The sequence below is a fragment of the Pseudomonas sp. PME37.24/025 genome, assembly GCF_055556615.1.
In genome coordinates this window covers 284848-338556 of sequence record NZ_JBVHNK010000006.1, presented here as the reverse complement: position 1 = coordinate 338556, position 53709 = coordinate 284848, and the positions used below count along the sequence as shown (strand labels likewise).

At 59.0% G+C, this 53709-nt stretch carries 59 protein-coding genes and 1 tRNA gene (2 of these 60 cut by a window edge); 25 read left to right on the top strand and 35 right to left on the bottom strand.

Translation table 11 applies throughout. The annotated features are described in order from the left end of the window. Both ygfZ and ACZ3HH_RS13705 read left to right on the top strand, forming a co-directional pair. A protein-coding gene (gene ygfZ, locus ACZ3HH_RS13710) for a CAF17-like 4Fe-4S cluster assembly/insertion protein YgfZ (RefSeq protein ID WP_465805313.1) crosses the window boundary here: on the top strand, positions 1-623 show its 3' portion. Its footprint begins 319 nt before the window's first position; 623 of the gene's 942 nt are visible here — the last part of the coding sequence; the start codon falls outside the window, past its left edge; its stop codon occupies positions 621-623. 35 nt (positions 624-658) lie between these two features. Beyond that, positions 659-1480 (top strand): HDOD domain-containing protein, encoded by an 822-nt coding sequence (locus ACZ3HH_RS13705; RefSeq protein WP_465805310.1) that lies wholly within the window; start codon positions 659-661, stop codon positions 1478-1480. Positions 1481-1657: 177 nt separating this feature from the next. Here the strand turns inward: ACZ3HH_RS13705 and ACZ3HH_RS13700 are convergent, their stop codons facing one another. Together ACZ3HH_RS13700 and ACZ3HH_RS13695 are read right to left on the bottom strand one after the other, a co-directional pair. After that, a complete protein-coding gene (locus tag ACZ3HH_RS13700) occupies positions 1658-3046 on the bottom strand; it encodes a sensor histidine kinase (RefSeq protein ID WP_465805308.1) in 1389 nt (462 codons plus the stop codon). Beyond that, positions 3039-3710, bottom strand: coding sequence for a response regulator (locus ACZ3HH_RS13695; RefSeq protein ID WP_007898613.1), 672 nt, complete (start codon positions 3708-3710; stop codon positions 3039-3041). The genes ACZ3HH_RS13700 and ACZ3HH_RS13695 overlap by 8 nt, the downstream gene beginning before the upstream one ends. A 233-nt stretch (positions 3711-3943) precedes the next feature. On the opposite strand from ACZ3HH_RS13695, the gene ACZ3HH_RS13690 reads away from it, so the two are divergent. From ACZ3HH_RS13690 to ACZ3HH_RS13670, 5 genes are read left to right on the top strand one after another with little or no spacing between them, the layout of a single operon-like run. Next, positions 3944-5236 carry an OprD family porin gene (locus ACZ3HH_RS13690; RefSeq protein ID WP_465805306.1) on the top strand — a complete coding sequence of 431 codons (1293 nt, stop codon included), beginning with the start codon at positions 3944-3946 and terminating at the stop codon, positions 5234-5236. A 39-nt stretch (positions 5237-5275) separates the two neighbouring features. Next, positions 5276-6253, top strand: a complete 978-nt coding sequence (locus ACZ3HH_RS13685; RefSeq protein ID WP_123721952.1) for a Bug family tripartite tricarboxylate transporter substrate binding protein — start codon at positions 5276-5278, stop codon at positions 6251-6253. Between the two features lie 58 nt (positions 6254-6311). After that, the gene (locus ACZ3HH_RS13680; RefSeq protein WP_465805304.1) at positions 6312-6770 is read left to right on the top strand and encodes a tripartite tricarboxylate transporter TctB family protein; all 459 of its coding nucleotides are present in this window, start codon (positions 6312-6314) and stop codon (positions 6768-6770) included. Between the two features lies 1 nt (position 6771). Further along, the gene (locus ACZ3HH_RS13675) at positions 6772-8286 is read left to right on the top strand and encodes a tripartite tricarboxylate transporter permease (RefSeq protein WP_123721954.1); all 1515 of its coding nucleotides are present in this window, start codon (positions 6772-6774) and stop codon (positions 8284-8286) included. Then, positions 8279-9319 (top strand): AbrB family transcriptional regulator, encoded by a 1041-nt coding sequence (locus ACZ3HH_RS13670; RefSeq protein ID WP_465805302.1) that lies wholly within the window; start codon positions 8279-8281, stop codon positions 9317-9319. The genes ACZ3HH_RS13675 and ACZ3HH_RS13670 overlap by 8 nt, the downstream gene beginning before the upstream one ends. A 101-nt stretch (positions 9320-9420) precedes the next feature. On the opposite strand, the gene ung is transcribed toward ACZ3HH_RS13670, so the two are convergent. Next, positions 9421-10113, bottom strand: a complete 693-nt coding sequence (gene ung / locus ACZ3HH_RS13665) for a uracil-DNA glycosylase (RefSeq protein ID WP_008074486.1) — start codon at positions 10111-10113, stop codon at positions 9421-9423. Between the two features lie 132 nt (positions 10114-10245). On the opposite strand from ung, the gene ACZ3HH_RS13660 reads away from it, so the two are divergent. Next, positions 10246-11358: an enoyl-CoA hydratase/isomerase family protein gene (locus ACZ3HH_RS13660; protein WP_465805300.1), complete on the top strand. Its 1113-nt coding sequence runs from the start codon at positions 10246-10248 to the stop codon at positions 11356-11358. A 52-nt stretch (positions 11359-11410) separates the two neighbouring features. On the opposite strand, the gene ACZ3HH_RS13655 is transcribed toward ACZ3HH_RS13660, so the two are convergent. After that, positions 11411-11863 carry a hypothetical protein gene (locus ACZ3HH_RS13655; protein WP_465805299.1) on the bottom strand — a complete coding sequence of 151 codons (453 nt, stop codon included), beginning with the start codon at positions 11861-11863 and terminating at the stop codon, positions 11411-11413. Positions 11864-12074: 211 nt separating this feature from the next. Next, positions 12075-12311 carry a hypothetical protein gene (locus ACZ3HH_RS13650; protein ID WP_465805297.1) on the bottom strand — a complete coding sequence of 79 codons (237 nt, stop codon included), beginning with the start codon at positions 12309-12311 and terminating at the stop codon, positions 12075-12077. 203 nt (positions 12312-12514) lie between these two features. Here ACZ3HH_RS13650 and ACZ3HH_RS13645 point away from each other — a divergent pair, with 203 nt between their 5' ends. From ACZ3HH_RS13645 to ACZ3HH_RS13625, 5 genes are all read left to right on the top strand, one after another. After that, complete coding sequence (locus ACZ3HH_RS13645) at positions 12515-12733, top strand: cysteine-rich CWC family protein (RefSeq protein ID WP_465805295.1); 219 nt, start codon at positions 12515-12517, stop codon at positions 12731-12733. Between the two features lie 45 nt (positions 12734-12778). Continuing rightward, complete coding sequence (locus ACZ3HH_RS13640; protein WP_465805293.1) at positions 12779-13471, top strand: pseudouridine synthase; 693 nt, start codon at positions 12779-12781, stop codon at positions 13469-13471. 315 nt (positions 13472-13786) lie between these two features. Next, a complete protein-coding gene (locus ACZ3HH_RS13635) occupies positions 13787-14671 on the top strand; it encodes an alpha/beta fold hydrolase (protein WP_465805291.1) in 885 nt (294 codons plus the stop codon). Between the two features lie 179 nt (positions 14672-14850). Next, positions 14851-14924: transfer RNA gene (locus ACZ3HH_RS13630), tRNA-Gly, on the top strand. A 284-nt stretch (positions 14925-15208) separates the two neighbouring features. Continuing rightward, positions 15209-15769, top strand: coding sequence for a magnesium transporter (locus ACZ3HH_RS13625; protein ID WP_465805290.1), 561 nt, complete (start codon positions 15209-15211; stop codon positions 15767-15769). 31 nt (positions 15770-15800) lie between these two features. Here ACZ3HH_RS13625 and ACZ3HH_RS13620 read toward each other — a convergent pair whose 3' ends face one another. Genes ACZ3HH_RS13620 through ACZ3HH_RS13600 form a run of 5 tightly spaced genes read right to left on the bottom strand, consistent with a single transcriptional unit; the run spans position 15801 to position 20829 of the window. Next, positions 15801-16118: a cytochrome C oxidase subunit IV family protein gene (locus tag ACZ3HH_RS13620; protein WP_008074510.1), complete on the bottom strand. Its 318-nt coding sequence runs from the start codon at positions 16116-16118 to the stop codon at positions 15801-15803. Positions 16119-16130: 12 nt separating this feature from the next. Next, positions 16131-16844 (bottom strand): heme-copper oxidase subunit III family protein, encoded by a 714-nt coding sequence (locus ACZ3HH_RS13615; RefSeq protein WP_465805288.1) that lies wholly within the window; start codon positions 16842-16844, stop codon positions 16131-16133. Between the two features lie 6 nt (positions 16845-16850). Continuing rightward, positions 16851-17540, bottom strand: coding sequence for a cytochrome c oxidase subunit 3 (locus ACZ3HH_RS13610; protein ID WP_465805286.1), 690 nt, complete (start codon positions 17538-17540; stop codon positions 16851-16853). Then, the gene (gene ctaD, locus ACZ3HH_RS13605; protein WP_465805364.1) at positions 17537-19312 is read right to left on the bottom strand and encodes a cytochrome c oxidase subunit I; all 1776 of its coding nucleotides are present in this window, start codon (positions 19310-19312) and stop codon (positions 17537-17539) included. Before ctaD ends, ACZ3HH_RS13610 begins: the two co-directional genes overlap by 4 nt. Positions 19313-19362: 50 nt before the next feature. Beyond that, positions 19363-20829, bottom strand: a complete 1467-nt coding sequence (locus ACZ3HH_RS13600; protein WP_465805283.1) for a c-type cytochrome — start codon at positions 20827-20829, stop codon at positions 19363-19365. Between the two features lie 312 nt (positions 20830-21141). Between ACZ3HH_RS13600 and ACZ3HH_RS13595 the strand changes: the two genes are divergently transcribed. The 3 genes from ACZ3HH_RS13595 to ACZ3HH_RS13585 all read left to right on the top strand — a co-directional run bounded on the left by ACZ3HH_RS13595 (position 21142) and on the right by ACZ3HH_RS13585 (position 22356). Next, positions 21142-21477 (top strand): hypothetical protein, encoded by a 336-nt coding sequence (locus ACZ3HH_RS13595; protein WP_465805281.1) that lies wholly within the window; start codon positions 21142-21144, stop codon positions 21475-21477. A 255-nt stretch (positions 21478-21732) separates the two neighbouring features. Further along, a complete protein-coding gene (locus tag ACZ3HH_RS13590) occupies positions 21733-21912 on the top strand; it encodes a type II toxin-antitoxin system HicA family toxin (RefSeq protein ID WP_048394018.1) in 180 nt (59 codons plus the stop codon). Positions 21913-21948: 36 nt separating this feature from the next. Continuing rightward, a complete protein-coding gene (locus ACZ3HH_RS13585) occupies positions 21949-22356 on the top strand; it encodes a type II toxin-antitoxin system HicB family antitoxin (RefSeq protein WP_008074516.1) in 408 nt (135 codons plus the stop codon). 49 nt (positions 22357-22405) lie between these two features. On the opposite strand, the gene tam is transcribed toward ACZ3HH_RS13585, so the two are convergent. Beyond that, entirely contained in the window at positions 22406-23176 is a 771-nt protein-coding gene (tam, locus tag ACZ3HH_RS13580) for a trans-aconitate 2-methyltransferase (protein WP_465805279.1), read from the bottom strand. Between the two features lie 397 nt (positions 23177-23573). Between tam and ACZ3HH_RS13575 the strand changes: the two genes are divergently transcribed. Both ACZ3HH_RS13575 and ACZ3HH_RS13570 read left to right on the top strand, forming a co-directional pair. Continuing rightward, positions 23574-24077: an inclusion body family protein gene (locus ACZ3HH_RS13575; RefSeq protein ID WP_465805277.1), complete on the top strand. Its 504-nt coding sequence runs from the start codon at positions 23574-23576 to the stop codon at positions 24075-24077. A gap of 126 nt (positions 24078-24203) precedes the next feature. Then, complete coding sequence (locus tag ACZ3HH_RS13570) at positions 24204-24743, top strand: AidA/PixA family protein (protein WP_465805362.1); 540 nt, start codon at positions 24204-24206, stop codon at positions 24741-24743. Between the two features lie 192 nt (positions 24744-24935). Here ACZ3HH_RS13570 and ACZ3HH_RS13565 read toward each other — a convergent pair whose 3' ends face one another. Continuing rightward, a complete protein-coding gene (locus ACZ3HH_RS13565) occupies positions 24936-25082 on the bottom strand; it encodes a hypothetical protein (protein WP_465805275.1) in 147 nt (48 codons plus the stop codon). 197 nt (positions 25083-25279) lie between these two features. On the opposite strand from ACZ3HH_RS13565, the gene ACZ3HH_RS13560 reads away from it, so the two are divergent. Beyond that, positions 25280-25678 carry a low affinity iron permease family protein gene (locus ACZ3HH_RS13560; RefSeq protein ID WP_465805273.1) on the top strand — a complete coding sequence of 133 codons (399 nt, stop codon included), beginning with the start codon at positions 25280-25282 and terminating at the stop codon, positions 25676-25678. A 55-nt stretch (positions 25679-25733) separates the two neighbouring features. On the opposite strand, the gene ACZ3HH_RS13555 is transcribed toward ACZ3HH_RS13560, so the two are convergent. From ACZ3HH_RS13555 to ACZ3HH_RS13515, 9 genes are all read right to left on the bottom strand, one after another. Then, positions 25734-26237 (bottom strand): DUF4142 domain-containing protein, encoded by a 504-nt coding sequence (locus ACZ3HH_RS13555; RefSeq protein ID WP_123360469.1) that lies wholly within the window; start codon positions 26235-26237, stop codon positions 25734-25736. Between the two features lie 73 nt (positions 26238-26310). Further along, a complete protein-coding gene (locus ACZ3HH_RS13550) occupies positions 26311-26466 on the bottom strand; it encodes a KGG domain-containing protein (RefSeq protein ID WP_008014777.1) in 156 nt (51 codons plus the stop codon). A 110-nt stretch (positions 26467-26576) separates the two neighbouring features. Next, positions 26577-27926, bottom strand: coding sequence for a sensor domain-containing protein (locus ACZ3HH_RS13545; protein ID WP_465805270.1), 1350 nt, complete (start codon positions 27924-27926; stop codon positions 26577-26579). 103 nt (positions 27927-28029) lie between these two features. Continuing rightward, positions 28030-28668 (bottom strand): LysE family translocator, encoded by a 639-nt coding sequence (locus ACZ3HH_RS13540; protein ID WP_465805268.1) that lies wholly within the window; start codon positions 28666-28668, stop codon positions 28030-28032. Between the two features lie 64 nt (positions 28669-28732). Beyond that, positions 28733-29149 (bottom strand): fosfomycin resistance glutathione transferase, encoded by a 417-nt coding sequence (fos, locus tag ACZ3HH_RS13535; protein WP_465805266.1) that lies wholly within the window; start codon positions 29147-29149, stop codon positions 28733-28735. 211 nt (positions 29150-29360) lie between these two features. Further along, positions 29361-30692: an MFS transporter gene (locus tag ACZ3HH_RS13530; protein ID WP_465805264.1), complete on the bottom strand. Its 1332-nt coding sequence runs from the start codon at positions 30690-30692 to the stop codon at positions 29361-29363. 183 nt (positions 30693-30875) lie between these two features. Continuing rightward, positions 30876-31802 carry a hydroxymethylglutaryl-CoA lyase gene (locus tag ACZ3HH_RS13525; RefSeq protein ID WP_465805262.1) on the bottom strand — a complete coding sequence of 309 codons (927 nt, stop codon included), beginning with the start codon at positions 31800-31802 and terminating at the stop codon, positions 30876-30878. Then, the gene (locus ACZ3HH_RS13520) at positions 31799-32992 is read right to left on the bottom strand and encodes a CaiB/BaiF CoA transferase family protein (RefSeq protein WP_465805260.1); all 1194 of its coding nucleotides are present in this window, start codon (positions 32990-32992) and stop codon (positions 31799-31801) included. The genes ACZ3HH_RS13525 and ACZ3HH_RS13520 overlap by 4 nt, the downstream gene beginning before the upstream one ends. A gap of 258 nt (positions 32993-33250) precedes the next feature. Beyond that, positions 33251-34159, bottom strand: coding sequence for a LysR family transcriptional regulator (locus tag ACZ3HH_RS13515; RefSeq protein WP_454185164.1), 909 nt, complete (start codon positions 34157-34159; stop codon positions 33251-33253). A 275-nt stretch (positions 34160-34434) separates the two neighbouring features. Between ACZ3HH_RS13515 and ACZ3HH_RS13510 the strand changes: the two genes are divergently transcribed. Beyond that, positions 34435-35601, top strand: coding sequence for a multidrug effflux MFS transporter (locus tag ACZ3HH_RS13510; RefSeq protein WP_465805257.1), 1167 nt, complete (start codon positions 34435-34437; stop codon positions 35599-35601). On the opposite strand, the gene yiaY is transcribed toward ACZ3HH_RS13510, so the two are convergent. Then, a complete protein-coding gene (gene yiaY / locus ACZ3HH_RS13505; protein WP_465805256.1) occupies positions 35598-36746 on the bottom strand; it encodes an L-threonine dehydrogenase in 1149 nt (382 codons plus the stop codon). The two genes, ACZ3HH_RS13510 and yiaY, sit on opposite strands and share 4 nt — an antisense overlap. Before the next feature lie 156 nt (positions 36747-36902). On the opposite strand from yiaY, the gene ACZ3HH_RS13500 reads away from it, so the two are divergent. After that, entirely contained in the window at positions 36903-37922 is a 1020-nt protein-coding gene (locus ACZ3HH_RS13500; RefSeq protein WP_465805255.1) for a DUF4917 family protein, read from the top strand. Positions 37923-38113: 191 nt separating this feature from the next. Here the strand turns inward: ACZ3HH_RS13500 and ACZ3HH_RS13495 are convergent, their stop codons facing one another. The 3 genes from ACZ3HH_RS13495 to ACZ3HH_RS13485 all read right to left on the bottom strand — a co-directional run bounded on the left by ACZ3HH_RS13495 (position 38114) and on the right by ACZ3HH_RS13485 (position 39560). After that, positions 38114-38458, bottom strand: coding sequence for a YegP family protein (locus ACZ3HH_RS13495; RefSeq protein ID WP_447788686.1), 345 nt, complete (start codon positions 38456-38458; stop codon positions 38114-38116). A 200-nt stretch (positions 38459-38658) separates the two neighbouring features. Then, positions 38659-38964 carry a ribbon-helix-helix domain-containing protein gene (locus ACZ3HH_RS13490; RefSeq protein WP_007935755.1) on the bottom strand — a complete coding sequence of 102 codons (306 nt, stop codon included), beginning with the start codon at positions 38962-38964 and terminating at the stop codon, positions 38659-38661. Positions 38965-38978: 14 nt separating this feature from the next. Next, entirely contained in the window at positions 38979-39560 is a 582-nt protein-coding gene (locus tag ACZ3HH_RS13485; protein ID WP_465805253.1) for a DJ-1/PfpI family protein, read from the bottom strand. 303 nt (positions 39561-39863) lie between these two features. On the opposite strand from ACZ3HH_RS13485, the gene ACZ3HH_RS13480 reads away from it, so the two are divergent. Next, positions 39864-40787: a DMT family transporter gene (locus tag ACZ3HH_RS13480; protein ID WP_465805251.1), complete on the top strand. Its 924-nt coding sequence runs from the start codon at positions 39864-39866 to the stop codon at positions 40785-40787. Here ACZ3HH_RS13480 and ACZ3HH_RS13475 read toward each other — a convergent pair. From ACZ3HH_RS13475 to ACZ3HH_RS13460, 4 genes are all read right to left on the bottom strand, one after another. Continuing rightward, complete coding sequence (locus ACZ3HH_RS13475) at positions 40778-41992, bottom strand: class I SAM-dependent methyltransferase (protein WP_465805249.1); 1215 nt, start codon at positions 41990-41992, stop codon at positions 40778-40780. The genes ACZ3HH_RS13480 and ACZ3HH_RS13475 overlap by 10 nt on opposite strands. A gap of 282 nt (positions 41993-42274) precedes the next feature. Beyond that, positions 42275-42892, bottom strand: a complete 618-nt coding sequence (locus ACZ3HH_RS13470; RefSeq protein ID WP_465805248.1) for a TPM domain-containing protein — start codon at positions 42890-42892, stop codon at positions 42275-42277. Positions 42893-42950: 58 nt separating this feature from the next. Continuing rightward, positions 42951-43703 carry a TPM domain-containing protein gene (locus ACZ3HH_RS13465; protein ID WP_465805246.1) on the bottom strand — a complete coding sequence of 251 codons (753 nt, stop codon included), beginning with the start codon at positions 43701-43703 and terminating at the stop codon, positions 42951-42953. Positions 43704-43746: 43 nt separating this feature from the next. Further along, positions 43747-44355, bottom strand: a complete 609-nt coding sequence (locus tag ACZ3HH_RS13460) for a LemA family protein (RefSeq protein WP_465805244.1) — start codon at positions 44353-44355, stop codon at positions 43747-43749. A gap of 234 nt (positions 44356-44589) precedes the next feature. Here ACZ3HH_RS13460 and bglX point away from each other — a divergent pair, with 234 nt between their 5' ends. Then, complete coding sequence (gene bglX / locus ACZ3HH_RS13455) at positions 44590-46881, top strand: beta-glucosidase BglX (protein ID WP_465805242.1); 2292 nt, start codon at positions 44590-44592, stop codon at positions 46879-46881. Between the two features lie 131 nt (positions 46882-47012). On the opposite strand, the gene ACZ3HH_RS13450 is transcribed toward bglX, so the two are convergent. The 5 genes from ACZ3HH_RS13450 to ACZ3HH_RS13430 all read right to left on the bottom strand — a co-directional run bounded on the left by ACZ3HH_RS13450 (position 47013) and on the right by ACZ3HH_RS13430 (position 51521). After that, on the bottom strand, positions 47013-48170 hold the full coding sequence (locus ACZ3HH_RS13450) for a phospholipase D-like domain-containing protein (RefSeq protein ID WP_465805240.1): 1158 nt from the start codon (positions 48168-48170) through the stop codon (positions 47013-47015). Position 48171: 1 nt separating this feature from the next. Next, complete coding sequence (locus ACZ3HH_RS13445; protein WP_465805238.1) at positions 48172-48762, bottom strand: YceI family protein; 591 nt, start codon at positions 48760-48762, stop codon at positions 48172-48174. 276 nt (positions 48763-49038) lie between these two features. Continuing rightward, entirely contained in the window at positions 49039-49368 is a 330-nt protein-coding gene (locus ACZ3HH_RS13440; RefSeq protein ID WP_465805237.1) for an amidase, read from the bottom strand. Further along, entirely contained in the window at positions 49365-50459 is a 1095-nt protein-coding gene (locus ACZ3HH_RS13435; RefSeq protein ID WP_465805235.1) for a serine hydrolase domain-containing protein, read from the bottom strand. The genes ACZ3HH_RS13440 and ACZ3HH_RS13435 overlap by 4 nt, the downstream gene beginning before the upstream one ends. Positions 50460-50639: 180 nt before the next feature. Continuing rightward, entirely contained in the window at positions 50640-51521 is an 882-nt protein-coding gene (locus tag ACZ3HH_RS13430; RefSeq protein WP_465805233.1) for an acyl-CoA dehydrogenase middle domain-containing protein, read from the bottom strand. A gap of 154 nt (positions 51522-51675) precedes the next feature. Here ACZ3HH_RS13430 and olsB point away from each other — a divergent pair, with 154 nt between their 5' ends. Both olsB and ACZ3HH_RS13420 read left to right on the top strand, forming a co-directional pair. Further along, complete coding sequence (gene olsB, locus ACZ3HH_RS13425; protein WP_019580897.1) at positions 51676-52431, top strand: L-ornithine N(alpha)-acyltransferase; 756 nt, start codon at positions 51676-51678, stop codon at positions 52429-52431. After that, positions 52431-53222 carry a lysophospholipid acyltransferase family protein gene (locus ACZ3HH_RS13420; protein ID WP_465805231.1) on the top strand — a complete coding sequence of 264 codons (792 nt, stop codon included), beginning with the start codon at positions 52431-52433 and terminating at the stop codon, positions 53220-53222. The genes olsB and ACZ3HH_RS13420 overlap by 1 nt, the downstream gene beginning before the upstream one ends. A gap of 121 nt (positions 53223-53343) precedes the next feature. Here the strand turns inward: ACZ3HH_RS13420 and ACZ3HH_RS13415 are convergent, their stop codons facing one another. Further along, positions 53344-53709 carry the 3' portion of an acyl carrier protein phosphodiesterase gene (locus ACZ3HH_RS13415; protein WP_465805229.1) on the bottom strand. The gene runs 213 nt beyond the window's last position, so the window shows 366 of its 579 coding nt (coding positions 214-579); its start codon lies beyond the right edge, outside the window — the gene reads right to left on this strand; its stop codon occupies positions 53344-53346.

Sequence of the window (53709 nt, the reverse complement as noted above, 5' to 3'; positions counted from 1 at the left end):
TTGAGCATGGTGATGCGGCACTGACCAGCCTGGGCCTGGAACTACCGGCAGAAACCGACAGCGTGGTGCGCAATGACGGCCTGATCGCCCTTCGCGCCTCGCCTGACCGTGCTGAACTCTGGGTTCGCGCCGATCAAGCCGACACCATCAAGGGCAAGCTGTCTGCTCTGTTGGCCGAAGGTGAATTGAACCAATGGCTGCTGGGCCAGATCCGCGCCGGGATCGGTCAGGTCATGCCGAGCACCCGCGAGCTGTTCATCCCGCAGATGCTCAATCTGCAAGCCGTCGGTGGTGTGAGTTTCAAGAAAGGTTGCTACACCGGCCAGGAAATCGTCGCGCGCATGCAGTATCTGGGCAAGCTCAAGCGCCGGTTGTATCGCCTGCAACTGGAGGCCAGCGAATTGCCGGAGCCCGGCACCCAATTGTTCTCCCCGACCCACGGCAGTTCGATCGGTGAAGTGGTGCTGGCCGCCCGCGCCGAGCAAAACATTGAACTCCTTGCGGTGCTGCAAGCCGAAGCGGCAGAAGATGGCAACCTGCACCTTGGCGCACTCGAAGGTCCGGGCCTGCATCTGCTCGACCTGCCTTACCAACTGGACCGTGATCGCGAAATCCAGCGTTAACAGCAGCACTTGTCGCAATACCCTAGAGAAAAGAAATGATCGAGCTGGCGGATAAGGTCCAACAGGATTTGGTTGAGGCCATCGATAACGATGACCTGGTTCTGCCAACGTTACCGGAAGTGGCCCTGCAGATTCGCAAGGCCGCTGAAGACCCGGAAATCAGTGTCACCACACTGAGCAAAGTGATTGGCCGCGATACCGCGCTGTCGGCGCGCCTGATCAAAGTGGTCAATAGCCCGTTGCTGCGCGCGACCCAGGAAGTGACTGACCTGCACACGGCCATCACCCGACTGGGCGTCAATTACAGCAGCAACCTGGCCATTGGCCTGGTGATGGAACAGATCTTCAATGCCCGTTCCGAAGTGGTGGAACAGAAAATGCGCGAGGTCTGGCGCAAAAGCCTGGAAATCGCCGGCGTCAGTTACGCGTTGTGCCGCAGTTATACGCAACTCAAGCCTGATCAGGCGGCGCTCGGCGGGCTCGTGCATCAGATAGGTGTACTGCCGATCCTGACCTATGCCGAAGATCACTATGAATTGCTGTCTGACCCGATCAGCCTCAACCATGTGATCGACCGGATTCATCCTCTACTCGGCGATAAATTGCTCAGGGTCTGGGAGTTTCCGGAAATGCTGGTGCAATTGCCGGGGCTGTATCTGGATTTCAAGCGGCAATCGGAACGGGTCGATTATGTCGATCTGGTGCAAGTGGCCAGCCTGTATTGCCACAAGGACACTGATCATCCACTGGCCCGTATTGATCCATTCAGCGTGCCGGCCTTCAAGAAGCTGGGGATCGATCCGGAAAACGAGGCGATGTGCAAAGATCTGGAAGAGTCGCGCTCGATGTTTTACTGATTGTGAACACAAGCAACTGTGGCGAGGGAGCTTGCTCCCGCTCGGCTGCGCAGCAGTCGAAAACCCGATAAATAGGGTTTAACTGAAATACTGCGGTGTATGGTTTTGGGGCTGCTTCGCCGCCCAGCGGGAGCAAGCTCCCTCGCCACAAAAGCCTCTGTGCCACAGGTGTGGTGTTCACTCTCCAGCAATAAAACTCACCCGCACCTTCAGCCCCGCCTGCTCGCCATCGTGCAAGCTGATCTGCGCCAGGTGGGCGCGGCAGATCTCGCCGACGATGGCCAATCCCAGTCCCGATCCAGCCACCTGTTGGTTACGCCGATAAAAACGCTCGAACACCCGTTCCCGTTCTTTAAGAGGAATCCCCGGGCCATCGTCCTCGACCTCCAGCACCGCCGGCGTCATGACCCGCAGGATCACATTGCCGCCCGGTGGCGTGTGGGCCAGCGCGTTGTCCACCAGATTGCTCAATAGCTCGTTCAACAGCGTCGGCTCGCCGCGCAGCCACACCGGTTCGTCGGCTTCCAGCGCCAGTGCCACGCCACGTGCATGGGCCAGCGGCGCCATGGCCATGCCCAGTTCCCGGGCCAACTGACTGAGGTCGAGCAACTGCGCACCGCCCTCAGCGATTGCCCGGGCGCCATTCTCGACCCGTGCCAGCGAGAGCAATTGATTGGCCAGGTGAGTCAGGCGATCTGTGTTCTGGGCGGCGGTTTCAAGGGTGTTGCGCCAGGTTTCGGGTTCGTTCGACCGCATGCCCAGTTCGAGTCGTGCCTTGAGCGCCGCCAACGGGGTACGCAACTCATGGGCGGCATCGGCGATGAACTGCGCCTGACGCTCGAACTGCCCGCGTAAACGCTCGGTGAAGTGATTGAGCGCGCGCACCAGCGGCCCCAACTCATGCTGCACTTCTACCAACGGCAAGGGCCGCAAGTCATCGGGCTGACGCTCTTCCACCGCCGTGCGCAAGCGTTCCAGCGGACGCAGCGCCGCACTGACCGCAAACCACACCATCAGCAACGCACCGATCGCCAGCATGCCCAGACGCAACAAAGTGTCAGCCATCAGGCTGCGAGCCATGCGGACCCGCGCCTCATCGGTTTCCGCCACGCGAATTTCCGCCATGCCGTTCATGTTCGGCTCGCTGACCGCTTTGAGCAGGCTGACCACTCGCACGTTCTGCCCTTGATAAGTGGCGTTATAGAAACGCGCCAGCGCCGGATAATCATCGGTACGTGGCGTTCCCGGCGGCGGCGGTGGCAGGTTTTCGTAACCCGAGATCAGCTTCTGATTGATGTCATTGACCAGGTAAAAAATCCGTCCGGCACTGTCGTAGGCGAACGTATCGAGGGCCACGTAAGGCACGTTGGCGCTGAGGCTGCCATCGCGCTGGGACAAGCCGGCGGCGATGGTCCGCGCCGAGGCCAGCAAGGTCCGGTCATACGCAGTATCAGCGGCTTCGCGGCCGTTCCAGTACGCGCTCAAACCACTGGCCAGCATCAACACTACCAGCAACAGCGCGAGGTTCCACAGCAACCGCCAACGCAGGCTGCTGAGCTTATGCATCGCGGCTTTCCAGCAGGTAGCCAAGGCCGCGGAAGGTCACGATGGCTACCGGTTGACCATCGAGTTTCTTGCGCAAGCGGTGAACGTAAATTTCGATGGCATCGGGACTGGCTTCCTCATCCAGACCGAAAACCTGGGCGGCCAATTGCTCCTTACTCATCACTCGACCGGGACGGGCGATCAGGGCTTCGAGCACCGCCTGCTCGCGAGAGGTCAGGGTCAGCAATTCTTCGCCGAGGGTGAAGCGGCGGGTGTCCAGGTCATAGGCCAGCACGCCACAACGCTGCTGGCGTTCACCGCCGAGCACACTGCGACGCAGCAAGGCTTTCACCCGGGCTTCGAGTTCGGTCAGCTCGAAGGGTTTAGCCAGGTAATCGTCAGCCCCCAGGTTCAGGCCATGGACCCGATCCTTGACGTCGCTGCGGGCGGTCAGCATCAGCACCGGCAGGTTCTTGCCCCGGGCCCGCAGGCGCGCCAGCACTTCGAAGCCATCCATGCGCGGCAGGCCGACATCGAGGATCGCCACGGCGTATTCCTCGCTGCTCAAGGCCAGGTCGGCTGCCACACCATCGTGCAGCACATCCACGGTCAGGCCGGTGCTCTTGAGCGCCTGGGCGACACTTTCGGCAAGCTGCAGGTGGTCTTCGACGAGCAGAACACGCATGGATCTTTACCTCATTCAGGGATGGTCGACGCCATTCTTTGGCGCGGAGTTTACAGCCGCATCCGTCGCTGTGAAGCCCGAAAACCGTGAAAGTCAGCTGAAAGGTTAGCGAAAGGTTGGCCGGTTAGAGTCCAGCCACGGACAGTTTCGACTGCCGTCGCTACCGCACATAGCGTACGAAAAACGCCTCGAAGCGTTTTCGCCAATAAGAACAATAAACGGAGTACGTCACCATGCTGTCCATGCAGCTTCAGGCTCGCCCGCCTGCTCGTTTTTCCCGCCTCAGCCACACCGCCCTTGCCAGTGCCGCCGCTCTCGCCGGCTTTTCGCCGTTGAGCCAGGCTGCCTTCTTCGAAGACAGTACGGCAACCTTCGAAACCCGCAACATGTATTTCAACCGCGACTTTCGCGACGGCACCAGCGCCCAGCAATCCAAGCGGGACGAATGGGCCCAGGGGTTCATGCTCAATCTGCAATCGGGTTACACCGACGGCACCGTGGGGTTCGGTGTCGATGCGCTGGGCATGCTGGGGGTAAAACTCGATTCAAGTCCGGACCGCACCGGCACCGGCTTGTTGCCGACCCATGACGATGGTCGCGCGGCTGACGAGTATTCCAAGCTCGGCCTGACCGGCAAAGTGAAAATCTCCGCCACGGAGCTGAAAATCGGCAGTCTGATTCCGGAATTGCCGATCCTCAAGCCCAACGACGGGCGCATTCTGCCGCAGACCTTTGAAGGCGGTCTGCTGACCTCCAAAGAGATCAAGAACCTGACCTTCACCGGCGGGCGTCTGGAGAAAGCCAAGGACCGCGACAGCACCGACTTCGAGGACATCGCCCTCAACAACAAGAACAGCCGTTTCGCCGGCACCGTGGCCGGCAAGCACTTTGACTTTGGCGGCGTGGACTACAAGTTCACCGACAAGATCACCGGCAGCTACCACTTCGCCCAACTCGATGAAGTCTACAACCAGCACTTCCTCGGCGTGGTCGCGTCGCAACCGTTCGGCCCCGGCACCTTCGGCACTGACTTGCGCCTGGCCATCAGTGATGACGAGGGCGCAGCCCGTGGCGGCCCAATCGACAACAAATCCCTGAACGGCCTGGTGAGCTACGCCTTGAACGGGCATAAACTCAGCGCCGGCTATCAACACATGTCCGGTGACAGCGCTTTCCCTTATGTCGATGGTAGCGATCCTTACCTGGTCAACTTCGTGCAGATCAATGACTTTGCCGGTGCCGAAGAACACTCCTGGCAGGCACGTTACGATTACGATTTCTCCAAACTCGGCATTCCCGGCCTGAGCTTCATGAGCCGTTACGTGAGCGGTGACAACATCAAGCTCAAGAACGGTGACGAAGGCAAAGAGTGGGAACGCAACACCGAGATCAAATACGTCGTACAAAGCGGCACCCTGAAAGACGTCGCCGTACGCCTGCGCAATGCCACCTACCGTTCCAACTACTCCGCTCGCGATGCCGATGAAGTGCGTCTGCTGGTGAGCTATAGCGTTGCCCTTTGGTAATTCAGTACGTCCATAACAAAAACTCTTAAGGAGACTTGAATGAACCTATCACTGCGTAAAGTTGCTCTGGCCGCCAGCTGTGTACTGTTTGCCGGCCAATTGATGGCCGAACCGAAACGCCCGGAATGTATCGCTCCGGCGTCGCCAGGCGGCGGTTTCGACCTCACCTGCAAACTGGCGCAAAGCGCGCTGGTCAACGAAAAACTGCTGACCAAACCGATGCGCGTGACCTACATGCCCGGCGGTGTCGGCGCGGTAGCGTACAACGCGGTGGTCGCTCAGCGCCCAGCCGATGCCGGCACACTGGTGGCATGGTCCAGCGGTTCGCTGCTGAACCTGGCGCAAGGCAAGTTCGGTCGTTTCGATGAAACCAACGTTCGTTGGCTGGCAGCTGTCGGCACAAGCTATGGCGCCATCGCGGTGAAAAGCGATTCGCCTTACAAGACCCTGGACGACCTGGTTCAGGCGCTGAAGAAAGATCCGAGCAAAGTGGTGATCGGTTCCGGCGGCACCGTCGGCAGCCAGGACTGGATGCAAACCGCACTGATCGCCAAGGCAGCCGGGATCAACCCGCGCGACCTGCGTTATGTTGCCCTCGAAGGCGGCGGTGAAATCGCCACCGCCCTGCTCGGTGGCCATATCCAGGTCGGCAGCACCGACATCTCCGACTCCATGCCACACATTCAGAGTGGCGACATGCGTCTGCTGGCTGTGTTCTCCGAGAAGCGTCTGGACGAGCCGGAAATGAAAGACATTCCGACCGCTAAAGAGCAAGGCTACGACATCGTCTGGCCAGTGGTTCGCGGTTTCTACCTCGGGCCAAAAGTCAGCGACGAAGACTACGCTTGGTGGAAAAACGCCTTCGACAAACTGCTGGCCTCCGAGGATTTCGCCAAGCTGCGCGATCAGCGTGAACTGTTCCCGTTCGCCATGACCGGCCCGGAGCTGGACACCTACGTGAAGAAGCAGGTCGCGGACTACAAAGTGCTGGCCAAAGAGTTCGGCCTGATCCAGTGATCGCCTCTGTCTAGCGGCCACGACCCCGGTTCTCGGGGTCGTGGTCCAGGAGTTCCTCATGCTCATACAACGCATTTTTGCTTCGGCGCTGTTGCTGGTCTGTGTCGGTCTGGCACTGATGGCGTGGCCGTATCAAGCGGCTTTTTCCTACGAACCGGTTGGGCCTCGGGCCTTCCCCCTGCTGATGCTCGGCCTGATGGGCCTGGCGTTGCTGTACATGGCGTTTCGACCGGCGCCGATTGTGCACAGCGACGATGACCCGAAACTGGACCGCGAAACCCTGACCAAAATCGGCATCTGCGTGCTGCTGTTGCTGGTGTTCGCCGGGACCTTCGAGCCCCTTGGTTTCATCGTCGCCAGCATTCTGATCGGTGTCCCGATGGCACGCCTGTATGGCGGCCGCTGGCTGCCCAGCGCGGTGATCATCAGCCTGATGGCCATCGGTCTTTATCTGCTGTTCGACAAGTTGATGGACGTGCCACTGCCGCTGGGCGTGCTCGACGTTCTGGAGAACTGATATGGATACTCTTGGCTATTTGGGTCAGGGCTTCGGCGTCGCGCTGACCCCGTACAACCTCGTGACCGCGCTGTGCGGCACCCTGATCGGCACCGTCGTCGGGCTGTTGCCGGGGCTGGGGCCGATCAACGGCGTGGCGTTGCTGATTCCGATCGCGTTCGCACTCGGCCTGCCACCGGAGTCGGCGTTGATCCTGCTGGCGGCGGTATATCTGGGTTGCGAATACGGCGGCCGGATCAGCTCGATCCTGCTGAACATTCCGGGTGAAGCCTCCACCGTAATGACCACCCTCGACGGTTATCCGATGGCCCGCAAAGGCCTGGCCGGTGTAGCGCTGTCGCTGTCGGCGTGGAGTTCGTTCATCGGTGCATTCATCGCGACGTGCGGCATGGTGCTGTTCGCTCCGCTGCTGGCGAAATGGGCGATTGCCTTCGGACCGGCGGAGTATTTCGTGCTGATGGTGTTTGCGATTGTCTGTCTCGGCGGCATGGCCGGCGACCGACCGCTCAAGACCTTCATTGCGGCGCTGATCGGTCTGTTTCTGTCGAGCGTCGGCATCGACGCCAACAGCGGCGTGTACCGTTTCACCGGGGATAACATTCACCTGACGGACGGCATTCAATTTGTCGTGCTGGTATTGGGCCTGTTCTCCATCAGCGAAATCCTCCTGCTGCTGGAAAAAACCCATCGCGGCCAGGAAGCGGTGAAAGCCACCGGGCGCATGATGTTCAACTTCAAGGAAGCTTCGGCGGTGTTCGTGGTGAACATCCGTTGCGGTTTGCTGGGTTTCATCATGGGCGTGTTGCCGGGGGCCGGCGCGACGCTGGCCAGCGCTGTGGCCTACATGACCGAGAAACGTATTGCCGGTGCCAAGGGCACGTTCGGACAAGGCGACATGCGTGGCCTAGCGGCGCCGGAAACCGCCATCGGTGGCGCCGCCTGCGGTGCACTGGTGCCGATGCTGACCCTCGGCGTTCCGGGTTCGGGTACCACGGCGGTGATGATCGGCGCACTGTCGCTGTACAACATCACCCCGGGCCCGCTGTTGTTCCAGCAGCAACCGGACATCGTCTGGGGCCTGATCGCGTCGTTGTTCGTCGCCAACGTGATGCTGGTGATCCTCAACATTCCGATGATCCGCATCTTTACCCGCATCCTCGCCGTGCCGAACTGGGCACTGGTGCCGGTGATCGCGATCATCACCGGGATCGGTGTCTACGCGGTGCATGCCACCACGTTCGACCTGTTCCTGATGATCGGCATCGGTATCTTCGGCTACATCCTGCGCAAGTTGGATTTCCCGTTGTCGCCGGTACTGCTGGGTTTCATCCTTGGCGGTCTGATGGAGCAAAACCTGCGTCGCGCGCTGTCGATTTCCAACGGTGCGCTGGAAATCCTCTGGTCGAGCCCGATCACGTTCGGTTGCTGGGTACTGACGGCAATCATGCTGCTGATGCCGCTGCTGCGCATCTGGCGCAAACGTTCGGTCGCCCGTCGCGCTCTCGCCGATGTCTGATCGGCCCCCCTTCAAAAGCTGGTGGGGAACACCGCTGGTCGGTCTGCTGGGCGGTTACCTCGCCAGCCAGATCGGCTGGCCACTGCCGTGGATGGTCGGCTCGTTGCTGGCGATCATCCTGGTGCGCTGTCTGACGCCCTGGCAATTGGCGGAAATCCCTGGCGGCCGCAAGTGCGGCCAGTGGATCGTCGGCATCGGCATCGGCCTGCACTTCACCCCGGTGGTGATGGAGCAGGTGCTGAGCCACTTCGGTCTGATCTTCTTCGGTGCGCTGGTTACCAGCCTGTCCGCAGTGGTGGGGGTCTGGTTGATGCGGCGCACCGGGGAAGATCGCGCCACTGCATTCTTTTCCAGCATGCCGGGCGGCTCCGGGGAGATGGTCAACCTCGGCGCCCGCAACGGCGCGGTGCTCAGCCGTGTCGCGGCGGGGCAGAGTTTGCGGGTGTTGGTGGTGGTGCTGTGTGTGCCGGCGGCGTTCAAGTATCTGTTGGGTGATGGTGCGCCGGTCTTGCATCCAACAACCGTCGACTGGTGGTGGCTGGCCATTCTGTTCCCGGCGGGCGCCCTTGCCGCCTGGATCTGGGAGCGGCTGCGACAACCCAATCCTTGGCTGTTCGGACCGTTGCTGGTGACTGCGACGGTGAGCATTGCCTGGGACCTGCACATCGGTCTGCCCAACGGCGGCAGTCAGATTGGTCAGTGGCTGATTGGCAGCGGGTTGGGGTGTCACTTCAATCGGCAGTTCTTCCGGCGGGCACCGTCGTTCATGGGCCGAACCCTGCTTGGCACGGTGTTGACCATGTTGATCGCAACTTTGGCGGCATTGGGGTTGAGTGCGCTGACCCATCTGGATCTGCGTTCGCTAACGCTGGGCATGATGCCCGGCGGAATCGCCGAAATGAGCCTGACGGCGGAGACCCTGCAATTGTCGGTGCCGTTGGTGACGGCGATGCAGGTAATGCGGTTGTTGTTTGTATTGTTTCTGGCGGAACCGTTGTTTCGGTATTGGGACCGGGAGCCGGATTCTCCCTGATAGACCGAGTCGCTTTTATCGCGGGCAAGCCCGCTCCCACAGGGTCGCGTAGTCCTTGTGGGAGCGGGCTTGCTCGCGAAGGGGCCCTCCCGGTCAACACATCAGACCGACGGCAATCGCCACTCGATCGGCGTCTCGCCATTCTGCTCCAGAAACTTGTTCGCCCGGCTGAAGTGCCCGCAGCCGAGGAAGCCGCGATAGGCGGACAGCGGCGACGGGTGGACCGAGGTCAGCACCAGGTGTTTGGTGGCGTCGATGAGTTTCTGTTTGCTCTGGGCATGCGCCCCCCATAGCAGGAACACCAAATGTGGCTGGTGCTCGCTGACCACTTCGATAATCCGGTCGGTAAAATATTGCCAGCCCTTGCCCGCATGAGCGTTGGCATTCGCGCGTTCCACGGTCATGGTGGTGTTGAGCATCAACACGCCCTGCTCTGCCCAACTCTGCAGATAGCCATGGTTGGGAATGTCGATGTTCAGGTCGCGCTTCAACTCTTTATAGATGTTCACCAGCGACGGCGGTGCCGGAACGCCTGGTTGCACCGAGAAGCACAACCCATGGGCCTGGCCCGGGCCGTGGTAAGGGTCTTGACCAAGGATGACCACTTTGACCTTGTCCAGCGGCGTGGAATTGAGCGCGTTGAAAATCATCGGTCCGGGTGGATAGATCTCTTTGCCCGCCGCGCGTTCCTGTTGCAGGAATGTGCGCAACTCTGCCATGTAAGGCTGGTCGAATTCGGCACGCAGTGCCTCCTTCCAGCTCGGTTCGAGTTTGATACGGTCGTCAGCAGTCATGGTTACATCCGGCAAAAACAATGGGGCGAACCCTAGGAAACCCTATCTCCCTTGTCAATTGATCTGACGCAGATCCGGCACTTTCCTATAGAGCGATCATACTGAACGCTCAATTTCCCGATCGAGGTCACGATGAATCTGCACTTCGAAGAACTCACCGGCACCGACGGCGCACGCATCGGCATCGCCAGCCTGGATGCCGAAAAGTCCCTCAACGCCCTCTCCTTGCCGATGATCAACGCCCTGCGCGATCAACTGGACGCCTGGGCCAAGGAGCCACAGATCGTTTGCGTGCTGCTGCGCGGCAATGGCACCAAGGCTTTTTGCGCCGGCGGAGAAGTGCGCAGCCTGGTGGAGGCGTGTCGCGCCCACCCCGGCGAAGTGCCGCCCTTGGCTGCAAACTTCTTTGCGGCAGAATATCGCCTCGACTTCAACCTGCACACCTACCCCAAACCGCTGATCTGCTGGGGGCATGGTTACGTGCTGGGCGGCGGCATGGGGCTGCTGCAAGGGGCGAGCATTCGGATCGTTACGCCGAGCAGCCGGTTGGCGATGCCGGAGATCGGCATCGGCTTGTACCCGGACGTCGGCGCCAGTTGGTTTCTATCGCGGTTGCCCGGCAAGCTCGGAGTGTTTCTCGGCCTGACCGGCGCCCAGATGAACGGTCGTGATGCAATCGATCTGGACCTCGCCGACCGCTTCCTGCGCGATGATCAACAGCATGAGCTGCTCGAGGGTTTGCTGCAATTGAACTGGCAGGAACAGACAGCCATGCAGCTCAACAGCCTGCTCAAGGCCTTGCAGCAGGAAGCGATCGCGCAGCTGCCCGAAGCGCAGTGGCTACCTCGACGCGAGCAGATCGACGAACTGTTGGATGTCAGCGACGTTCGATGCGCCTGGAAGGCCATCAGCACGCTGCGCGATCATTCCGACCCGCTGCTCGCTCGTGCCGCCAAAACCATGACTGAAGGCTCGCCCCTGACCGCTCATCTGGTGTGGGAACAGATCGACCGCGCCCGGCATCTATCGTTGGCTCAAGTCTTTCAGATGGAATACACCATCAGCCTCAACTGCTGCCGTCATCCGGAGTTCAGCGAAGGCGTGCGAGCGCGGTTGATCGACAAGGACCAGAAACCTCGCTGGCACTGGCCGGACATCAATAATGTGCCGGAGGCGGCGGTGGAGGCGCATTTCCATAAGGTCTGGGAAGGTCGGCACCCTCTGGCCGATCTGTCGGAATACTGAAACTCAGGCACAAAAAAGCGGCGCTTCAAGCGCCGCTTTTTTATTGAGTGGCTTATCGGCGGTGGCCTCGGCCATCGCGATCGCCATCATGGTGATCGCCCCTGCCGCTACGATGATCCGACCTATTGTGGCCTCGATAGTCATCGTTCCGACCGCCTCGTTGACGGCCGTCCCACCCGCCGCGGTCATGACGGTCCCATCCACGATTCTGGTAGCCGCGGTAGTCGTAATAGCGCGGTGCCGGTTGATAAACCCGCGGCTGTGAGTAATAACGCGGCGTTGGCTGGTAATAGCGTGCAGGCGGTGAGTAATACCTGCGCGGGGCCGAGTAGTAACCACCATCGGAGTAGTAAGACCCGCCGCCGGAGTAATACGGCGCTGGGGACGTGTAGACCTCGGAACGGTAGTAGCTGTCTCCTCCATCGGAATAGGGTACGCACGCACCAAGAAACAATCCCAATAGAGCAATCAGCAGAATTTGGTGGAGCTTTTTTTGACAGAGCATGGCGGCCTCCTGGACCGCGAGTGAGCCACACCAGCGACGCTGGCAGGCGACAGTCAATTGTTCACAACTGTCGAAAGATCAGACAGTGAAATCGGAATCTGGTGCGCTCCTGCAACACTCTGAAACAAGTAGCCGATGAAAGGTTTTTCATCTATCCAGAAGAAAACGGCGCGCTCGTGAGGCCGGGCGCGCCGCTGTCTTCGTGAATTGGTTAACGGTGCCCGCGATAGTGTCCACCGTGGTAATGACGGGGCCCACTGAAATAATAGTAGCGATAGCCCCCGTAAAAACGCGGGCCGCCGTAGTAGTAAGGAGAGTAGTTATAGCCGGGATAGTAATAAGGTGCCGGATAAACATCGGCACCACCAGCGTAGTAATAGCAGCCGGACAAGCCCAAACCAAAAAACACACAGAGCAGTATTCGGCGGAGCTTCTTCTGACAAAGCATGGCGGCCTCCTGGAAGACCCGCAAACAGCAGTCGGCACAGGCCGGCTGACACCTGTTTTGACTTTCAAACCGGCACCGAGTGCCAGACAGCGCCTGGCCTTCAGATCAGCGGCCAGCTCAAGCTGGCTTGCGCATGGCTGCTCGCCGACCGATCATGCGCGGTCTCGGGCCAAACAAACCGGCCGTAACCGAATTGCCCCTTCATGAATAAACCTGATCTCTGCCCGGCTTGCGGCGCCTCCAACGACTGCAGCCTGGCTGACCCGCGAACCGTCGATCGTGCCTGCTGGTGCTACGGCGTCAGCATCGATCCGGCGGTGCTCCAGGCACTGCCAGTCGAACTGCGCAACAAGTCCTGCCTGTGCCCGGCCTGCGCCCAGGTCGAGATGCAGTTGCAAGCAGCCGCTTGGCCGATCACGTAAGATGCGCGGCGCTCTCCCATCGAATCCTCCCACCGAACCCTAGCCATGCGCGTTGACCGCTTTCTCAGCAACCTGCCCCGTTTCAACCGTAAGCAGGTACGCCTGTTGCTGGTGGAAAAGCGCGTGAGGGTCGACGGAGAAGTCGTCAGCGACCCTCACGCCGAGGTGCTCGAGTTCAGCCGCGTGGAAGTCGACGACGAGGTGCTGCAAGTTGGCAAGCCGGCCCGCTACTTCATGCTGTACAAACCACCCGGCTGCGTCAGTGCCACCCGTGACCCGCAACACCCGACGGTGCTCGACCTGATCGATGAACCGGACAAGGAAGACCTGCACATCGCCGGCCGTCTGGATTTCAACACCACCGGCCTGATGCTGATCACCAACGATGGCAGCTGGTCGCGACGCCTGACGCAACCGCAGACCAAACTGCCCAAGATCTACCACGTCGAGACGGAGCAGGACATCACTGCCGAATACGCGATCACCTTCGTCAAAGGGCTGTATTTCGCCTTCGAAGACCTCACTACCCAACCTGCCGAACTGGTCGTACTCGGGCCAAAATCTGCGCGCCTGAGCATCGTCGAGGGCCGCTATCATCAGGTTAAACGGATGTTCGGCCACTTCGACAACAAGGTGTTGCGCCTGCACCGCGAACGCATGGGACCGCTGGTGCTCGACGACACGTTGAAGCCCGGCGAGTACCGGCCGTTGAGCAGCGATGAGATCCGATTGATCTAAGCAGGCGACCGCTCAGCAGAAGTCGCGAAAAATTTTACGAAAGATACTTGCGCGATGACGTGACCCCTGCTTGAATCAGGACGTCGGCGCGAAATGTGACCGACGAGTCACCAAAACTACTCTAAGAAACTTTTTGCCGGCAGAGAACCCTCAGGTTCCGCCTTCCCCCGGCAAACTGCCCGCTTATAACAATACCCGTCGACCGGATTTCAATGGATCGACATGGGCCTTCAAAATTCCAGGCGTATGCCTACCTGTCACAAAGCTCGTGCAATCTGATTTGCGCGCATACCCGCTTGCCAGGAGTCTTATGTCATGAGGCCAGAAATCGCTGTGCTGGATATACAGGGTCAGTATCGGGTCTACACGGAGTTCTATCGCGCAGACGCCGCAGAGAAGACCATCATTCTGGTCAACGGCTCGATGTCCACGACTGCGTCGTTTGCACAGACCGTGAAAAACCTTTATCCGCAGTTCAATGTGGTGTGCTACGACCAGCCCTACGCGGGCAAGTCAAAAGCCCACAACCTGCATGAGAAAATGCTCACCAAGGAAATCGAAGGGCAGATCCTCCTTGAGCTGATCGACCACTTCGCCGCCGAGCACGTGCTGTCGTTTTCCTTTGGTGGCGCCGCCACTCTGGTCGCCCTCGCCCAACAGCCACGGCGCATCGAAAAGGCTGTGATCAGCTCGTTCTCGCCGGTGGTCAACGAGCACATGCTCGACTACCTTGAGCGCGGTGTCGATTATCTCGGCAGCCGTGACGGGAGCCGGGTCGGTGACTTGGTGAACAGCACCATCGGCAAACACCTGCCCTCGCTGTTCAAGCGCTTCAACTACCGTCACGTCAGTTCGTTGGCCGAACATGAATACGGGCAGATGCATTTTCACATCAGCGACGTGCTCAACAGCGATCGTCAGTGCTACCTGAACACGGCGAAGAAAATCAACGTGCCGGTGCTGTTCATGAACGGGGAATGGGACGAGTACACCGCCGCCGACGATGCCAAGCTGTTCGCCGGCCACGTGCAGCACAGCACCTTCAGCACCCTTCAGGCCACCGGCCACTTTCTCGACATGGAGCACAAAGCCGCCTGCCGAGACAGCCGCAACGCACTGCTGGGCTTCCTGAAACCGACGCAACACGAAAGCCGACCGCGTTACCACTACGTTCAGGACCACCATGCATTGGCAATTTGAAACAGAGTCATCGCGAGCAATCCCCGCCCTGCAGCCTTAAACGTTCCTGTAGAAGCGAGGCTTGCCCGCGAATGACCGCAATGCGGTCTCTGCTTTCGTTTCACCCGTGCTAAAGCCATCGCGTGCAAAGAAAAACTTCATTTTCACACGCACATCTGGTACAAAGTCAGCCGCTCTGAGCGGGTGTCGTATAATGGCATTACTCCAGCTTCCCAAGCTGATAACGAGGGTTCGATTCCCTTCACCCGCTCCAATCGAATTTTTGTCTCACGTCAGTTTTTGACGGGGGATGCAGGAACAGAAAAAACCGGCCTCAATGGCCGGTTTTTTTGTGTCTGGGGTTTAGGGGCTTGCGCCAAGCCCTGCCACCTCTCAGATCTTGACGTTGCCCGCCCCGCATGCTAGCGAATGCTATACTTCCTACGAATTGCATGAAGTGTGCAACGTTCCCCACGAACACAGATACCGACTGAAAATCTCAGTTAACGGCTGCACGACAGAGGAGGTCTACAGCCAATACGAGATGGGAGGTGTGGCATGAATCGGCACTATTACATCAGTGACAATCTCGACGATCTCGAAGCCGTTGAAAATGAACTGGAAGCCAACGGCATCAATACCGAACAAATTCATGTGCTCAGTGAACAAGTGGCTGATGTTGAAGAACATCACCTCCACGAGGTTAACTCGTTGATGAAACAGGATGTTGTTCACTCTGGCGAGATTGGTGCGTTGGTCGGTGTGCCACTCGCGGCGCTGGTTCTTGGCGGCGCCTATTGGCTGGGCTGGACCGAATCCGCCGCAGGCTGGATGCCTTTTGTCTTCCTGGCCATCGTTATATTTGGCTTCTGCATCTGGGAAGGCGGCTTTTTTGGTATCCAGGTGCCGAACGCTCACTTCCGCAATTTTAAACAGATGGTAGAAGAGGGAAAACATATCTTCTTCGTGGATGTTGAACCGAATCAGGAACCGGTATTGGATCGGGTAATCGAACATCATCCAGCGCTGACAATCGCGGGCACGGGAACGGCGGCCCCCCACTGGACAGTGGCCTGGCAGCACAAATGGCATCAGTTCAAGCGAGTAATATCGGGTTAGCCCTGAAGACTCATGGCCATTCGGAAGCTGCTTATTGGCCGAAGGAAATGACCCGGCTGAGGAAAACATAGTCTGCCTCGGTGGCCATCAGTCCGACGAGCACCAGTAAACATAAAGGTGGCACCAATATGGCGTAGACCATGGCCAACCTCTCCCAGGCCATATGCATGAAGATGGAGACAATCAAGCCTGCCTTCAACAACATGAAAGTGATAATCAGGGACCACCGAAGGTAACCGTGGAAGTGGAAATAGTCGACAAGGTACGACAGCGTGCTGAGGACGAATAACAGCCCCCAGATTTTAAGGTACAAACTGATTGGATGTTGCTGACCCTGAGCATGTGCCATCACCAGACTCCTCTACCATAAATAGAAGAAAGCAAAAATAAACACCCACACCAAATCCACGAAGTGCCAGTAAAGCCCGGCTATCTCGACGTTCTGATAGTTTCCGGAGCGCTCATAATCTCCCCGCAATACTTTCATCGCCACAATGCTGAGGTAGATGGCTCCGATTGACACATGCAGTCCGTGGAAACCGGTAATCATGAAAAAGCTCGCACCAAATTGCGCCGCCCCCATGGGGTTCCCCCAGGGACGCACCCCTTCTGCGATGAGCTTGCTCCATTCAAATGCCTGCATGCCGACGAAGGTCACGCCCAAGGCAGCGGTCGCCAGCATCAAGGCAGTGGTTTTCGCGCGATCACGGCGATAGGCGAAATTAACGGCCATGGCCATGGTGCCGCTGCTACTGATCAGCACAAAGGTCATGATGGCGATCAAAATAAGCGGAATTTCTCTACCGCCGATCGTCAATGCGAACACTTCACTGGGGTTCGGCCAGGCGGTGGTGATGGTCATGCGTACCGACATGTAGCCGGTTAAAAAACAGGTGAATATAAATGTATCGCTGAGCAGGAATATCCACATCATCGCCTTGCCCCAAGGGACCTGCTTGAAGGCCTCTCTATCCGAGGACCAGTCGCTGGCGATGCCCTGCCATCCCGGTGCAGGCGATGAGTCTGGTGGATTGGATGAACTGGATTCGCCTGGGGCAAGTGGGTGCGATGCCATGGCTTTTCACCTCAGGCCGCAGAATCTGGCGATGGCTTCATAGGTTTGCGGCGTGCTGGCCAGCAAAGCGAATAGCACGAACCAAAGACCCAGTAAGTAGTGCCAATAAGTGGTACAGAGCTCTACGCTGACGCTGAGTTGCGCCAACGGCACGCGACGCAGGAATTTAGCGACGATTATGCTCCAGGCTATCAGCCCGCCCAGCAGGTGGAGCCCATGCAGGCCGGTCAACAGGTAGAAGAAACTGTTGGCCGGATTGCTGGCGACAAAGTAGCCCCAGGCGACAAACTGCTGCCAGACCCAGAATTGCCCCACCAGAAAGGCAATGGCAAATACGCCCCCCAATGCAAACCCAATGACCGTAGCGTCCAGTCGAGCTTGCCGGGCGGCCATACGCGACCACTGCAGTGCGATGCAACTCAATACCAGAAAAGCAGAATTCAGCCATAGCTGCCAGAGATTGGCTAACGGCGCCAAGGGGTCTGTCAGGGGGAGCCAGTCGGCCATTTGTGAACGGGCAATAAAGGCGATCAGGAAGAGAAAGAATAACGAACTCACCACGACCAGAAACAAGCGCAGGCCCACTCTTGCGATTTGGCTTCTATCAGCCTCGGTGGCCTGAATACCCCCAGGATCGCGACTCCAACTGCCGCCGGGGTCAGCGCCGTCGGCGTTTCTCAATAGCAGCCTTTTCATGTTTTAACGTCCGCTATCTGGGTTCCGGCACTCAGTTGCCGCATCTGCTCCAGCTCCTCGGCGGAGACGGTTTGCGGAACGAAATCCTGTTCTATCCCCGGCACACTGTAGTCATAGGCCCAGCGATGCACGACCGGCAGCTTCGCTCCCCAGTTACCGTGTACCGGCGGGGTGTTCGGCGTTTGCCATTCCAGACTGGCCGCCCCCCAGGGATTACTGCCTGCGGGCTTGCCCTTGAATGCACTCCAGGCCAGGTTGAACAGGAACAGCAGCTGGGAAACACCAACAGTCAATGCGATCACCGTAATGAAGGCATTCAACTCTTGCGCCGATTGCGGGATGAACGCGTAGTTTTCATAGGCGTAGTAACGGCGTGGCATGCCCTGGAAACCCAGATAGTGCATGGGGAAGAAGATGGCGTAGGTACCCAGAAAGGTAATCCAGAAATGCAGCTTGCCCAGGGTGTCGTTCAACATGCGCCCGGTGACTTTCGGGAACCAATGATAAATGCCGCCGAACACCACCAGTACCGGTGCGACCCCCATGACCATATGAAAATGGGCTACGACGAAATAGGTGTCCGAGAGCGGAATATCCACGATCACATTGCCGAGAAACAACCCGGTCAGACCGCCGACCAGGAAGGTGACGATAAAGGCCAGGGCAAACAGCATCGGCACGGTCAGATGAATGTCGCCCCGCCACAGGGTCAGCACCCAGTTGTAGACTTTCAGTGCGGTCGGCACTGCGATGATCAACGTGGTGACGGCGAAGAAAAAGCCAAAGTACGGGTTCATTCCGCTGACATACATATGGTGCGCCCAGACCACAAAGCTGAGTACGCCAATCGCAATAATGGCCCACACCATCATTCGGTAACCGAAGATATTTTTACGCGCATGCGTGCTGATCAAGTCGGAGACCAGACCAAACGCAGGGAGAGCAACGATGTAGACCTCCGGGTGGCCGAAGAACCAGAACAGGTGCTGGAATAATATTGGGCTGCCACCCTGGTGATCGAGCTGCTGCCCCAGCGAGACCATCGCCGGCATAAAGAAGCTGGTGCCCAACAGCTTGTCAAACAGCATCATGACCGCACTGACGAACAGCGCCGGGAAGGCCAGCAAGGCCATGATCGAGGCCATGAAGATTCCCCAGACCGAGAGCGGCATGCGAAACAATGTCATGCCGTGCGTGCGCGCCTGCAACACCGTGGTGACGTAGTTCAAGCCGCCCATAGTGGCGGCGACAATAAAAATCGCCAGGGAGACGAGCATCAGGACGATGCCCCACTCGACCCCCGGTGTCCCCTGAGAAATGGACTGTGGCGGATAGAGCGTCCAGCCCGCACCGGTGGGGCCGCCAGGGACAAAGAAGCTGGAGAGCAACACCACTACCGCTACCAGGTAGAACCAGTAACTCAGCATGTTGACATAGGGGAAGACCATGTCGCGGGCGCCCACCATCAGCGGGATCAGATAGTTACCGAAGCCACCCAGAAACAAGGCCGTCAGCAAGTAAATGACCATGATCATGCCGTGCATGGTCATCGCCTGATAGTAAGCGCTGGCGTCCATGAACTCCAAAGCGCCGGGGAAGCCAATCTGTATGCGCATCAAGCCGGACAACACCACGGCAATAACGCCCACGAATATAGCCGTCAAGGAATATTGAATGGCTATGACCTTGTGGTCCTGACTCCAGATATATTTGGTCAGGAAGCTTTTGGGTTCGTGTAGTGCTTCTGTTTCGGCTTGCTCCGCATAGGCCATCACGTCATCCTCCTGTTAGAAGTTTCGGTGCATTCCTGGCTGCTTTACGGCTACTTCCCTGGCTCCGCCTTGCTTGCATCAGCGTCGGCATTCGCTTTGGATTTGATAAAAGCGATCAGTGCGTTCAACTCCTGATCAGTCGGAGCCAAGGCCGGCATGACGGGTGCATAGCCTTTGACGATTTTGGCGCCGGGATTAAGAACCGAATCCTTTATATAGCCCTCGTCGACCTTGATACTCGTACCGTCGGCAAGGGTTTCTGTCTTGCCATACAGCCCCTGCCAGCTGGGGCCGACACTCTTGCTACCATCGACACTGTGGCAGGCCAGACAGCCGAGCGACTCGGCCAATCGCTGCCCCTGCGTCGCCAGGTCGTCACCTCTGTCCAACTTTTCGCTGGCAGAAGGTTCTTGCTGCGCGGCACCCAGTGATTTGATCAGGGCGACGACAGCACCCAGTTCATCGTCAGTGAGAGTATAGGCCACCATGACCGGCGGGTAGCCCTGTACCAGTCGGGCCTTAGGATCGAGGATCGACTCTTTCAGGTAAGCCTCATCGACCAGCGCACTGGTGCCATCGGCAAACTGTTCAGTGCGGCCGTACAGCCCCTTCCATCCCGGGCCGAGACTGGTACTGCCATCCTGGCTATGGCAGGCACCGCAGCCGTATTTCTCGACCAGCAAGCGACCTTTTTCCACCACGCTGTCCTGACTGGGTTTGGCTGCTGTCGTTAATGTCTGCGCAAAAGTCGGTTGGCTGTTCAGCCATTGATCGAAGGCGCCCCGCTCTTCCACGATCATCTGGCCGCGCATGTTGTAATGACCTACGCCACAATATTCAGCGCAAAGGATTTCATACTTCCCGGTTTTAGTCGGTGTAAACCAAAAGTACGACACCATCCCCGGCACCATGTCCATCTTGCTGCGAATTTGCGGGATATAGAAATTGTGCAGTACATCTTTAGAGCGCAGTAAAACTTTCACCGGTTGATCGAGCGGAAGGCGAACTTCATTGTTTTTTATAAGTACATCGTCCTGGCCCACAGGATCCCTGGGATCAAGGCCGAGGGGATTGGTGGCATCAACAAACTTGATATCCGATTTACCCAGCTTCCCGTCCTGGCCGGGAAAACGAAAGGCCCACTGCCACTGCTGGGCGACCACTTCAAGTTCATAAGCATTTTTCGGCACCCGGATGAAATCACTGTAAACCACCAGACCTGGCGCCAACATCGCGGCAATCCCTATCGAGGTCACGATAATCAACCATGTTTCCAGTTTTTTACTTTCTGGCTGATAGTGCGCCCTGGAACCCTCCTTGTGACGATAACGCATCACCGCTACCGCCATAAATACCGTGATGGCGATGAAAAATATTCCGCTAATGATCAAGGTGATGAACAGGGTGGTGTCTATTGACCCCCAGTTGGAAGCTGCCGGTGTCGCATGCCAGGGCGCTAGTATATGGAAGAGTACTGATGCAATAACGATTAGTATCAAGATAATTGCTATTGCCATGTTCTCTTCATCCTATTCCTGTTGCTCATTGGTTATGCCAAAGCATCGCCACTGACGTCCAAGCAGGGCAGACAAGTACCACCCATCCCGGCGGCAAAGTCAGTGAGAAGTATAGAACCATCGGGCTGTACCGTGAGGTTGGCAAGCGAGGCCCGGTTGCCAGCTATACTCAATTTCAGATTACGGACGGCAGAGATCGGCCAGAAGCGGCCCAAAAGACGAACCCTGCCTATGCGTAGTAGTCAGATAAGTGATGGCATTGAGAAGAGACAAGAGCCACCGAGTCCAGCAGTCAACGACGGAGGTTTCGTCATGAGTACCTTGACGATCGAAGGCTGGTGCAAGCCCAGTCCCGACCAGAAATCCATCCCGATCGGTGAGATCCATTTTTACGTCGACGGCCCCCTCCATCTGCGTCTGGAGCAAGCTGAAGAACGCCTGCAGAAGACCCATGATCGTGAAGCCATGGTCGATGTCGACATGAGCTCAATGGAATTGATCTTGCCTGAGGGATACGACCCCTTGTCCGACTGCCAAATGCGCGTCTACTTGCAGCACGATCGCGGTCAGTTCCATTTGGTCGGGCATCGAGCGAGCGATGGAAGCTTGGTCTATACCAACGCGGTTTTGATTGACCAGCTGCTTTAGAGGCTACGAAACACAAAAAACCGGTTCGATGTGACCGGTTTTTTTATGCCTGAAATCTGAGTCCCCTCGCTCTTCAGCGTCGCGGCAAAAACCTGCAATACAGAAAACAGCCCCTCCCCAAACCTTTGCAACATGTCCTCCTGGACTCCTTTCATGCCGCTAGCACATCAGTGCTCAGGACACATTGGTGGTTATAGTGTTGATTAGTGAATTTCAGTAGGTATAGTAACCACAAACACACCACAGGGAGGTGATGTGAATAGCCGGTTTTTGATAAGCCAAATCGTTGCAGATGGCTGGTATCTGGTACGAATCAAGGGGAGCCATCACCATTTCAAGCATCCGACCAAGCCGGGACTGGTAACGGTTCCTCATCCGAAAAAGGATCTGCTCAAAAAAACGGCCATCAGTATTTTGCAACAGGCGCTGCTCTGACGAGCCAATGGACAGCGCCTTCGGAGGATGACGAACATGCTTTACCCAATTGCAATTTCCATGGGCGACGACGAACACGCCTGGGGTGTTGAAGTACCGGATATTCCGGGTTGTTTCTCCGCTGGAGAGGATCTGGATGACGCCATGGCCATGGCGCGCGAAGCCATCGAAGGCCATTTCGAAATTTTGGCCGAAGACGGATCACCGATTCCGCCCGCCAACAAAGTGACCTTGCATGCGGCCAATCCACAGTACGCAGGGTGTACGTGGGCCGTGGTGGACATCGATGTCACCAAATACCTGGGCAAGGCCCAGAAACTCAACATCACCCTGCCCGGCTACCTGCTCAACCGCATCGATGAATACGTATTGCATCATCCGGAAGAGAAAAGTCGCTCCGGGTTTCTCGCCTCGGCGGCGCTCAAGGTTTTGCAGCAGGGCTGATTGCCTGAAGTTCGGGTAAATCAAAGGGACAAGCGTGTCCCTTTGTACGTCAGCGCGTCGCCACCATGAACAACCGCGGAAACGGCAACAGCACCGAACCATCGCTCAGTGCCGGATAGGCCTGCTCGATCGCCACCTGATACTGCTTGAGATACTGCACCCGCTCCGCTTCATTCAGCGGCTCAAGAAAAGGCCGCAAACCGCTACCCTTGAACCACTCGACCACGCCCGATGCGCCGTCCGCGAGTGGATGGTAGTAAGTGGTGCGCCATACATCGACCCGGGTGCAATGGGCACGCAGCATCGAGTAGTAACCCCCCGCATCCTCCATTTCCGTTCGCAGCCCAGCGACCCCCGCCAGTTTGTCAGCCCAAGGGCCGTTCGCTGCGACCTCGCGCATCAACCTGTGTGACGGTTCGTTGAGGTTGTCGGGCATCTGAATCGCCAAGCTACCACCGGGGGCAAGCCTGGCCACCAATGACGGCAGCAACCGGGCGTGATCGGGCAGCCACTGCAATACCGCGTTGGCGAAAATCACATCGAACGGGCCGGTCTCGTTCCAGACATCAATGTCCGCGGTGTCGAATTGCACCTGAGGCAAGCGCTTGCGAGCGGCCTCGATCATATCGGGTGAACTGTCCACCCCTCGCACCGCGGCATTGGGAAAGCGCTGCACCAGCAACTCGGTGGAATTACCGGGGCCGCAGCCGATGTCGATTGCCGATTGGGCGTCCGCTGTGGGGATGGCGGCCAGCAAGTCACGCGCCGGGCGCGTGCGCTCATCTTCAAACGTTACGTATTGTTTGGCGGACCAACTCATATCGCTCTCCTGTCGGTGCAGGGTTGTAGCCAGAGGCAGACAACCGGTTCGCTACGATACCTCGACCGGTGTGCTCTTCCCTACCCCGACTTTTGGAGGCATTGGGATCTGAATGAGTTTTTCTTATCGCCAAATCAATGAAAGTCATAACCGAAAATGACCGTTCGTCGACCGACAGACGAAGCGATTTTGACAGTATGAAAATGGCATCTATAGTCCTACTCGCGGCCTGTTGGAAGGAACCCAACCCGTCATTTCAAGGCAAGGAGCAAGGCCAGCTCGTACCCCGTGATCGAGTGGGTTCCCCAGTAGTGTGTTCGCAACGGCCGCAAGGCAAACAAGCGTTGTCGTGCCTGGCAGGTAGCCAGGTAATCACTATGTTCAAAGGAGCTTTACTATGTCTCGAGTCACGGATGTACTTGTTTCGATCGACACCGAAACCATTCTGAAAAACTACCCGAACATCAGCAAAAACCCTGCTACGCCGACGCTGATCGACTGGAAGCACGTCTACATGGTCACCAATCAGGATAACGTGGTCGGCGGCCAGGCCGGTGGCGAGCTGGACCTCAAGGCTCAGGTTGGCGATCTGATTCGCTGGCGTGAAACCAGCCTGTCCCAGAGCTTCGAAACCGCGGTGATTTTCTACAAATTCATCGGCAACGCAGGCAACGAGCTGATTTCCCCACCTTCGCCGCGCCGCGCTACCGCGTGTGTTGCGGTACCCAATACCAGCAATCCGTCAGTGCCTAGCTGCCAGAAAGTCGACAACCATTACTGGTCCTCGGAAACCCTGGCGTGTGGTCGTGTGACCTATCACTTCAACTTCCTGATCGTCGACCGCAACTGCCAGATTATCGGCTGCTGCTCGTGGGACCCATTCATCTCCATCCATAACTGATGATGGAATCGGCCCCTTGGCAACGAGGGGTCACCCCAGTTCGTTGCCGCCTCGGGTGGAACAGGATGTCTTGCTTGAAACCGAAGCGGCTACCGTTTTGCGTCAACATCATGAAAGGAATCCATGATGACTTCCGAACCGATTACCTCCCCTTCGGCGGGCGCCGTGACCGCCAATAGCGTGCTGTTGATCGTCGATGCCGAATCGCTGCTTTCCCGCTATCCGCAACCCAGCCTTGACCCGCAAAAACCGACGGTGATTGAAGATGGTTTCATCTTCGCCATCAGTGCTACGACGGCAGCACAAAATATTATAAATGACAGCAAAATCATCCTGACCACCAATAACGGAAAAGTCTTTCATATTCGCGGCAGGACCGTCAGTTTGCTGGCCGAACACACCGTGGTATTCCACAACATGACGGTTCACGATACCGGGATCCTTTCACCGCCCAAACTGATCGTTCACAGCGACCAGACCGTCCCCGCACCCGACCCCGCCAACCCGACCCAGCCTGGCAGCCACAGCGCCGATGATCATTATTGGGAGTGTTCGCAACTGAGCACGGGCGTGACCGCCTGCGAACTGAACTTCATGCTGATCAACCAGCGCTGTGAAGCGGTGGGGTACTTCAGCTGGAAGACTGAGGTGATGCTATCGGCGTGAATGCAAAAAAAAACCAATACCAGTTCAGGCGCGGAACCTGTGGGAGCGGGCTTGCTCGCGAAGACGGCGGCATAGTCAATATTGATGTCCTCTGACATACCGCATTCGCGAGCAAGCCCGCTCCCACAGGATTTGCGCTTGACTGATTGGTATTGGTTTCTTGGTGTACACAACGGTAGCAACGACTCACCGCTATTTATCATCCGCCCCCTTCTCCTGCATCTGCACCGAAGATTTGGTGCCATCAGTGTTGTCTTTGGTCTCGTTATCCGAATTATCGAAACAGCCCTGCAACGCCATCAGGCAGCAACAAAGGTAAAACATGCGAGCGAGGTTCATGCTGTTCTCCAGTTTCAGGGGCTTGAAGGAGTGAACCCATGTCGGTGGAAATGGTTGCGACTTTCTCGGCCCCGAACGACGAGCACTGACAGAGGGTTCAGCACACCGGATTTCCATCCCGCAGGCAATATTCAGCAGAATTTTCGTCATGCCCGTGCTGTCTGAAAATCAGGCGCATCCCTATAAGGACCACGGCAATGAAATTCGCAAAAATTGCACAGAAACTCTCCCTGTGGGCCGGCCTGCCCCGGACATTTCTGGGGGCGATCATTCTGATTATCCTGTGGGGTTTGAGCGGGCCGATTTTCCATTTCAACGATACCTGGCAGCTGATCATCAACACCTCGACCACCATCATTACCTTCCTGATGGTGTTCCTGATCCAGAACACCCAGAACCGCGACACGGACATTTTGCACTTGAAGATCGATGAGTTATTGCGAGTCACGAAAGAAGCGCAGAACGCGATGCTGGGGCTCGAATCGCTGGATCTCAAACAGTTGGAAGAATTGAGAAAGAAATATCGCCACCTCGGCGAGGGCGAGACGATTCCCCTGGACGGCACTGTTGTCCCGGAAACAAAGAAACAGGATTGATGAATGTTGATCCATGCCCCGCGGGTGACCGGCGACGTCACCCGCGCCATGAGTGCTAGCGACTGGCTTGCAGCGCTCTGGCCATTTGCAGATGGTTTTGCAGTTTGGGCAGGGTTTCTTCGGCGAACGCTTTGATTTGCGGCACGTCCGTGGTCTGCGCTTGTTGTTGAAGCTGCTCGATGGTCTCTTGGGTGGTTTTCACCTGACTGGCGGCATACGCCTGATCGAAGGACGCATCGTCCTTCACCTCCGGAATCAAGGCTTTGGCCTTGTCCATTACCTCTTCGCGTGGCGCGACCGGTAAATCGAGTTGCTTGGCAATTTTCGCCAGATGCTGGTTGGCGGTGGTGAGGTCGTTGATCACCACGATGGTGTAATCCTTGACCTCTTTGGACTCGGTTTTCTGGTGCGCCAGGCGACTGGCTTCGATGTCGGCCATGCCTTTGGCCGACGCCTCGTTGATGAATTCAGCGGCTGACTGGGCAAAGGCACTGTTGGCAAACAGACCCAGTAACGTGACAAAACTGGCATTGCGTAAACGGGTGGCCATCCGGCTCATGGTCGCGCCCTCCTTCTTTGAAAATTCCAACGGGGGCTTTCGCCCCCGTCTTTTAATAAAACCACCTTCACGATTACCGGGATTTCTGACCACCTTTGCGGCCCATGCCGCCTTTCGCGGAGTCTTTATCGACGGTCGTCGTGGTGGTTTTCCCACCTTTGCGACCGGCTTCAGACGCCTTGGTTCGATCATGGGCACTACCCGGACTCGGATTTTTTGAAGTAGGCATGGTTTTCATCCTCTTGATGATGAGAGCAGCGAGCAGCCGCCCGCATAGAATAAGAATTTCCATCGTCAAAAAGGTTTAGAAAAACTGGCAACGCTGCGACGAACGGACTTTCAGGCCTCGAAGCGCAGGTGCTGTTCGCGCTTGGCGCTGTACATCGCCTCATCGGCATGCCTGAACAACTGGTTTTCTTCAGTCCCATGTTCGGGGTAGCGCGCAACGCCGATGCTCGGTTGAATATTCAGGTTATGCCCGTCCAGGCGCAGGGGCTGAACCAGTACCTGGCGGATTTTTCCCGCCACTTTCTCGGCGTCTTCCGCGGCGTGGAGGCTGTGCAACAACACGACAAATTCATCACCGCCGATACGCGCTACGGTGTCGGTTTCGCGCACGCAGCCCTTGAGCCGATTGGCGACCGCTTGCAATAGCATGTCGCCGACCGCATGCCCCAGGGTGTCGTTGACTTGCTTGAAGCGGTCGAGGTCGACGTAGAGCAACGCCATTCGACCGGAATCTACTCGGGCCAGCGCCAGCGAGGCCTTGAGGCGTTCGCGCAGTAATTCGCGATTGGGCAACTGAGTCAGTTGGTCGTACTGGGCCATGCGCTGGAGCCGGGCGTGCAATTGCTTGCGCTCGATAGCGGTCGCGACCTGGGCGCAAACATACTGCAGCAGTTCCTTGTCTTGCTCGGTGTAACGCTCGCCGCCCGGTACGCTTTTAACGATCAGCGCGCCAATGGTGCCGTTCTGCGAACTCAATGGCACGCCCAGCCAGCAGGGCGAATCCTGGCCCGCGACCAGCGCCGCAAATCCCGCCGGCGGATTGTCCTGATCCGGGGTCAGCAGAATCGGCAAGCCACTGCGAATCACTTCACTGCAAAGACGCCCGGTCACCGTCCCGGGCTCCTCGGGTTGCGGTTCACAGTCGTCAACGTGATAGGGAAAATTCAGCTGCGCGCAGTGCTCGTCATACAGCGCCACAGAGAAATTCAACGCCGGGAGCCATTCGCCGATGATCGAATGGATGCGCTTGAACAGCGCCAGCAGATCTTCCGCCGCGTGGGCTGCTTCGGAGATTGCGTACAGCGCCGCTTGCCGGGACTCGGCCTGTTTGCGCTCGGTGATGTCGCGCGCCACGGCAATGCGCAGCTGATCGACCTCCGACCAGCGCGCCGACCAGAGAATATGCACCACCCGGCCGTCCTTGCGCAGGTAACGATTTTCAAAGTTGAGCTTGGGCTCGCCCCCCATGATCTCCCGAGCGGCGTCGAGGGTGCGCTGTCGGTCGGCGGGATGCACCAGGTCGATCATCGGCTGGCCGATCAGCTCGTCGGGGGTGTAACCGAAAATGCGCTCGCAGGCCGCGCTGACAAATACGAAGCGACCTTGTTTGTCCACCGCACAGACGGCGTCCAGCAAGAGGTCGATGTAACTCGCCAGTGGGGCGGAATTTCTGGTTTCCATGATGCCGAGAGCGTGTCCGGACAATACAACATTGAACAACCCTCCCTGACCGGTCATACGCCCGAGCGATGACTGTGCCGCTGACGCTTCCCTGCGATCAGCCTCAAGCCTTGTTCGTCACCAGCCCCGGCAGCGCATGCACCAGGGCATTGATGGCAAAACCGATGAACATTACCCCGCACAACCGGGTGATCGCCAGTTCATGACGCTGATACAACGTGCGCACCTGACGCGCTCCGACGATGCCAATGAGAATAGCGTAGGCCAAAAGGCCACCAACGAAGCTCAAGATGATCAACCATGGCAACATTGACCAATGCAGCAACTCTGCCCGGCTGGACAGCAGCGCAGTAAAGGTCGCCACCGCCACCGGGTATGCCTTGGGGTTGGTCAAACCGAACAGGATGCCGTGCCAGAACGGCTGCCGTGCCGTGCCTTGAGGAGCTTCAGCACTGCCGCGGCGAGCCCGAACCGCCCGCAGGCCCAGCCAGAACAGGTACAGCCCACTGAATACGCCCAGCACATCGAACGCGGTGCTACCGATTTCCCGCGCACCGACAATCGCGATCAGCGCCGTGCTGCACCAGACCACGTCGCCCAGCAAATGCCCGCACAAAAACCCCGCTCCGGCCCGCCGCCCACGCGCCGCGCCGATGCCGAACACCGCCAGCACACCCGGTCCCGGCGTGATGCCATAAATGAAGCCCGAGGCGAGAACGGCCATTAGCAGCGATGGAGTCATGGGAATTCCTGTTGAAACGCCGGATGAATGGACGCAAGTCTATCTCAGGACCCCGAGCATCGACTTAACGATCGTCGAAGAACTTCATCCCCGCATACGGCCGTTGCCGACACGCCGCCAGCCGCGACGCCAGATCCCCGACATGCGCCTCAAGCTTGTGCCCGTCCGGGTCGAGAAAATAGAACGACGCGCCTTCGCTGCGGTTATCCCGCCACTCCCGCACGTTGGCGGATCGCAGGCGTTCGACGAACAACGGGAAGTCCGCTGAATCGATACTGAAGGCGTAATGGGTGTAGTCAGCGGTGGCCGTAGATTCGCGTAGCGGATCGAGAGAAAGGCACAGCCACAGACCGGGTAATGAGAGATAGGCACCGGTGTCCCACGTGGCTTCAAGCTGAAGTTGCAGCAGATCTTGATAGAACGCCACGCTGCGGTTCAGGTCGGTGACGGCGAGGGTCAGGTGGTTGAGGCCGGTTAGCATGGGTTAAGTAACCTTGAGGCTGGTTCCGACCGGAGCGTACAACTTAAACGTCCTTGAGCGTATAGCCGCTGGGGTTTGTTGGCTGTGAGTCAGTCATCGCGAGCAGGCTCGCTCCCACAAGGGGTTGGCGTCGGACACAAATCCTGTGCCCGACGTATTCAATGTGGGAGCGAGCCTGCTCGCGATAGCGTCCGCTCCAGCACCGCAGATTTCAGAACTTGTCGAGCGTACGCAACTTCTGCGGCAACCCCCACAGCAACAACGCAGCGGCGATCAGCGCGGCGACGCCGATGACGTACAGGGCCGGGGTAGTACTGCCGGTCAGGTCCTTGATCCGCCCGACCATGACCGGGCTGACGATCCCACCGAACTGGCCAAGGGTGTTGATCACCGCGATCCCGCCGGCGGCACCTGCGCCGGCACCGGCCAGCAGTTTTGGCGGCAGGGTCCAGAAGCTGGGGATGGAGGCGATGATCCCGGCACCGAGCAAGCCCAGGGCGACAATCAGGAAAGTCGTATGGTTAGCGAAGATCCCTGCGCTGAAGAACCCCACCGCGCCGACCGCCACCAGACCTGCGACAAACTTGCGCCGCTCGCCGGTGGCATCGGACAACCGCCCGATCACCACCATGCTGATGGCGCCGCAGATGTAGGGAATGGCGGTCAACAAGCCGATCATCACCGGACTCTCGGTACCGGCACTGCGGATCAGTTGCGGTGCCCAGAAGTTCAAGCCGTAGGACGCCACCTGAATCAGAAAGTAGATCAGCCCCAGCATCAGGAAACCTGGAATTCGCAGTGCAGCCAGCAAGGACCCGCCGCTCTTGTGGGGTTCGTGGTGAGCAATACGGCTGGCGAGCAGTGTCTTTTCCGACGACGTCAGCCAATGGGCGTCTTCGATGCGGTCCTTGAGCAAGGTCAGCACCAAAAAACCGAGGCCGATGCAAGGAACGCCACCGAGCAGAAACAGCCAATGCCAGCCGCGCATATCAAGGAAGCCATCAAGGTGTTGCAGCACCAGCCCGGAGAACGGTGCGCCAACCAGCCCGGCAAACGCCGACGCAAGGAACAGCATTGAGGTGATGCGCCCGCGATAGTGCTGCGGGAACCACAGCGTCAGGTAATACAGCACGCCGGGGGCGAAACCCGCTTCCATCGCACCGATCACGAAGCGCAGGGCATAGAACTGCCATTCGCTGTTGACGAAGACCATGGCCGCCGTGGCGACACCCCAGGACATCATGATCCGGGCGATCCAGCGCCGCGCACCGACCTTGTAGAGCATCATGTTGCTCGGCACTTCGAAGATCACGTAACCGACCACAAACAGCCCGGCACCGAGGCCGTAAGCGGTGTCGCTCAGGCTCAGGTCGGTCTGCAACTGGAACTTGGCGAAGCTGATGTTGATGCGGTCGAAAAACGCGAACAGATAGCAAACCATGATCAACGGCATCAGTCGCCAGGCGACTTTGCGGACCAGGGCTTTTTCGGCGTCGTGGCTAACGGACGGGCTCGCGCCCGCCTCCAGTACATTGAGGCTCATAGTGTTTCTCCAGATGGACTTCACGAGGGAGTCCCGATTGTTTTTGTTGTCTGGTTGAGATGGTCTTGTGGACGCTTTTCTGTGGGAGCGAGCCTGCTCGCGATAGCGGTGCCTCAGTCGACATCTATTCTGGATGGGACTCAGTCATCGCGAGCAGGCTCGCTCCCACAGGGATTTCAGGGATCAGGAAGGTGTCGGGTGCAGGTCGCCATTGCGTCCGGCCTTGGCGAGTTGCCCGGGCACTTCGTGGCCCAACAACGCGGGTAACCCTCGGGACAACTTCAGCAACAACGGCAGATCGATGCCGGTGTGAATACCGATTTCATCGCACAGGTTGACCAGATCTTCAGTGCAGATATTGCCCGAAGCACCCGGCGCAAACGGGCAGCCGCCAAGGCCGCCGAGGGCCGCATCGAAACGGCGGGCTCCGGCCTCGTAAGCGGCCAGGACATTGCACAAACCGAGGCCGCGAGTGTTGTGAAAATGCAGGGTCAGATCCGCCGGCGAAACCCGCTGCAAGACTCTGCGCACCAGCTGATCGACCTGACGCGGATTAGCCATGCCGGTGGTGTCGGCCAAGGTAATGCCCTGGATCCCGAGTTCCAGATAGGCGTCGACGATTTGCAGCACTCGGTCCTCATCAATCCTGCCTTCGAACGGGCAACCGAATGTCGTGGCAATGCTGCCGTTGAGCCGCACCTGCGTGCCGCGAACGAATTCGACGATCTCGCCAAACGCCGCCAATGACGCCTCGCAGCGCATCCGCATGTTCGCCAGGTTGTGGGTCTGGCTGGCAGACATCACCAGGTTCAGCTCATCAGCCCCCGAATCCAGCGCTCGTTGTGCGCCTTTGAGGTTGGGGATCAATGCGACATAGATCACACCTGGCCGTCGGGCGATGCCCTTGAACACTTGCTCGCCATCACGTAGCGCGGGAATGGCCTTGGGCGAAACGAACGAGCCTGCTTCGATGCGACTGAACCCCGCCAGCGACAACTGGTCGATCAGCGCAATCTTGTCGATGGTTTCGACCCAGGTCGGCTCGATCTGCAAGCCATCACGAGGGGAGACTTCCTGAACGATCAGGGTCTCTGAATAATCAGTGATCATTGCACCACCCCTTCAGCTTTCAGCCGTTCGATGTCCTGCTCAGTCAGGCCCAACCCCGCAAGGATGCCGTCGGTGTGCTGACCCAGACTCGGTCCCGACCAGTTGACGCCGCCGGGGGTCTCGGACATTTTCGGCACGATGCCCGGCATCTTCACCGTGGCGCCGCCGGGCAGTTCGGCGCTGAGCAGCATGCCCCGTGCCTGGTAATGCGGATCGGCAACAATGTCGGCTACCGAGTAGATGCGACCGGCCGGGACTTCGGCAGCTTCCAGTGCAGTCAACACATCATCGATGGGCAGGCTGCTGGTCCAATGAGTGATGGCGGCGTCGAGCACATTACTTTTGGCGGCGCGGCCATCGTTATGCGCAAACTCCGGTGCTTCGGCCAGATCGACCCGACCGATCACCGCCATCAGGCGCTTATAGATCGGGTCACTGTTGCCGGCGATCACTACGTAGGCGCCGTCGGCCGTCAGGTAGGTATTGGACGGCGCGATGCCCGGCAACGCCCCGCCGCTGCGCTCACGAACATGGCCCAGCATGTCGTATTCCGGCACCAGACTTTCCATCACGTTGAACACGCTTTCGGCCAAAGACACATCCACCACTTGCCCGCCGCCCTGCCCGGTCTTGACTCGCAGAAGCGACATCAAGGCGCCGATCACCGCATGCAGCGAAGCCAGCGAATCGCCGAGACTCACACCCACTCGGGCGGGCGGTGAACCGGGGGTGCCGGTGGTGTAGCGAATCCCGCCCATGGCCTCGCCGATCGCACCGAAACCCGGACGATCACGGTACGGGCCGGTCTGGCCATAACCGGAAATACGCACCAGCGTCAGGTTGGGATTGAGGGCATGCAACACGTCCCAGCCCAGGCCGAGTTTTTCCAGGGCACCAGGGCGCAGGTTTTCGATCAACACATCGGCGTCGGTCGCCAGTTGCTTGACCAGCTCGATGCCTTCGGGGGATTTCAGATTCAGCGCCAGGGACTTCTTGTTTCGCGATTGCAGGTACCACCACAGCGAAGTGCCTTCGTGCAGCTTGCGCCATTTGCGCAAGGGATCGCCCTGGCCCATGGCTTCGATCTTGATCACTTCGGCGCCGAACTCGGCGAGCATGCGCGCCGCGAATGGCGCGGCGATCAGTGTGCCGATCTCGATCACTTTGATTGCACTCAAGGGGGCAGTCATCGCGGGGTACCTCTTGTTCTTGGAATATGAGCCAAGGCTAGAGGACCGAGGGGCAAGAAATCCAACCTTCAGTTGGCAACGACCGTTCGCGAAACGCGAATGCATGGCTGGCTAGGGATTGCCGCGACCTCAAGTCAGCCTTCGCGGGCAAGCCCGCTCCCACAGGGATGTGTGCCGGATGAAATATTGGGTTCACCTCAAATCAACTGTGGGAGCGGGCTTGCCCGCGATGAGGCCCGCCCATCCAATCGAGAACATTCAGGCCTGACCGCGCAACTGCTCAAACAACATCCGGCTCACCGGCGACAGCCTCGCTTCATCGCGCACCACCAGAATCAACGCACGATCCGACCAGTCATCCGTCAGCGGCACCGCGTGCAAACCCAACGCCCGGCCAAACAGTTCGTAAGCCTTTTGCGGCAGGATGCCGATGCCCATGTTGGCCTGGACCATCCGGCACATGGCGTCGAACCCTGGCACATGAATCCGCAATCTCAGCACCTTGCCAGCCTTGCGCGCGGCCGCGTGGGTGCGCATGTTGATGGAACTGGCGGCGTGCAAACCGACGTAATCGCTGTCCAGTGTGTCGGCAAAAGCCAGGGTCGAACGACTCGCCAGCGGATGATCGGCCGGCATCAACACCATCAGTTTGTCCCGGCGGTAAAGAACACTGTGCAGACCTTTGACGTCACTGTCGCTGGAGCAAATCCCGAGGTCCGCCACGCCATCGAGCACGCCCTGAATCACCCCACTGCTGGGGCGTTCTTCGAGGTCGGTCTTGACCTGCGGATGGCGCTCGGAAAAGTCTCTCAAGTCTTCAGGCAGGAACTGAATGATCGCCGACAGATTGGCGAGCATCCGCACATAACCGCGTACACCGTGGCTATGCTCGCCCAGTTCGAGGCCCATCTTCTCGACGTTGAACAGCATCTGCCGGGCGTGGTGCAGCAGGGTTTCACCGGCCGGCGTCAGGGTCATGCCCTTGGCTTGGCGCACGAACAGGCTGATGCCCAGCGCCTCCTCCAACTCCATCAAGCGCTTGCTGGCCGCCGACACCGCGATCGCTTCGCGAGCGGCGGCACGAGTCAAGGTGCCCTCTTCGTGGACGGCCACGAACAGTTGGAGAGTGATCAGGTCGAGGCGGCGGATCAGGCTTTTTTGCAGCATGGGAGGGCTCGATGATTTCGGTTCAACTGAGTCGGCAGGATAGCCCGGTTTCGTTTCGTCCCCGCCATCCAATTGCCCGACAGCACTTCAGGGCAGTTCACCGCACTCTGGAATTCGTCGCGTTGAAGGAAAAGCTTTACGTTAATATCCGCCTCTTTGGCAACCTCACGCGTCGACATGAAGACGACGCTGATACGCCATTTCTGCGAACTCATCAGCGAGCTTTTACGCACTCACGGCCGGGACATCAGCAGCTGAAACTCAGGGAAGATCAAATGAAGAGCAGCACCACCCTCCTCATCACCTGCTGCACGGTTTTTCTCGCTCAATTGGGCATGAGCATTTACTTGTCGGCGCTGCCGGAAATTGCCCGGGATTTAACCGCCGATGCCTCGCAGGTTTCATGGGGGCTGGCGGTGTATCTGATCGGCATGGCGCTGCCGATGCTGTTCTGGGGCAGCCTCGGTCAGCGCATTGGCCGCAAACCGGTGCTGCTCGCGGCACTCGGTATCTACGGGGTGGGCAACCTGGCCCTGCCGCTGGGCCAGACGCTGGAGTCGTTCCTGTTTTTTCGACTGATTCAGGGTGTAGGCGCCAGCGGAATTTCGGTCATGGCCCGGGTGCTGATCCGTGACAGTTTTCGCGGCGACCTGCTGGCCAAGGCGTTGTCCTGGATATCGATTTCCTTTGTGGTAGCGCTGGGTATCGGCCAATACCTGGGGTCGATTATCCAGGTGGCGCTGGGTTGGCCGATGATCTTCTACTTGTTGGGTGGCGTGAGCCTGTTGATGGCGGTGGTGGTGGCGCGGGTCACGTTCCCGGTGCTCGCAGCAGAGAACACACTGTCATCGGCCTGGACGAGCTATTGGCACATTCTGGGTCATCGGGCCTTCCTGTTGCCGGCCCTTGTCGGCGGCCTGGGATACGGGGTGATCGTCGCATTCAACACCGCGGCGCCGTTGATTCTGCAAGGTCCCTTCAACTGGTCGGCAGTGGAATACGGATTGTTGGGTTGGCCAATCAGCGCGGCCTATTTTCTCGGGGCTGTGGCGGTCAATCGCTTTGTGCTGCGTACCGGTCAGCGCCAACTGATGACGGTAGGCGTTGGGCTGGTACTGGCCGGCAGCGCAGTCATGTTGCTGGGTAGCATCGCCGGTACGTCGATAGCGCTGCTGTTCTGGTTGCCCTATTGTTTTGCGGTGTTTGGCCAGTCGCTGAATTACCCGATCAGCCTGTCCCTGGCCAACGAAGGTTCGCCGGTCGGCGGTGCTTATGCGATGGCGTTGAGCGGTTTCATTCACCAACTGATGGCCGCCATTATCGGCGGTATCGCCAGCCTGATAGCGAGCCAGCAGGCATGGCCATTGTCGCTGTTATGCACCTTGCTGGCCGTGGGCGCGTTGCTTTGCGTAATGTTCGCGCCCGGCCGTCGAATCACTTAGAACGCGCTGCGGAAAATCTCCTCGATCTGCCGCTGATCCGCCTTCCGTGGATTGGTCAATCCACAGGCGTCTTTCATGGCATTGCCGGCAAGCACCGGGATGTCGTTGAGCCGGGCACCGAGCTCGCGTAAACCGGCGGGGATTTCCACGTCCTTGGCCAGGTTGCGAATGGCCCCGATCGCTGCTTGAGCGCCCTCTTCCGGGCTGAACCCGCGAACGTCTGCGCCCATCGCGCGGGCAACATCGGTCAGGCGGTCGGCGCAGACCAGCGCGTTGAAACTTTGCACATGAGGCAGCAGCACCGCATTGCACACACCATGGGGCAAGTCGTAGAACCCACCTAATTGATGGGCCATCGCGTGAACGTAGCCAAGGGACGCGTTGTTGAACGCCATACCCGCCATGAATTGCGCGTAAGCCATGTTTTCCCGCGCGATCATGTCACTGCCGTCGCGTACGGCCAGGCGCAGGTTATTGCTGATCAAGGTGATGGCTTTCAGCGCACAGGCATCGGTAATCGGGTTGGCTGCCGTGGAAACGTAGGCTTCGATGGCGTGGGTCAGTGCGTCCATGCCGGTGGCGGCAGTCAGGCTCTTGGGCATGGCGACCATCAGCGCCGGATCGTTGACTGACAGCAGCGGCGTGACGTTGCGATCGACGATGGCCATTTTCACGTGACGGGATTCGTCGGTGATGATGCAAAAACGGGTCATCTCGCTGGCAGTGCCGGCGGTGGTGTTTATCGCGATCAGCGGCAGTTGCGGCTTGGTCGACTGATCGACACCTTCGTAGTCACGAATCGTCCCACCGTTTGTGGCGCACAAGGCGATGCCCTTGGCGCAGTCGTGAGGCGAACCGCCGCCCAGAGACACCACGAAATCACAGCAACTTTCCTTGAGCAGGCCCAGGCCAAGTTCGACATTGGCGATGCTCGGATTCGGCTTCGCGCCGTCGAAGATCACCGAGTCGATGTCCTGGATCGCCAGTTTCTCGGCAATCATCTTCGCCACGCCAGCCTTGGCCAGTCCGGCGTCGGTGACGATCAGCGCCTTGCGAAACCCGTACTTGCGAATAGCGTCCATGGCTTCGTCGAGGCAACCAGTGCCCATGATGTTCACAGCGGGTATGAAAAACGTACTGCTCATGCGCGAGTCTCCTGGCTGAAGCCGAATCAACAGCACCGATCCGGCGGGTGCGCACAGGATCGACCCATTAGTCGTGCGGTAACTTGATCTGGCTCAAGGCCGGGGCGTGATAAAGTCGCCGTCCATCAGACCTTTTGCTTTGAGACAACGAACGCAATGACCGACTTCCAGGATGTCGATGCCCAACTTGAAGACTGGAACGCCTTGCGCACCACCGCCTCTTTCGGCGGCCTGCTGGTGGGTAACGGTGCCAGTCGTGCGGTATGGGACGACTTCGGCTATGACTCGCTGTTCGAAAACGCCCGCACCGTTGAAGAGAAGCCTCTGAGCCAATCCGAACTGAGCGTGTTCGACGCGATGCAGACGCGCAGTTTCGAACAGGTGCTTGGGGCGCTGAAAACCACCAGCCGGGTCAACAAGGCGTTGGCCGTCAGCTCTGCCGCGCCGCGCAATCGCTATTACGCGATCAAGGAAGCGCTGATCAACACCGTGCATGCGGTGCATATCCCTTGGCGGTTGGTGGTGCCCTCGACGCTGGCGACGATCAATCAGGAGCTGGGCAGCTATCGAACGGTGTTCACCACCAATTACGACTTGCTCAACCACTGGGCGATCCAGCACCGGCCTGACGTTATTACCGATCTGTTTCAGGGCACCGAGCCGCGTTTTGATCTGAGCCTCACCGCAACAGATAAAACCCGTCTGCTGTATCTGCACGGCGGCCTGCATCTGGTGCGTAATCAGGACGGTACGGCGCGTAAATTGATGTCGACCGAAGGCACGTTGCTGGGCAGCTTCGCCATCAACAATACGATCAAGACCCTCGACGACGTGCCGCTGTTCGTCAATGAAGGTCCGACCCAGGACAAGCTAAAAACCATTCGCAGCTCGGATTACCTGTCGTTCTGCTACGACCAGTTACTGGGCCATGGCGATGGGCTGTGCATCTTCGGGCATGCCCTTGGCGAGCAGGACAGTCATATCATTCATGCATTGCGCCAGGCGAAGCCGAAGACAGCGGCGATCTCGATTTACCCGCGCAGCAAAGCGTTCATCCAGCATCAGAAACGGCATTACACGAAGGTGTTCGAGGGGACGGGAGTGGAGCTGCGGTTTTTTGATTCGAAGACGCATGCGCTCGGTAGCCCCAAACTGACCGTACCGGTCGAAGTTTAGTCGCGCCGAGGCCGGCCCCTTCGCGGGCAAGTCGAATCGTCGCACCGCCGCTCCCACAGGGATTTGTGAACGCCACCGAACCAATGTGGGAGCGAGCCTGCTCGCGATAGCGGTCTGACATTCAACATTTACGTTGACTGTTATGGCCTCATCGCGAGCAGGCTCGCTCCCACACCAGGTATCCGGTGTGTTTAGAGCACCGGCAAGGTTTTGTCCTTGATTACCGTGGTCGGACCGTTGGTCTTGACGCTGGCGATGCCTTTATCCCTCGCGGCATCCGATGAGTAGGATTCGCTGCTGCCGATGATCTGATGGTTGGCAGCCTTGAGGTTGAAGTAAGGATGACCGTCCTTGGTGGTTTTTTTCTCATAGCGTTCGTCCAGCGGACTGTTGGCCTGAACCGAGGCGATACCGCTATCGGCCGCGCCGCGCGTGGTGTACAGCTCACTGGTCAGAATGGTTTCGGCGTTGGCCGCTTTCAATACAAACTTGAACTGACCGTTGCTGGTTTTGCTCACTTCGTACCATCCAGACATGCTTTTTCTCCTTGGCGATTGAGAGGTTTCGCGCTTCAGAGTAAAGACCAAGTCAGGATTTCTGTCGCCTGTACCGGCCCCTTCGCGGGCAAGCCTCGCTCCTACAGGTTTTGGGTCGGACGCAAAAATTCGCGGTCAACCGAAACCCTGTGGGAGCGAGGCTGCCCGCGAAGGCGTCCTCAAAATTGATACAAACCGCTCTATTTCACCACCGCCCGCACCACCGACAACTCAGGTGCCTGCACCCGACGCTGGCTCAAATAGCGCATGCAACTGACCCGCAAGAACGAGGCGAAATTCACCACTTCGCCACGGTAGTCCATCACCTCTTCATACAGCTTGGCGATTAGCTGATTGGTGGTCATGCCGTCGACCTCGGCGATTTCGCTGAGGATGTCCCAGAACTGATTCTCCAGCCGCAGAGTGGTCACCACCCCGCAGATGCGCAGCGAGCGGGAGCGCGACTCGTAGAGAATCGGATCGGCCTTGACGTAGAGCTCGCACATGGAAACGTCCCTCGTTACAGCGTGATTTTGGTGCCCAGCAACCCGAGGAAACCGGCCAGCCAGCTCGGGTGTGCCGGCCAGGCCGGTGCAGTGGCCAGATTGCCTTGAACGTGACCTTCCGTCACCGGGATATCGATGAACGTGCCGCCCGCCAGGCGCACTTCCGGAGCACATGCTGGATAGGCGCTGCACTCGCGACCTTCAAGAATGCCTGCCGCGGCCAACAGTTGTGCACCGTGACACACGGCGGCGATCGGTTTGCCGGCCTTGTCGAACGCTCGCACCAGCTCCAGGACTTTTTCGTTCAGGCGCAGGTACTCCGGCGCACGACCGCCCGGCACCAACAGCGCGTCGTAGTCCGCGGCGTCTACCTTGGCGAAATCGTAGTTCAGGGCGAACAGGTGACCGGGTTTTTCGCTGTAGGTCTGGTCGCCTTCGAAGTCATGGATCGCTGTGCGCACGGTCTGGCCGGCGGTTTTGTCCGGGCAAACGGCGTGTACCGTATGGCCGACCATCAGCAGCGCCTGGAACGGCACCATTACTTCGTAGTCTTCGACGTAATCGCCGACCAGCATCAGAATTTTTTTAGCCGCCATGGGGAGGACTCCTCTGGAAAATGCGTGGGCATGCAGGAGTACTCAAGGTAGTCCTTATCCGGCGGGTCGGGTAATAACCAGTTACTACCTGATGGACCGCGTTATCGTTCATCGCGGGCAAGCCACGCTCCCACAGGTTTTGCATCGGCCGTAAGAACGGCACAAGACCTGTGGGAGCGGGCTTGCCCGCGAAAGCGTCCTCAAACTGTACGCCTATCTTTGCGCCTAGCTGTAACAGCGGCATACCCAGCGTTTGTGGCTAGATGAAGACTCTTCCCGCCACCTTCGATTCTGGTTGCCATCATGTCCTCGCGCGAAAACACCGGCATGGCCCTCGGCCTGCTCGGCGTCGTTATCTTCAGCCTGACCCTGCCCTTCACACGGATCGTCGTGCAGGAACTCCATCCGCTGCTAAACGGCCTCGGCCGGGCGCTGTTCGCGGCGATTCCGGCAGCGCTTTTATTGCTGTGGCACCGTGAAAAGTGGCCCACCTGGAAGCAGGTCAAGGGCCTGACGCTGGTGATCGCCGGGGTCATCCTCGGCTTCCCGGTGCTGTCGGCCTGGGCCATGCAGACGTTGCCTGCCTCCCACGGCGCACTGGTCAACGGCTTACAACCACTGTGCGTAGCACTGTATGCGGCGTGGCTGTCCCATGAGCGCCCGTCAAAAGCCTTCTGGGCCTGTGCGGCGTTGGGCAGCGCGTTGGTGCTCGGTTATGCGCTGATCAGCGGCGCCGGCAGTATTCAGGCCGGTGATTTGCTGATGCTCGGCGCGATTGCCGTGGGTGGGTTGGGTTATGCCGAAGGCGGCCGACTGGCCAGGGAGATGGGCGGCTGGCAGGTGATTTGCTGGGCGCTGGTGTTGTCGACGCCGCTGCTGATCGGGCCGGTGGTGTATCTGGCGCTGCAACATCAGGGCGAGATTTCGGCCAAAACCTGGTGGGCGTTTGGTTACGTCTCGCTGTTTTCGCAGTTCATCGGGTTCTTTGCCTGGTACGCCGGGCTAGCCATGGGCGGCATTGCCCGGGTCAGCCAGATCCAGTTACTGCAGATCTTCTTCACGATCGCGTTTTCGGCGTTGTTCTTTGGTGAACACGTCGAGCCGATGACCTGGCTGTTTGCGGCCGGGGTGATCGTGACGGTGATGTTGGGGCGCAAGACGGCAGTCAAATCAAATGTGGGAGCGGCGGTGCGGCAATCCGACTTGCTCCCACAAGATCAGAGGTAGCCGTCAGCCCGCAACAGGGTTTCCAGGCAATGTTCGCTGATGTGGTAGAAGTCCTTCAGTTCCTGAATCTTCACCAACAGCTGAGCCGGGTCCACCGGCTCGGCGCGCTTGACCGCCAGGATCATCTTGTTCTTGTTGGTGTGGTCCAGTGAGATGAACTCAAAGACCTTGGTCTCGTAACCACAGGCCTCCAGAAACAGTGCACGCAAACTGTCGGTGACCATTTCCGCCTGCTGGCCCAGGTGCAGGCCGTATTGCAACATCGGCTTGAGCAGCGCCGGGCTCTGGATCTGCAGGCGGATCTGTTTGTGGCAGCACGGCGAGCACATGATGATCGAAGCGCCGGAACGAATACCGGTGTGAATTGCATAGTCGGTGGCGATGTCGCAGGCATGCAACGCGATCATCACGTCCAGCTCGCTCGGCGCGACGCTGCGCACGTCACCGCATTTGAACACCAGCCCCGGATGTTCCAGCTTCGCAGCGGCGGTGTTGCACAGGCTGACCATGTCTTCACGCAGCTCGACGCCGGTCACCTCGCCCTCGGCCTTCAGGGTGTTGCGCAGGTAGTCGTGGATCGCGAACGTCAGGTAGCCCTTGCCCGAGCCGAAATCCGCCACCCGCACGGGTTTGTCCAGCGCCAGCGGCGATGAGGTCAGCGCATGGCTGAAGACTTCGATGAACTTGTTGATCTGCTTCCACTTGCGCGACATCGCCGGGATCAGCTCATGCTGCGTGTTGGTCACGCCGAGGTCTTTGAGGAACGGCCGGCTCAGGTCGAGGAAACGGTTCTTCTCGCGGTTGTGCTCGGCGGACGGTACTTCGCGCAATTGCTGAGGTTTGCTCTTGAACAGCGAAGATTTGCCCTTTTTGCTGTATTCGAGCTGAGCTTCGTCGGTCAATGACAGTAAATGCGCGTTTTTGAACGAGGCCGGCAACAGTGCGGCGATGGTCGCCACGCCTTCGGCAAGCGGCAGGTTCTTGGTGATGTCGCGAGTCTTGTAGCGGTAGACGAAGGACAGGCACGGCTGATCCTTGACCGTCAGCTGCTTGATGATCAGCCGCTGCAAGTCCGCTTCGTCACCGACGTACTTGGCCAGCACCAGTTTGATGAAGGCGTTCTGGTCGAGGCTGGTTTGCAGCAGGTCGATGAACTGGGCGTGATGATCCGGCGCGAGGCTGGCGGGAGTGGCGGTGACAGACATGGGAAAAAACGGCCTCGGGCGGTGCGAATCGGGGAATGGTGGGTATTTTAGGGGGGATGGAGTTCAGGAACACTGTTATTTGCCAAACGGCAAAGATTCTGTGGCGAGGGAGCTTGCTCCCGCCGGCCGATCCGCGCCCGGGCGCAGCAGTCGTAAAGCAGACAACGAGATGTATCTGATGGAGTGCGTTTACCGATTTTGGGGCCGCTTAGCAGCCCAGCGGGAGCAAGCTCCCTCGCCACAAAAGCACCTCAAACAAAGTGCCTCAGGGTGGAAATGGCGTCAGCCCAACACCACCAACCGATTCGGCAATTCATTGCGCATATGGGTCACCGGCACATGCACCTTGAGCAACTCGCCGCACGCCTCGATGCATGTCACAAACCCCTGCAATGTCTGCCCCTGTTTCACCTGCTGCGTAAACGCCGCCACTATCGCGTCCCAGTTCTTGTTGTCCAGCCGTTTGGAAATTCCTTCATCCACCAGAATCTCCACATAGCGCTCGGCCTCGGAGACGAAAATCAGCATGCCGGTGCTGCCCACTGTGTGGTGCAGGTTTTGCTCCAGAAACTGCCGACGCGCCAGGTTCGACGCGCGCCAGTGACGCACCGTGCGCGGAATCAGGCGCGTGGTGACTTTCGGAATCCGGAACGCCAGGCACAACACGATGAAACTGAGCCACTGCACCAGCAACAGGCTGTGCAGGGTCAGCCAGCCCGTCAGGTAATGCACGATACCCGGCACCACCAACGCCAGCAGACTGGCCCAGAGCAGCGGGATATACGCGTAATCGTCGGCGCGGGCCGCCAGCACCGTCACCAGTTCGGCGTCGGTATCGCGCTCGACCCGGGCAATTGCCTCGGCGACTTTGCGTTGTTCGTGTTCAGTCAGTAATGCCATGGTTATGAATGCCTGCTCGCTATTATTTTTACCAGCAATGTTATGACTCTCAGTGTTATCACCAACCGTCCGACGAACCGCCGCCCCCGAAACCGCCCCCGCCGCCGCTGAAGCCCCCGCCGTCATTTCCACTGCCGCTGCCCCCACCAGAGCCGCTGCCATAGAATATGTCGTCAGACGAGCTTCGTCCCCTTGGGCCCACCACGCCGAGCATGTTCAGGAACCAGTACGTAATCAAAAAAGGCAATGCCATGATAAAAAGCATACCCACGCCATTGGCAAATATCTGGCCGAACGACTCTTCGTCTTCCGGCTGCCCCACATTCAGCGGGTTGCCGCCCAGCACCACCAGCATGGCGGCCACGCCGTCACTGATGCCCTTGCTGAAATTGCCGGTCTTGAACGAGGGAGTGATCACCTGATTGATGATCACCGAGCTCTGGGCATCGGTCAGGCGATCTTCCAGTCCATAGCCGACTTCGATGCGCAACTTGCGGTCGTCACGGGCAACGATCAGCAAGGCACCGGTGTTCTTGTCCTTCTGGCCGATGCCCCAGTGGCGTCCCAGCTGATAACCGAAGTCTTCGATGCTGGCGCCCTGCAGGTTTTCCACTGTGACGACCACCACTTGTTCACCGGTGGCCTTTTCGTGAGCCTGGAGCTGTTGCGTCAATTGCTCGCGCACCCCGGGCTCGATCAATCGGGCGTTGTCCACCACCCTCGCGGTCAGTGCCGGAAACGTCAATTCGGCCTGGGCCGTGAGCGCCATGGCGCACAACAATAGCGCCAGGCCTATTCTAAAAACACGCATTGGAACCTCATCCCTGATAACTGTATCGCCGACAGGGCGTTGATCAGAATTTCACTTGCGGCGCTTGTTCGGCCCCAGGAGTGGTGGCCTCGAAGGTTTCGCGAATCGGCAAATCGCTGTACATCACGCTGTGCCACAGGCGACCGGGAAAGGTGCGAAGCTCGGTATTGTACTTTTGCACCGCGAGGATGAAATCGCGACGCGCCACGGCGATGCGGTTCTCGGTGCCTTCGAGTTGCGATTGCAGCGCCAGGAAGTTCTGGTTGGCCTTGAGGTCCGGGTAGCGCTCGGACACCACCATCAAGCGACTCAGGGCACCGCTCAACTGATCCTGGGCCTGCTGATACTGTTTGAGTTTTTCCGGATTATCGAGGGACTTCGCATCGACCTGGATCGACGTCGCCTTGGCCCGGGCTTCGATCACCGCCGTCAGGGTGGCTTCTTCATGCTTGGCGTAGCCCTTGACGACTTCCACCAGATTGGGAATCAGGTCGGCGCGGCGCTGGTACTGGTTCTGCACCTGGCCCCAGGCAGCCTTGGCCTGCTCGTCGAGGGTCGGGATAGTGTTGATGCCGCAACCGGCCAGTAGTGTGGTCAGCAACATCAAGGCTGTAACCTGCAGGCTCGACCGATAGTGGTGTCGTACATTCATCTGGTTGACGCTCCTTGCACATTCCGTTGAAAAACAACCGGTGAACCTTGAACCCCGCTCTTGGGGCATAATCTGCGCCGCTACTGGATTGCATCGAGCCAATGGGCTAAAAGATGCCCAGCACTGACACACTGCAGAAGTGTGCTGCATTTACCTGAACAACAATAGTCGCTCCCTAAATTTTGGCTGACCGGCGCGTATTCACTGCCGTTTAGGCTTTTGAGAAAACCATTCATGAAGAAGCTGTGTTTGCTGGGCCTGTTCGTCAGCCTGGCCAGTCATACCGCATTGGCCGCCACGACGCCCGCACCTATAGAGAACAAGGACGCCTTCATCAGCCACCTGATGAAGCAAATGACCCTCGATGAAAAGATCGGCCAGTTACGCCTGATCAGCATCGGCCCGGAAATGCCGCGGGAGATGATCCGCAAGGAGATCGCGGCCGGCAATATCGGTGGCACCTTCAACTCGATCACTCGCGCCGAAAACCGTCCGATGCAGGACGCGGCCATGCGCAGCCGGTTGAAGATCCCGATGTTCTTCGCCTATGACGTGATCCACGGCCACCGGACCATTTTCCCGATTCCGCTGGCCCTGGCCTCGAGCTGGGACATGGACGCCATCGGCCTGTCCGGGCGCATCGCCGCCAAGGAAGCGGCGGCTGACAGCCTCGACATCACCTTCGCGCCGATGGTCGATATCTCCCGCGACCCACGCTGGGGCCGCACGTCCGAAGGCTTCGGCGAAGACACCTACCTGGTTTCGCGGATCGCCGGCGTAATGGTCAAGGCGTTCCAGGGCTCAGGCGCGAACGCGGCCGACAGCATCATGGCCAGCGTCAAGCATTTTGCCTTGTACGGCGCGGTCGAGGGTGGTCGCGACTACAACGTCGTCGACATGAGCCCGGTCAAGATGTACCAGGATTACTTGCCACCGTACCGCGCCGCGATTGACGCCGGTGCTGGCGGGGTGATGGTTGCGTTGAACTCCATCAACGGCGTGCCGGCCACCGCCAACACTTGGCTGATGAACGACCTGCTGCGCAAGGAATGGGGCTTCAAGGGCCTGGCGGTCAGCGATCACGGGGCGATTTTCGAGTTGATCAAGCACGGCGTCGCCGCTGACGGTCGCGAAGCCGCGAAGCTGGCGATCAAGGCCGGCATCGACATGAGCATGAACGACACCCTCTATGGCAAGGAATTGCCAGGGTTGCTGAAGGCCGGTGAGATCGAACAGAAAGACATCGACAACGCCGTGCGTGAAGTACTCGCCGCCAAGTACGACATGGGCCTGTTCAAGGACCCGTACCTGCGCATCGGCAAGGCCGAGGATGACCCGGCTGACACCTACGCCGAAAGCCGCTTGCACCGCGCCGAGGCCCGTGATGTGGCGCGCCGCAGCCAGGTATTGCTGAAGAACCAGGGCGACACCCTGCCGCTGAAGAAAACCGCGAAAATCGCTCTGGTCGGTCCACTGGCCAAGGCCCCAATCGACATGATGGGCAGCTGGGCTGCCGCTGGCCGGCCCGCGCAATCGGTAACGCTGTTCGACGGCATGACCCACGCACTCGGCGCGCAGTCGACGCTGATCTACGCCCGTGGCGCGAACATCACCAGCGACAAGAAAATCCTCGATTACCTGAACTTCCTCAACTTCGATGCACCGGAAGTGGTGGATGATCCGCGCCCGGCCAATGTGTTGATCGATGAAGCGGTCAAGGCTGCCAAGCAAGCGGATGTGGTGGTGGCAGCGGTGGGCGAATCCCGTGGCATGTCCCACGAATCGTCGAGCCGCACCGACCTGAACATCCCGGCCAACCAGCGCGAGCTGATCAGGGCTTTGAAAGCCACCGGCAAACCGCTGGTGCTGGTGTTGATGAACGGCCGCCCGCTGTCGATTCTCGAAGAGAAAGAGCAGGCTGACGCGATTCTGGAAACCTGGTTCACCGGCACCGAAGGCGGCAACGCCATCGCTGACGTGCTGTTCGGCGACTACAACCCGTCGGGCAAACTGCCGATCAGCGTCCCGCGCTCGGTGGGTCAGATTCCGACCTACTACAACCACCTGAGCATTGGCCGGCCGTTCACGCCGGGCAAACCGGGCAACTACACCTCGCAGTATTTCGAAGACACCACCGGGCCACTGTTCCCGTTCGGCTTCGGTCTGAGCTACACCCAGTTCAGCCTGACCGACATGGCGCTGTCGTCGACCACACTGAACAAGACCGGCAAGCTCGACGCCAGCGTCGTGGTGAAGAACACCGGCAAGCGTGACGGCGAAACCGTGGTGCAGTTGTACATCCAGGACGTGACCGGTTCGATGATCCGCCCGGTCAAGGAACTGAAGAACTTCCAGAAAGTACTGGTCAAGGCCGGCGAACAGAAAGTCGTGCACTTCACCATCACCGAGGATGACCTGAAGTTCTACAACGCCCAGCTCAAGTACGCCGCGGAACCGGGCAAGTTCAACGTGCAGATCGGCCTGGACTCCCAGGACGTGACGCAGCAGAGCTTTGAGTTGCTGTAATTCCTCAACCACTGCAAGTACCTGTGGGAGCGGGCTTGCCCGCGATGAGGCCATAACATTCAACATCTATGTCGAATGTGAGGCCGCCATCGCGGGCAAGCCCGCTCCCACAGTGTTTTGTAGTGTGACGACTATCCTCGCCGATCCAGCAGATTCACCACCAGCCGATCCACCCATCCCCATACCCGCTGCTTGACCCGCCGCCACAACGGCCGGCGCTTCCATGCCTCGAGGCTGACTTCCTGGCTCAGGGCAAAGTCATTCTCGAAACTCGCCGCCACCGCCCGGGTCAGTCCGGGGTCCAGGGCTTCGAGGTTGGCTTCCAGATTGAAGCGCAGATTCCAGTGATCGAAGTTGCAGGAGCCGATGCTCACCCAGTCATCGATCAATACCATCTTCAGGTGCAAGAAACACGGCTGGTACTCGAAGATTTTCACCCCGGCCCTGAGCAGACGCGGGTAGTAGCGATGCCCGGCGTAGCGCACCGACGGGTGATCGGTGCGCGGCCCGGTCAGCAGCAGACGTACATCGACGCCACGAGCCGCCGCCCGGCGCAGTGAGCGGCGGACTTTCCACGTTGGCAGGAAATACGGCGTGGCCAGCCAGATTCGGCGTTGGCCACTGTTCAGCGCGCGAACCAGCGATTGCAAAATATCGCGGTGTTGGCGGGCGTCGGCATAGGCGACCCGCCCCATGCCCTCGCCCATGGCCGGCACTCGCGGCAAGCGCGGCAAACCGAAGTGCGCAGTGGGTTTCCAGGCGCGCCGATGGCGGTTGGCAATCCATTGGCGGTCGAACAATAACTGCCAGTCGAGCACCAACGGGCCGACGATTTCCACCATCACTTCGTGCCATTCGCTGGTGTCTTCGCCTGGCGTCCAGAACTCATCGGTGACCCCGGTGCCGCCGACTACCGCCAGGCATTGATCCACCAGCAGCAACTTGCGGTGATCGCGATAAAAGTTGCCCACCCAGCGGCGCCAGCTCAGGCGATTGTAGAAACGCAACTCGACACCGGCGGCCATCAAGCGCTGACGCAAGGTCAGGGTAAAGGCCAGGCTGCCGTAGTCATCGAACAGGCAGCGCACTCGCACACCGCGTTCGGCAGCCTGGACCAGCGCCTGCACCATGGCCTCGGCGCAGGCTCCCGCCTCCACCAGGTACAGTTCCAGTTCGACTTGTTCTTCGGCGCGGGCAATCGCCACCAGCATTCGCGGAAAAAACTGCGGGCCGTCGATCAGCAGTTCAAAGCGGTTGCCTTCGCGCCACGGGAAAATTGCGCCGCGCATCTCAGCGCGCCGTGAAAATCAGCACCGCACCCACCGGCACCGACAGACTGATGGCCGACAAACCGGCCACCTTGCGCAAGCTTTCCAGGCCCGGGGCCAGGTCGAAATCTTCAGCGCTGATCACCAAAGGCTCAAGGGTCACCACTTGGAAGCGTCGATCATCGAGACGGGTCGCCAGCAGTTCGGCGTTGTATTGGTGTTGTTTGCCATGCAGGTTGACGGTCAACGGCAGGCGCAACTCCAGTTGTGCACCGGGCGCCAGGTCGTTGATCGGCTGCAGATCGATCTGCGTGGTGATCAGCGCTTCGGGAAACGTCTGGATCTCGAACAGCTCCTTGCGCATGCGTTCGTCGCGCAACGGAATGCCGCTGTTGACCGACTCCATTTCAACCTCCACCTGCGCCAGGCCTTTGGGATCGACCTTGCCGTGCAGCACCAGAAAGCGCTGCACTTCGGAGATGTTGGCGTTTTTAGTGCTGATGAACGACAGCCGCGAGGACTCGCCGTCCAGATACCAATTGGCCTGGGCCGACACGGTGACACCGGCCAGCAGCAGGAAAGCGAGGGTTTTGCAGACAAAGCGGTTGAACATAGGGACTCATGGGCAGATAAACCTGAGCGAACCTTAACTGGCCTGAGGCAGGTTGCAAACTCTAATGCCACAGATCTTGAGGCGAAAACACTTACCTGTGGCGAGGGGGCTTGCCCCCGTTCGGTTGCGCAGCAGCCGCCAAACCTGTGCATGTGTTCTACCTGAAGACATTCATTGCCTGATCATCCTGGGAGTGCTTCGCCCTCCAACGGGGGCAAGCCCCTCGCCACAAAAGCCCTCTGACCACAAAACACTTTCACCACAAACACATCGGCTTCACGGCTGCAGGCGACAGCCTTGGCGTTCACCAACCCACACAGCGCTATTGCTGCGCCCCATACCACCAACCGTCACGCGCTTGTTCGCGGCGTCATCGACGAACCCGCTGGAGGGCAAATACTGCTTCACATAGCTCCGGCAATACTCGGCCGGATTGTTCATCACATAACGGCACGAGCAGTATTCCTTGCTGGTGTAGGCGCTGATGATGTCCGGGAAAGCCCATAGCGCCACCCGCTCCTGCCAGACCCAGCCAAGCAAGGCGATCAGCAGCACCAGCAACAGCGTGCTGAACGGCCGACGACGAATAAAACGGTGATGGCTCATGGCTGCACCTTCATGGCAAAGGCCTTGAGCGCGAGTTTGAGCAATTCGTTGTGCCGATAACTGCCATCGCGATCATCGCCGTAGCGCACGATCACCAGGTTTTCGCTGGGAATCACGTACATCGCCTGGCCCCAATGGCCCAGCGCGGCGAAGGTATCGGCGGGGGCATCGGGCCAAGGTTGTGTCGCGCCATCCACCGCGCGATTGAGCCACCAATGCCCGCCGGGCACTGCTTCATCCTGGTTGGCTTGATAGCCAGCGAAAGGCTCGCGGCTGAAGTCGACCCAATCCTTGGGCAGCAATTGCCGCTCACGCCAACGACCGTCGCGCGCCATCAACAGGCCGACCCGCGCCAGATCCCGGGCAGTGAGATAGGCGTAGGACGATGCGACAAACGTCCCCGTGGCATCCGCTTCCCACACCGCACTGCGAATCCCCAAGGGTTCGAACAGCGCGGTCCATGGATAATCCGGATAACGGGCCGGGCCGACGATGGTTTTAAGCGCGGCGGACAGCAGGTTGCTGTCGCCGCTGGAGTAGCGGAATGCCTGACCGGGTTTAGCGTACTCGTCGTGGTCGGCAGTGAACGCCGCCATGTCGCGGTGACCACGGGTGTAAAGCATGGCCACCACCGAGGACTTCAATGGTGCGTATTCGTAGTCTTCCTGCCAGTCCAGGCCCGAGGCCCAGTGCAGCAGGTCGGCCATGGTCATGGCGGGGTGTTTTTCCAGCGCTGGATAGAACTGCACCGCCGGGTCCTGCAGTTTGAACAGCCCTTCGCCATAGGCCACACCGAGCACCGCGGCCATCAGACTTTTGCTGATGGACCAGGTCAGGTGCGGCGTTTGCGCAGTGGTCGGGCCGGCGTAGCGTTCGTAGACGAGTTGGCCGTCACGGATCACCAGCAAGGCATCGGTGCGAATGCCTTGGTGAGTGGCATCGTCACGGGGTGGGAAGGCGTAACTCTCCAGGGCCTGAAGTGCCGGGCCGGTGACTTTCGGGCCGGGTGACCATTGCTCGGCCGGCCAGTTTTCGGCGTGGGCCGTGAGGCTGAGCAGCAGTATGAAAATCAGGGACAAGCCTTTGAACATGAGGGGCGCTCGGAGGGATGAACCTGCTGAGCCTAGTCGAGCTTGATGACAGTATTTACGTCGCCAATGAGGCCGCCTTCGCGGGCAAGCCCGCTCCCACAAGGATCTCTGGTGTGCAAAATATTGTGTACGACGCAGATCATGTGGGAGCGGGCTTGCCCGCGAAGGGTCCCTCCAACCTTACGACAATCCCGCCAACGCCTTGGCCAACCGCTTGCCCCGCGCCCCTGCCGCCAAATCCATCACGGTCTGATCGCGCTGCCACATCGCCGCCCATTGTGGCGGGCCATCGGCCAGGGCCTGATTCACTTCAGCCTTGAGCCCATCGAACTGCGCAAACAACCCGCCCAGCAACACATGCCCGGCCGGATTGTTCGGCGCCTGGCGGCTGACTTCCGCGCACCCGGCCAGCAGCGCCAGCAAACGCAGTTGCAAGGTTTGCGACCAGTCGCTGTCTTGGCCAACGCCAAACAGCCACGCAGTCATGGCGCTCAGCACATAGGTGTCTTCGAGGGTACGGAACGGTTTGACGTATGCGTCCCAGCCATCCCCCGCCAGCAATTCACACAGCGCGTTGTCGAGAAACAACCGGCCGTGGCCTATGTCTGGCATCAGTGGCATCGGCGCGAGCTTTTCCAGACGCACGCCCGGTTCGCCGGGGTAAACCACCGCAAGGTTCAAGCGCGGCACTTCGCCGGGTTCTTCACTGCGGGCGGCGACCAATAGCCAGTCGGCGGCATCGCCAGCGGTGACGAAATCCTTACGCCCGCTCAGGCGCAGATCACGCAGACGGGTCTGCATGTCCGCCACCCGCAAACTGCGCTGTTCGGTCGCGCACAACGCGCCGAGGCTCAGCGGCGCGCTCGGCCAGAGCATGCGCAACGCCGCTTGATAACCCACCAGAAACGCCAGCCCCGGTGTCGCCATCAGCCGTCCACCGACCACCGCCAACTCGAACGGCGACACCGCGCCCAACTGTTGCAACAAGGCTGCAAAGCCTTCGCCCAGATCAGGATTGGCGGGCAGACGATCGCGGCGTTTCAACAGGGTTTGCCAGGGCATAAGAGGCTCCTTGTGGGCTGTCATATAAGCATCACCAAAGCTTCATGGCGATGACACCGGGGCTACATAGCCTGACTTTGCACAACACGGCTGCATAAAGAAAGTCGATCGGCTGCAACCCAAGACGGGTGGCCAGCCCGTACGGAGACTCACAATGACTCAGATCGCCCGCATCAGCGACACCGGCAATGAACGCCGCCTGCAAGCCGAACGCCTGGTGGGCGCCGAGGCGTTGCAGGAAGCCCAGGCCTTGCGCTTCAACGTGTTCAGCGGCGAATTCAACGCCAGGCTGAAAGGCGCGGAGCTGGGTCTGGACATGGACGACTACGATGTTCACTGCGCCCACATCGGCGTGCGTGACTTGAACACCGGGCGCCTGGTGGCGACCACCCGATTGCTCGACCACACAGCGGCCAGCAGCCTGGGCAAGTTCTACAGCGAAGAAGAATTCAGCCTGCATGGCCTGGTCCATTTGAAAGGCCCGATCCTGGAAATCGGTCGCACCTGCGTCGACCCGGCCTACCGCAACGGCGGCACTATCGCCGTGCTCTGGGGTGAACTGGCCGAAGTGCTGAACCAGGGCGGCTACAGCTATTTGATGGGGTGCGCGAGCATTCCGATGCAGGACGGCGGCATACAGGCCCACGCAATCATGCAGCGCCTGCGCGAACGCTACCTGTGCACCGAACACCTGCGGGCCGAGCCGAAGAAGCCATTGCCGACGCTGGATATTCCGTCCAACGTCATCGCCGAAATGCCGCCGCTGCTCAAGGCCTATATGCGTCTGGGCGCAAAAATCTGCGGCGAGCCGTGCTGGGACGAAGACTTCCAGGTGGCCGACGTGTTCATCCTGCTCAAGCGCGACGAGCTCTGCCCGCGTTACGCCAAGCACTTCAAGGCGGCTGTGTAATGAGCCGCTTGCGGGTGTACGCGCGAATTGCGCGAGTGCTTTTGGTGGTGACGCTGGGCTTGAGCATGGCCAGCGTGTTCGGGTTGTTCGAGCGACTGGGGGTTGCCCATTCGATGGTCCGTCGCCAGCGCTGGTCGCGGTTTTTCATGGCGCGGCTGAGCAATGCCCTGCCCTTTCGCGTGACCGTGCAGGGTGAGCTGCCCAAGCAACCGATGCTCTGGGTCAGCAATCACGTGTCCTGGACCGACATCCCATTGCTGGGCATGCTCACGCCGCTGTCGTTCCTGTCCAAGGCCGAAGTGCGCACCTGGCCGGTGGCGGGCTGGTTGGCGGCCAAGGCCGGCAGCCTGTTCATTCGCCGTGGTTCAGGCGACAGCCAGCTGATCCGCAAACAGATGACCCGCCATCTGGAGCAAGAGCACCCGCTGCTGATGTTCCCGGAAGGCACCACCACCGATGGCCGCTCGCTGCGTACGTTTCATGGTCGCTTACTGTCCGCGGCGATCGATTCCGAAGTGGCGCTGCAACCGGTGGCGATTCGTTATCTGCGCGATGGCAAGCTCGATACTCTGGCACCGTTCATTGGCGATGATGATTTGCTGTCGCACCTGATGCGCTTGTTCGCCAATGATCGGGGTGAGGTGGAAATTCATCTGCTCAAGCCGATCGAATGCCAGGACCGGGAACGTGCTGCGCTGGCGTTCGAAGCGCAGCAGGCGGTGCAGAAGGCGTTGTTCGGGGCGATTCCGGAAATGCAGCAAGCACCAATGCGCCCGGCTATTGCTGCTTAATCACAAATCCCTGTGGGAGCGGCGGTGCGGCGATCCGACTTGCCCGCGATGGCGGCTTAACATTCAACGGTAATGTTGAATGACATACCGCAATCGCGGGCAAGCCCGCTCCCACAGTTATTTATGTAGTTGGATAGTTTTGGGCAAAGTCCTGCAACTCGGGATAGAACAACCGAAAATCCTCGCTCAACGGTTCATACAATCGTCGCAATTCCTGCATCGCCTCGGCCAACTCCTCGGGCCGGGTCAACCTGCGTGAAATCCCCCGCAACACCTGCTCCAGCACCGCGAATTCCCGGTAAGAACCCAACCAGTCATTGGCCACCATGTGCGGCGCAATCATCGCCAGGCGCTCCGGCAACTGCGACTCAGTGGACAGCACCCTGTACACGTCCGAAGTGAACTGCTCCAGTGGCTGATCCGAGTAAAGCGTCCAGTCCCGCGCCAGGCAGTGGTCGAAAAACACATCGAGCACGATCCCGGCGTA

Excerpts from the sequence above, each read along its gene's own strand:
- ACZ3HH_RS13705 (WP_465805310.1), top strand. The coding sequence starts at position 659 with ATGATCGAGCTGGCGGATAAGGTCCAACAGGATTTGGTTGAGGCCATC.
- ACZ3HH_RS13700 (WP_465805308.1), bottom strand. The coding sequence starts at position 3,046 with ATGCATAAGCTCAGCAGCCTGCGTTGGCGGTTGCTGTGGAACCTCGCG.
- ACZ3HH_RS13695 (WP_007898613.1), bottom strand. The coding sequence starts at position 3,710 with ATGCGTGTTCTGCTCGTCGAAGACCACCTGCAGCTTGCCGAAAGTGTC.
- ACZ3HH_RS13690 (WP_465805306.1), top strand. The coding sequence starts at position 3,944 with ATGCTGTCCATGCAGCTTCAGGCTCGCCCGCCTGCTCGTTTTTCCCGC.
- ACZ3HH_RS13685 (WP_123721952.1), top strand. The coding sequence starts at position 5,276 with ATGAACCTATCACTGCGTAAAGTTGCTCTGGCCGCCAGCTGTGTACTG.
- ACZ3HH_RS13680 (WP_465805304.1), top strand. The coding sequence starts at position 6,312 with ATGCTCATACAACGCATTTTTGCTTCGGCGCTGTTGCTGGTCTGTGTC.
- ACZ3HH_RS13675 (WP_123721954.1), top strand. The coding sequence starts at position 6,772 with ATGGATACTCTTGGCTATTTGGGTCAGGGCTTCGGCGTCGCGCTGACC.
- ACZ3HH_RS13670 (WP_465805302.1), top strand. The coding sequence starts at position 8,279 with ATGTCTGATCGGCCCCCCTTCAAAAGCTGGTGGGGAACACCGCTGGTC.
- ung (WP_008074486.1), bottom strand. The coding sequence starts at position 10,113 with ATGACTGCTGACGACCGTATCAAACTCGAACCGAGCTGGAAGGAGGCA.
- ACZ3HH_RS13660 (WP_465805300.1), top strand. The coding sequence starts at position 10,246 with ATGAATCTGCACTTCGAAGAACTCACCGGCACCGACGGCGCACGCATC.
- ACZ3HH_RS13655 (WP_465805299.1), bottom strand. The coding sequence starts at position 11,863 with ATGCTCTGTCAAAAAAAGCTCCACCAAATTCTGCTGATTGCTCTATTG.
- ACZ3HH_RS13650 (WP_465805297.1), bottom strand. The coding sequence starts at position 12,311 with ATGCTTTGTCAGAAGAAGCTCCGCCGAATACTGCTCTGTGTGTTTTTT.
- ACZ3HH_RS13645 (WP_465805295.1), top strand. The coding sequence starts at position 12,515 with ATGAATAAACCTGATCTCTGCCCGGCTTGCGGCGCCTCCAACGACTGC.
- ACZ3HH_RS13640 (WP_465805293.1), top strand. The coding sequence starts at position 12,779 with ATGCGCGTTGACCGCTTTCTCAGCAACCTGCCCCGTTTCAACCGTAAG.
- ACZ3HH_RS13635 (WP_465805291.1), top strand. The coding sequence starts at position 13,787 with ATGAGGCCAGAAATCGCTGTGCTGGATATACAGGGTCAGTATCGGGTC.
- ACZ3HH_RS13625 (WP_465805290.1), top strand. The coding sequence starts at position 15,209 with ATGAATCGGCACTATTACATCAGTGACAATCTCGACGATCTCGAAGCC.
- ACZ3HH_RS13620 (WP_008074510.1), bottom strand. The coding sequence starts at position 16,118 with ATGGCACATGCTCAGGGTCAGCAACATCCAATCAGTTTGTACCTTAAA.
- ACZ3HH_RS13615 (WP_465805288.1), bottom strand. The coding sequence starts at position 16,844 with ATGGCATCGCACCCACTTGCCCCAGGCGAATCCAGTTCATCCAATCCA.
- ACZ3HH_RS13610 (WP_465805286.1), bottom strand. The coding sequence starts at position 17,540 with ATGAAAAGGCTGCTATTGAGAAACGCCGACGGCGCTGACCCCGGCGGC.
- ctaD (WP_465805364.1), bottom strand. The coding sequence starts at position 19,312 with ATGGCCTATGCGGAGCAAGCCGAAACAGAAGCACTACACGAACCCAAA.
- ACZ3HH_RS13600 (WP_465805283.1), bottom strand. The coding sequence starts at position 20,829 with ATGGCAATAGCAATTATCTTGATACTAATCGTTATTGCATCAGTACTC.
- ACZ3HH_RS13595 (WP_465805281.1), top strand. The coding sequence starts at position 21,142 with ATGAGTACCTTGACGATCGAAGGCTGGTGCAAGCCCAGTCCCGACCAG.
- ACZ3HH_RS13585 (WP_008074516.1), top strand. The coding sequence starts at position 21,949 with ATGCTTTACCCAATTGCAATTTCCATGGGCGACGACGAACACGCCTGG.
- tam (WP_465805279.1), bottom strand. The coding sequence starts at position 23,176 with ATGAGTTGGTCCGCCAAACAATACGTAACGTTTGAAGATGAGCGCACG.
- ACZ3HH_RS13575 (WP_465805277.1), top strand. The coding sequence starts at position 23,574 with ATGTCTCGAGTCACGGATGTACTTGTTTCGATCGACACCGAAACCATT.
- ACZ3HH_RS13570 (WP_465805362.1), top strand. The coding sequence starts at position 24,204 with ATGACTTCCGAACCGATTACCTCCCCTTCGGCGGGCGCCGTGACCGCC.
- ACZ3HH_RS13565 (WP_465805275.1), bottom strand. The coding sequence starts at position 25,082 with ATGAACCTCGCTCGCATGTTTTACCTTTGTTGCTGCCTGATGGCGTTG.
- ACZ3HH_RS13560 (WP_465805273.1), top strand. The coding sequence starts at position 25,280 with ATGAAATTCGCAAAAATTGCACAGAAACTCTCCCTGTGGGCCGGCCTG.
- ACZ3HH_RS13555 (WP_123360469.1), bottom strand. The coding sequence starts at position 26,237 with ATGAGCCGGATGGCCACCCGTTTACGCAATGCCAGTTTTGTCACGTTA.
- ACZ3HH_RS13550 (WP_008014777.1), bottom strand. The coding sequence starts at position 26,466 with ATGCCTACTTCAAAAAATCCGAGTCCGGGTAGTGCCCATGATCGAACC.
- ACZ3HH_RS13545 (WP_465805270.1), bottom strand. The coding sequence starts at position 27,926 with ATGGAAACCAGAAATTCCGCCCCACTGGCGAGTTACATCGACCTCTTG.
- ACZ3HH_RS13540 (WP_465805268.1), bottom strand. The coding sequence starts at position 28,668 with ATGACTCCATCGCTGCTAATGGCCGTTCTCGCCTCGGGCTTCATTTAT.
- fos (WP_465805266.1), bottom strand. The coding sequence starts at position 29,149 with ATGCTAACCGGCCTCAACCACCTGACCCTCGCCGTCACCGACCTGAAC.
- ACZ3HH_RS13530 (WP_465805264.1), bottom strand. The coding sequence starts at position 30,692 with ATGAGCCTCAATGTACTGGAGGCGGGCGCGAGCCCGTCCGTTAGCCAC.
- ACZ3HH_RS13525 (WP_465805262.1), bottom strand. The coding sequence starts at position 31,802 with ATGATCACTGATTATTCAGAGACCCTGATCGTTCAGGAAGTCTCCCCT.
- ACZ3HH_RS13520 (WP_465805260.1), bottom strand. The coding sequence starts at position 32,992 with ATGACTGCCCCCTTGAGTGCAATCAAAGTGATCGAGATCGGCACACTG.
- ACZ3HH_RS13515 (WP_454185164.1), bottom strand. The coding sequence starts at position 34,159 with ATGCTGCAAAAAAGCCTGATCCGCCGCCTCGACCTGATCACTCTCCAA.
- ACZ3HH_RS13510 (WP_465805257.1), top strand. The coding sequence starts at position 34,435 with ATGAAGAGCAGCACCACCCTCCTCATCACCTGCTGCACGGTTTTTCTC.
- yiaY (WP_465805256.1), bottom strand. The coding sequence starts at position 36,746 with ATGAGCAGTACGTTTTTCATACCCGCTGTGAACATCATGGGCACTGGT.
- ACZ3HH_RS13500 (WP_465805255.1), top strand. The coding sequence starts at position 36,903 with ATGACCGACTTCCAGGATGTCGATGCCCAACTTGAAGACTGGAACGCC.
- ACZ3HH_RS13495 (WP_447788686.1), bottom strand. The coding sequence starts at position 38,458 with ATGTCTGGATGGTACGAAGTGAGCAAAACCAGCAACGGTCAGTTCAAG.
- ACZ3HH_RS13490 (WP_007935755.1), bottom strand. The coding sequence starts at position 38,964 with ATGTGCGAGCTCTACGTCAAGGCCGATCCGATTCTCTACGAGTCGCGC.
- ACZ3HH_RS13485 (WP_465805253.1), bottom strand. The coding sequence starts at position 39,560 with ATGGCGGCTAAAAAAATTCTGATGCTGGTCGGCGATTACGTCGAAGAC.
- ACZ3HH_RS13480 (WP_465805251.1), top strand. The coding sequence starts at position 39,864 with ATGTCCTCGCGCGAAAACACCGGCATGGCCCTCGGCCTGCTCGGCGTC.
- ACZ3HH_RS13475 (WP_465805249.1), bottom strand. The coding sequence starts at position 41,992 with ATGTCTGTCACCGCCACTCCCGCCAGCCTCGCGCCGGATCATCACGCC.
- ACZ3HH_RS13470 (WP_465805248.1), bottom strand. The coding sequence starts at position 42,892 with ATGGCATTACTGACTGAACACGAACAACGCAAAGTCGCCGAGGCAATT.
- ACZ3HH_RS13465 (WP_465805246.1), bottom strand. The coding sequence starts at position 43,703 with ATGCGTGTTTTTAGAATAGGCCTGGCGCTATTGTTGTGCGCCATGGCG.
- ACZ3HH_RS13460 (WP_465805244.1), bottom strand. The coding sequence starts at position 44,355 with ATGAATGTACGACACCACTATCGGTCGAGCCTGCAGGTTACAGCCTTG.
- bglX (WP_465805242.1), top strand. The coding sequence starts at position 44,590 with ATGAAGAAGCTGTGTTTGCTGGGCCTGTTCGTCAGCCTGGCCAGTCAT.
- ACZ3HH_RS13450 (WP_465805240.1), bottom strand. The coding sequence starts at position 48,170 with ATGCGCGGCGCAATTTTCCCGTGGCGCGAAGGCAACCGCTTTGAACTG.
- ACZ3HH_RS13445 (WP_465805238.1), bottom strand. The coding sequence starts at position 48,762 with ATGTTCAACCGCTTTGTCTGCAAAACCCTCGCTTTCCTGCTGCTGGCC.
- ACZ3HH_RS13440 (WP_465805237.1), bottom strand. The coding sequence starts at position 49,368 with ATGAGCCATCACCGTTTTATTCGTCGTCGGCCGTTCAGCACGCTGTTG.
- ACZ3HH_RS13435 (WP_465805235.1), bottom strand. The coding sequence starts at position 50,459 with ATGTTCAAAGGCTTGTCCCTGATTTTCATACTGCTGCTCAGCCTCACG.
- ACZ3HH_RS13430 (WP_465805233.1), bottom strand. The coding sequence starts at position 51,521 with ATGCCCTGGCAAACCCTGTTGAAACGCCGCGATCGTCTGCCCGCCAAT.
- olsB (WP_019580897.1), top strand. The coding sequence starts at position 51,676 with ATGACTCAGATCGCCCGCATCAGCGACACCGGCAATGAACGCCGCCTG.
- ACZ3HH_RS13420 (WP_465805231.1), top strand. The coding sequence starts at position 52,431 with ATGAGCCGCTTGCGGGTGTACGCGCGAATTGCGCGAGTGCTTTTGGTG.